Annotated in this window: 53 protein-coding genes, 2 tRNA genes, 1 rRNA gene and 1 pseudogene (1 of these 57 running past the window's edge); 27 read left to right on the top strand and 30 right to left on the bottom strand. The window is 55.0% G+C overall.

The features are described from left to right. From KSF73_00285 to KSF73_00250, 8 genes and pseudogenes are all read right to left on the bottom strand, one after another. Positions 1-1,435, bottom strand: the 5' portion of a protein-coding gene (locus tag KSF73_00285) for a methylcrotonoyl-CoA carboxylase (GenBank protein ID MBV1774144.1). It extends 173 nt beyond the left edge of the window; the window shows 1,435 of its 1,608 coding nt (coding positions 1-1,435); it begins with the start codon at positions 1,433-1,435; its stop codon lies beyond the left edge, outside the window. A 591-nt stretch (positions 1,436-2,026) separates the two neighbouring features. Beyond that, positions 2,027-2,341, bottom strand: a pseudogene (locus KSF73_00280) (antibiotic biosynthesis monooxygenase). Next, positions 2,338-2,847 carry a GNAT family N-acetyltransferase gene (locus KSF73_00275; GenBank protein MBV1774143.1) on the bottom strand — a complete coding sequence of 170 codons (510 nt, stop codon included), beginning with the start codon at positions 2,845-2,847 and terminating at the stop codon, positions 2,338-2,340. The pseudogene KSF73_00280 and the gene KSF73_00275 overlap by 4 nt, the downstream one beginning before the upstream one ends. 22 nt (positions 2,848-2,869) lie before the next feature. After that, on the bottom strand, positions 2,870-4,009 hold the full coding sequence (locus KSF73_00270) for an acyl-CoA dehydrogenase family protein (protein MBV1774142.1): 1,140 nt from the start codon (positions 4,007-4,009) through the stop codon (positions 2,870-2,872). Continuing rightward, positions 4,006-4,467, bottom strand: coding sequence for a MaoC family dehydratase (locus tag KSF73_00265; protein MBV1774141.1), 462 nt, complete (start codon positions 4,465-4,467; stop codon positions 4,006-4,008). Before KSF73_00265 ends, KSF73_00270 begins: the two co-directional genes overlap by 4 nt. Positions 4,468-4,469: 2 nt before the next feature. After that, a complete protein-coding gene (locus tag KSF73_00260; protein MBV1774140.1) occupies positions 4,470-5,651 on the bottom strand; it encodes an acetyl-CoA C-acyltransferase in 1,182 nt (393 codons plus the stop codon). Between the two features lie 14 nt (positions 5,652-5,665). After that, positions 5,666-6,832, bottom strand: coding sequence for an isovaleryl-CoA dehydrogenase (locus tag KSF73_00255; protein ID MBV1774139.1), 1,167 nt, complete (start codon positions 6,830-6,832; stop codon positions 5,666-5,668). A gap of 150 nt (positions 6,833-6,982) precedes the next feature. Beyond that, positions 6,983-7,360: a MerR family DNA-binding transcriptional regulator gene (locus KSF73_00250; protein ID MBV1774138.1), complete on the bottom strand. Its 378-nt coding sequence runs from the start codon at positions 7,358-7,360 to the stop codon at positions 6,983-6,985. A 168-nt stretch (positions 7,361-7,528) separates the two neighbouring features. Between KSF73_00250 and KSF73_00245 the strand changes: the two genes are divergently transcribed. The 5 genes from KSF73_00245 (at position 7,529) to KSF73_00225 (ending at position 12,713) form a co-directional block, all read left to right on the top strand. Then, a complete protein-coding gene (locus tag KSF73_00245; protein MBV1774137.1) occupies positions 7,529-8,542 on the top strand; it encodes an MBL fold metallo-hydrolase in 1,014 nt (337 codons plus the stop codon). Next, entirely contained in the window at positions 8,543-9,427 is an 885-nt protein-coding gene (locus KSF73_00240; GenBank protein ID MBV1774136.1) for a DMT family transporter, read from the top strand. It begins immediately after the preceding gene. Between the two features lie 16 nt (positions 9,428-9,443). Continuing rightward, a complete protein-coding gene (locus KSF73_00235; protein ID MBV1774135.1) occupies positions 9,444-9,746 on the top strand; it encodes a hypothetical protein in 303 nt (100 codons plus the stop codon). Between the two features lie 219 nt (positions 9,747-9,965). After that, positions 9,966-10,316, top strand: coding sequence for an iron-sulfur cluster insertion protein ErpA (gene erpA / locus KSF73_00230; GenBank protein MBV1774134.1), 351 nt, complete (start codon positions 9,966-9,968; stop codon positions 10,314-10,316). Positions 10,317-10,553: 237 nt separating this feature from the next. After that, complete coding sequence (locus KSF73_00225; protein MBV1774133.1) at positions 10,554-12,713, top strand: ComEC/Rec2 family competence protein; 2,160 nt, start codon at positions 10,554-10,556, stop codon at positions 12,711-12,713. Here the strand turns inward: KSF73_00225 and KSF73_00220 are convergent. After that, positions 12,695-13,831 carry a PilT/PilU family type 4a pilus ATPase gene (locus tag KSF73_00220; GenBank protein ID MBV1774132.1) on the bottom strand — a complete coding sequence of 379 codons (1,137 nt, stop codon included), beginning with the start codon at positions 13,829-13,831 and terminating at the stop codon, positions 12,695-12,697. The genes KSF73_00225 and KSF73_00220 overlap by 19 nt on opposite strands. 205 nt (positions 13,832-14,036) lie before the next feature. Next, positions 14,037-15,077, bottom strand: coding sequence for a type IV pilus twitching motility protein PilT (locus KSF73_00215; protein ID MBV1774131.1), 1,041 nt, complete (start codon positions 15,075-15,077; stop codon positions 14,037-14,039). A 64-nt stretch (positions 15,078-15,141) separates the two neighbouring features. Here KSF73_00215 and KSF73_00210 point away from each other — a divergent pair, with 64 nt between their 5' ends. The 5 genes from KSF73_00210 to KSF73_00190 all read left to right on the top strand — a co-directional run bounded on the left by KSF73_00210 (position 15,142) and on the right by KSF73_00190 (position 18,308). Further along, on the top strand, positions 15,142-15,840 hold the full coding sequence (locus tag KSF73_00210) for a YggS family pyridoxal phosphate-dependent enzyme (protein MBV1774130.1): 699 nt from the start codon (positions 15,142-15,144) through the stop codon (positions 15,838-15,840). 66 nt (positions 15,841-15,906) lie between these two features. Continuing rightward, positions 15,907-16,473 (top strand): hypothetical protein, encoded by a 567-nt coding sequence (locus KSF73_00205; GenBank protein MBV1774129.1) that lies wholly within the window; start codon positions 15,907-15,909, stop codon positions 16,471-16,473. A gap of 52 nt (positions 16,474-16,525) precedes the next feature. After that, a complete protein-coding gene (locus KSF73_00200; protein ID MBV1774128.1) occupies positions 16,526-17,341 on the top strand; it encodes a pyrroline-5-carboxylate reductase in 816 nt (271 codons plus the stop codon). A gap of 76 nt (positions 17,342-17,417) precedes the next feature. Further along, positions 17,418-18,005, top strand: coding sequence for a YggT family protein (locus KSF73_00195; protein MBV1774127.1), 588 nt, complete (start codon positions 17,418-17,420; stop codon positions 18,003-18,005). Positions 18,006-18,011: 6 nt separating this feature from the next. Next, complete coding sequence (locus KSF73_00190) at positions 18,012-18,308, top strand: YggU family protein (protein MBV1774126.1); 297 nt, start codon at positions 18,012-18,014, stop codon at positions 18,306-18,308. 78 nt (positions 18,309-18,386) lie between these two features. Here the strand turns inward: KSF73_00190 and KSF73_00185 are convergent, their stop codons facing one another. Further along, positions 18,387-18,803 carry an FxsA family protein gene (locus KSF73_00185; GenBank protein MBV1774125.1) on the bottom strand — a complete coding sequence of 139 codons (417 nt, stop codon included), beginning with the start codon at positions 18,801-18,803 and terminating at the stop codon, positions 18,387-18,389. On the opposite strand from KSF73_00185, the gene KSF73_00180 reads away from it, so the two are divergent. From KSF73_00180 to KSF73_00170, 3 genes are read left to right on the top strand one after another with little or no spacing between them, the layout of a single operon-like run. Continuing rightward, a complete protein-coding gene (locus KSF73_00180) occupies positions 18,802-19,146 on the top strand; it encodes a divalent-cation tolerance protein CutA (protein MBV1774124.1) in 345 nt (114 codons plus the stop codon). The two genes, KSF73_00185 and KSF73_00180, sit on opposite strands and share 2 nt — an antisense overlap. Then, positions 19,130-20,926 (top strand): protein-disulfide reductase DsbD, encoded by a 1,797-nt coding sequence (gene dsbD, locus KSF73_00175; GenBank protein MBV1774123.1) that lies wholly within the window; start codon positions 19,130-19,132, stop codon positions 20,924-20,926. The genes KSF73_00180 and dsbD overlap by 17 nt, the downstream gene beginning before the upstream one ends. A gap of 6 nt (positions 20,927-20,932) precedes the next feature. Then, positions 20,933-21,478: a TlpA family protein disulfide reductase gene (locus tag KSF73_00170; protein ID MBV1774122.1), complete on the top strand. Its 546-nt coding sequence runs from the start codon at positions 20,933-20,935 to the stop codon at positions 21,476-21,478. Between the two features lie 85 nt (positions 21,479-21,563). Here the strand turns inward: KSF73_00170 and KSF73_00165 are convergent, their stop codons facing one another. The 3 genes from KSF73_00165 to KSF73_00155 all read right to left on the bottom strand — a co-directional run bounded on the left by KSF73_00165 (position 21,564) and on the right by KSF73_00155 (position 24,018). Next, positions 21,564-21,833, bottom strand: a complete 270-nt coding sequence (locus tag KSF73_00165; protein ID MBV1774121.1) for a DUF4936 family protein — start codon at positions 21,831-21,833, stop codon at positions 21,564-21,566. Then, positions 21,833-22,813, bottom strand: coding sequence for a folate-binding protein (locus tag KSF73_00160; GenBank protein MBV1774120.1), 981 nt, complete (start codon positions 22,811-22,813; stop codon positions 21,833-21,835). Before KSF73_00160 ends, KSF73_00165 begins: the two co-directional genes overlap by 1 nt. 92 nt (positions 22,814-22,905) lie before the next feature. Then, positions 22,906-24,018, bottom strand: a complete 1,113-nt coding sequence (locus KSF73_00155) for a hypothetical protein (GenBank protein MBV1774119.1) — start codon at positions 24,016-24,018, stop codon at positions 22,906-22,908. Between the two features lie 234 nt (positions 24,019-24,252). On the opposite strand from KSF73_00155, the gene KSF73_00150 reads away from it, so the two are divergent. From KSF73_00150 to KSF73_00140, 3 genes are all read left to right on the top strand, one after another. Further along, a tRNA-Asn gene (locus KSF73_00150) sits at positions 24,253-24,328 on the top strand. 56 nt (positions 24,329-24,384) lie between these two features. Next, positions 24,385-24,460: transfer RNA gene (locus KSF73_00145), tRNA-Asn, on the top strand. Between the two features lie 125 nt (positions 24,461-24,585). Beyond that, entirely contained in the window at positions 24,586-25,254 is a 669-nt protein-coding gene (locus tag KSF73_00140; protein MBV1774118.1) for a hypothetical protein, read from the top strand. A 67-nt stretch (positions 25,255-25,321) separates the two neighbouring features. Here KSF73_00140 and murJ read toward each other — a convergent pair whose 3' ends face one another. Continuing rightward, a complete protein-coding gene (gene murJ / locus KSF73_00135) occupies positions 25,322-26,863 on the bottom strand; it encodes a murein biosynthesis integral membrane protein MurJ (protein ID MBV1774117.1) in 1,542 nt (513 codons plus the stop codon). Between the two features lie 121 nt (positions 26,864-26,984). Between murJ and rpsT the strand changes: the two genes are divergently transcribed. Further along, positions 26,985-27,248, top strand: coding sequence for a 30S ribosomal protein S20 (rpsT, locus tag KSF73_00130; GenBank protein ID MBV1774116.1), 264 nt, complete (start codon positions 26,985-26,987; stop codon positions 27,246-27,248). A 100-nt stretch (positions 27,249-27,348) separates the two neighbouring features. Here the strand turns inward: rpsT and KSF73_00125 are convergent, their stop codons facing one another. The 4 genes from KSF73_00125 to KSF73_00110 form a co-directional block, all read right to left on the bottom strand. After that, positions 27,349-28,539 (bottom strand): acetate/propionate family kinase, encoded by a 1,191-nt coding sequence (locus tag KSF73_00125; protein MBV1774115.1) that lies wholly within the window; start codon positions 28,537-28,539, stop codon positions 27,349-27,351. Continuing rightward, positions 28,536-29,444 carry a bifunctional enoyl-CoA hydratase/phosphate acetyltransferase gene (locus KSF73_00120; protein ID MBV1774114.1) on the bottom strand — a complete coding sequence of 303 codons (909 nt, stop codon included), beginning with the start codon at positions 29,442-29,444 and terminating at the stop codon, positions 28,536-28,538. The genes KSF73_00125 and KSF73_00120 overlap by 4 nt, the downstream gene beginning before the upstream one ends. An 18-nt stretch (positions 29,445-29,462) precedes the next feature. Then, positions 29,463-30,227 carry an enoyl-ACP reductase FabI gene (gene fabI, locus KSF73_00115; GenBank protein ID MBV1774113.1) on the bottom strand — a complete coding sequence of 255 codons (765 nt, stop codon included), beginning with the start codon at positions 30,225-30,227 and terminating at the stop codon, positions 29,463-29,465. Between the two features lie 118 nt (positions 30,228-30,345). Next, positions 30,346-30,678, bottom strand: coding sequence for a hypothetical protein (locus tag KSF73_00110; GenBank protein ID MBV1774112.1), 333 nt, complete (start codon positions 30,676-30,678; stop codon positions 30,346-30,348). Between the two features lie 203 nt (positions 30,679-30,881). Between KSF73_00110 and KSF73_00105 the strand changes: the two genes are divergently transcribed. Continuing rightward, on the top strand, positions 30,882-31,973 hold the full coding sequence (locus KSF73_00105) for a response regulator (protein MBV1774111.1): 1,092 nt from the start codon (positions 30,882-30,884) through the stop codon (positions 31,971-31,973). Here KSF73_00105 and KSF73_00100 read toward each other — a convergent pair. Further along, on the bottom strand, positions 31,966-34,761 hold the full coding sequence (locus KSF73_00100; protein ID MBV1774110.1) for a PAS domain S-box protein: 2,796 nt from the start codon (positions 34,759-34,761) through the stop codon (positions 31,966-31,968). The genes KSF73_00105 and KSF73_00100 overlap by 8 nt on opposite strands. 356 nt (positions 34,762-35,117) lie before the next feature. On the opposite strand from KSF73_00100, the gene KSF73_00095 reads away from it, so the two are divergent. Together KSF73_00095 and KSF73_00090 are read left to right on the top strand one after the other, a co-directional pair. Continuing rightward, positions 35,118-36,554, top strand: a complete 1,437-nt coding sequence (locus tag KSF73_00095; GenBank protein MBV1774109.1) for an oligopeptide:H+ symporter — start codon at positions 35,118-35,120, stop codon at positions 36,552-36,554. Positions 36,555-36,654: 100 nt separating this feature from the next. Beyond that, positions 36,655-37,167 (top strand): OmpH family outer membrane protein, encoded by a 513-nt coding sequence (locus tag KSF73_00090; protein MBV1774108.1) that lies wholly within the window; start codon positions 36,655-36,657, stop codon positions 37,165-37,167. 72 nt (positions 37,168-37,239) lie between these two features. Here the strand turns inward: KSF73_00090 and KSF73_00085 are convergent, their stop codons facing one another. Together KSF73_00085 and KSF73_00080 are read right to left on the bottom strand one after the other, a co-directional pair. Beyond that, positions 37,240-37,431, bottom strand: coding sequence for a hypothetical protein (locus KSF73_00085; GenBank protein ID MBV1774107.1), 192 nt, complete (start codon positions 37,429-37,431; stop codon positions 37,240-37,242). 195 nt (positions 37,432-37,626) lie between these two features. Continuing rightward, a complete protein-coding gene (locus KSF73_00080; GenBank protein ID MBV1774106.1) occupies positions 37,627-40,407 on the bottom strand; it encodes a TonB-dependent receptor in 2,781 nt (926 codons plus the stop codon). A gap of 366 nt (positions 40,408-40,773) precedes the next feature. Between KSF73_00080 and KSF73_00075 the strand changes: the two genes are divergently transcribed. Further along, entirely contained in the window at positions 40,774-40,995 is a 222-nt protein-coding gene (locus KSF73_00075; GenBank protein MBV1774105.1) for a hypothetical protein, read from the top strand. Positions 40,996-41,027: 32 nt separating this feature from the next. On the opposite strand, the gene KSF73_00070 is transcribed toward KSF73_00075, so the two are convergent. From KSF73_00070 to queG, 4 genes are all read right to left on the bottom strand, one after another. Then, positions 41,028-42,500 (bottom strand): YdgA family protein, encoded by a 1,473-nt coding sequence (locus tag KSF73_00070; GenBank protein ID MBV1774104.1) that lies wholly within the window; start codon positions 42,498-42,500, stop codon positions 41,028-41,030. A gap of 42 nt (positions 42,501-42,542) precedes the next feature. Further along, entirely contained in the window at positions 42,543-43,910 is a 1,368-nt protein-coding gene (gene purB, locus KSF73_00065; protein ID MBV1774103.1) for an adenylosuccinate lyase, read from the bottom strand. A gap of 134 nt (positions 43,911-44,044) precedes the next feature. Then, a complete protein-coding gene (gene murI / locus KSF73_00060; GenBank protein MBV1774102.1) occupies positions 44,045-44,854 on the bottom strand; it encodes a glutamate racemase in 810 nt (269 codons plus the stop codon). 52 nt (positions 44,855-44,906) lie between these two features. Continuing rightward, entirely contained in the window at positions 44,907-45,989 is a 1,083-nt protein-coding gene (gene queG, locus KSF73_00055; protein MBV1774101.1) for a tRNA epoxyqueuosine(34) reductase QueG, read from the bottom strand. On the opposite strand from queG, the gene tsaE reads away from it, so the two are divergent. From tsaE to KSF73_00035, 4 genes are all read left to right on the top strand, one after another. Beyond that, positions 45,984-46,469, top strand: a complete 486-nt coding sequence (gene tsaE / locus KSF73_00050; protein MBV1774100.1) for a tRNA (adenosine(37)-N6)-threonylcarbamoyltransferase complex ATPase subunit type 1 TsaE — start codon at positions 45,984-45,986, stop codon at positions 46,467-46,469. The genes queG and tsaE overlap by 6 nt on opposite strands. Further along, positions 46,433-47,731 carry an N-acetylmuramoyl-L-alanine amidase gene (locus KSF73_00045; GenBank protein ID MBV1774099.1) on the top strand — a complete coding sequence of 433 codons (1,299 nt, stop codon included), beginning with the start codon at positions 46,433-46,435 and terminating at the stop codon, positions 47,729-47,731. The genes tsaE and KSF73_00045 overlap by 37 nt, the downstream gene beginning before the upstream one ends. Before the next feature lie 145 nt (positions 47,732-47,876). After that, positions 47,877-48,620, top strand: a complete 744-nt coding sequence (locus KSF73_00040) for a DsbC family protein (GenBank protein MBV1774098.1) — start codon at positions 47,877-47,879, stop codon at positions 48,618-48,620. 30 nt (positions 48,621-48,650) lie between these two features. Next, on the top strand, positions 48,651-49,271 hold the full coding sequence (locus KSF73_00035) for an energy transducer TonB (GenBank protein ID MBV1774097.1): 621 nt from the start codon (positions 48,651-48,653) through the stop codon (positions 49,269-49,271). 47 nt (positions 49,272-49,318) lie between these two features. Here the strand turns inward: KSF73_00035 and KSF73_00030 are convergent, their stop codons facing one another. From KSF73_00030 to ppa, 4 genes are all read right to left on the bottom strand, one after another. Continuing rightward, positions 49,319-51,325 (bottom strand): M13 family metallopeptidase, encoded by a 2,007-nt coding sequence (locus KSF73_00030; protein MBV1774096.1) that lies wholly within the window; start codon positions 51,323-51,325, stop codon positions 49,319-49,321. 83 nt (positions 51,326-51,408) lie between these two features. After that, the gene (locus tag KSF73_00025; GenBank protein MBV1774095.1) at positions 51,409-53,415 is read right to left on the bottom strand and encodes a M13 family metallopeptidase; all 2,007 of its coding nucleotides are present in this window, start codon (positions 53,413-53,415) and stop codon (positions 51,409-51,411) included. 81 nt (positions 53,416-53,496) lie between these two features. Beyond that, positions 53,497-55,506 (bottom strand): M13 family metallopeptidase, encoded by a 2,010-nt coding sequence (locus KSF73_00020; GenBank protein ID MBV1774094.1) that lies wholly within the window; start codon positions 55,504-55,506, stop codon positions 53,497-53,499. A gap of 189 nt (positions 55,507-55,695) precedes the next feature. Beyond that, entirely contained in the window at positions 55,696-56,226 is a 531-nt protein-coding gene (gene ppa / locus KSF73_00015; protein ID MBV1774093.1) for an inorganic diphosphatase, read from the bottom strand. A 165-nt stretch (positions 56,227-56,391) separates the two neighbouring features. Between ppa and KSF73_00010 the strand changes: the two genes are divergently transcribed. Then, a complete protein-coding gene (locus KSF73_00010; protein ID MBV1774092.1) occupies positions 56,392-56,601 on the top strand; it encodes a heavy-metal-associated domain-containing protein in 210 nt (69 codons plus the stop codon). 276 nt (positions 56,602-56,877) lie between these two features. Next, positions 56,878-56,969: ribosomal RNA gene (locus tag KSF73_00005) — 16S ribosomal RNA — on the top strand; the annotation flags it as partial.

Raw genomic sequence — 56,969 nt, 5'->3', positions numbered from 1 at the left:
TCTTGATGGCTTCGCGTTCTGCTTCGGTCAGAATCTGGCCCTTCTTTGCCAGCGCCTCTTCGCGCACCTGCGCCAACACGCCCGCAGCTTGCTCGCCGCCCATCACCGCGATGCGCGAGTTGGGCCACATGAACATGAAGTTCGGGCTGTAGGCGCGGCCACACATGCCGTAGTTACCCGCGCCGTAGGAGCCACCGATCACCACGGTGAATTTAGGTACCTTGCTGGTGGCGACAGCGGTCACCATCTTGGCGCCATGCTTGGCGATACCTTCCGCTTCGTACTTGCGGCCGACCATGAAGCCGGTGATGTTCTGCAGGAACACCAGCGGGATATTGCGCTGGCTGCACAGCTCTATGAAGTGCGCGCCCTTTTGTGCGGATTCGGAGAACAGCACGCCGTTATTGGCAACGATCCCCACCGGATAGCCGTGGATATGTGCGAAGCCGGTCACCAGTGTATTGCCGTAGGTTTCCTTGAATTCGTCGAACTTTGAGCCATCGACGATACGCGCGATCACCTGACGGATGTCGAAGGGCTTCTTCAGGTCTGCCCCGACAATGCCGTACAGTTCATCTGCCGAATAGAGCGGCGCTTCCACCGGGCGGGTGGTGATGCTCATCGGCTTTTTCCAGTTCAGATTGGCCACGATGCGGCGCACAGTATCGAGTGCATGCGCATCGTTGTGGGCGTAGTAATCAGCCACACCGCTAATCTTGGCGTGCACATCGGCACCACCCAGATCTTCGGCGGACACCACTTCACCCGTCGCGGCCTTCACCAGAGGCGGACCTGCCAGGAAAATCGTACCTTGCTGCTTCACGATCACCGAGTAGTCGGACATCGCCGGCACATACGCGCCACCGGCCGTACACGAACCCAGCACAGCGGCGATTTGCGGCACGCCAGCAGCCGACAGATTGGCCTGATTGTAGAAAATGCGGCCAAAGTGATCGCGATCCGGGAAGACTTCATCTTGATTCGGCAGGTTCGCGCCACCCGAATCGACCAGTGCGATGCAGGGCAGGTGGTTTTGCAGGGCGATTTCCTGCGCGCGCAGATGCTTTTTGACGGTGGTGGGGTAGTAAGTGCCACCCTTAACCGTTGCATCATTGGCGATGATCATGCATTCCACGCCGCTGACACGGCCAATACCGGCGATGATGCCGGCGGAGGGCACTTGATCATCATATTGACCGATACCAGCAAGCTGGCCGACCTCGAGGAAAGGCGAGCCGACATCCAGCAACTGCGCCACGCGATCGCGTGGCAGCAATTTGCCGCGAGCGGTATGGCGATTGCGGGCCACTTCGCCGCCGCCCTGTTCGACCGCAGCTGCACGGGTGCGCAGATCGGCAACCAGTGACTGCATGGCTTCGGTATTGAGCTTGAATTGCTCGGTTTTGGGATTGACTGTGTTATGTATGACGTTCATCGCTAAGTCCTGGGCGAAACATCGGGCAGTTTGGGTGTCCGGTTCTGTGATCCTGGGTCAGGTCGGGTATTTTTGTGTTCGTATTACGGGTAATCAATCAGTGGATTACATGGCGGGCAGACATCCGGAGGAGGTATCTCCCATCAGCAGCTTTTCCATGTAAACACGTTCAGGGTGGGATTCGATAATCTGGAATCCCTCCCGTTCATACAGTGCGCGCGCCCGCATATTGCCGGGTGATACATTCAGGCTTAATCGCAGATAGCCAAATTGACGCGCAACTTTCTCAAGCCAGTGCAGCGCGCGGGTGCCACGGCCATTTCCCTGCCAGGCGCGCAGAATCTGTAATTCCGCCAGATGCAGGGTGTGTCCGTTCGGGCGCCATCCGACCAGCCCAATGCGCTGGCCACCCTCCTGCAGCACAAAGTACTGGCCATGACTCATGGCATGCACCATGAACTCCAGACTCCATATCGACGGGAGGCTGGTGGCCATATTGCTGCCGATCAGGGCATACACCCATTCATGATCATCCGGATTGACGGGTCTGAAACTGATTGCCGAGGCCTCTACCGGGCGGGTATGGCTGTCATACGCACGCTCGACTCGCGATACGCGTGTGAAGCAGCGCTCATACCACTCCTGTACGCCACGATTGCGTGCGGCAATGTGATCGCCTTGATTACGCCAGGCAAGAATGTCAGCTTCGCTACGCCAGTAGGAAACCGTAATGCCGAAGCCATCCGCACCCCGCACAGATTCAGCGCCTAGAAAGCCTGGCTGTTTGGCGGCCAGTGCAATCATCCGGTTTGCAGTTTCGGTATAGTCATCAGGGCCTTGACGACGTTTGGAACTGAAAATCACTGCGTAGTAGGGGGCTGGAGGGGTATTGGCAAACATGGTCAGAGCATGGCGCAGTCAAATGCCAGCAGGCGTTCGTTCACGGCTGGCATACCCTTGAGCGGGCGAGTCTGGTCGGTTTGCACAAACCCGATCCGTTCATAAAATTGGATTGCCCTGGGGTTTCCCTCGGCAATCCACGCATTGATCCGCTCGGCACCTTGATCCGCAAGCCAGCGTGTGGCGATATCCACCAGACGCTGTCCTGCTCCGCCGCGGCGGTAGTTTGGCGAGACCCACATTGCACAGACAAACGCATGATCTGCACGTCCGCCCTCGAGTAGCGCACCAATCATGCCGACCGGATTGCCTTCGCGGCACAGAATGAAGGTGGCAGAATCATTGCTCTCTGCATAGTGGCGCGTGTGCGTCTGCCAGAATTCGTCGCGGCGCTCGGCAATCTCCTCGTAGCGCTTGCCAAAGGCATAAGGGGCATCCTGCAGGGCTTGCAGGCGCAAGGAACGCAGCAGTGCCCATTGTTCCGGGTCGATTCTTACAATCCGTTCATGCATGGCTATATCTCATTGGGCGCGATCAGATGTCTGCACCGATCGCCCGTCCGATCACCAGACGCTGGATATCGCTGGTGCCTTCGTAGATCTGGCAGACACGCACATCCCGGTAAATACGTTCAACCGGGAAGTCATTGAGATAACCATAGCCCCCATGTGTCTGGATCGCATCCGAACACACGCGCTCAGCCATTTCGCTGGCGAACAGCTTGGCCATGGAGGCTTCCTTCAGGCAGGGCTGACCGGCATCTTTCAGACTGGCGGCATGCCAGATCAGCTGGCGTGCGGCTTCAATTTGCGTTGCCATATCGGCCAGGCGGAAGTTGACGGCCTGATGTTCGAAAATCGGTTTGCCAAAGGTGACACGCTCTTTGCTGTAACGCAAGGCAGCTTCAAAGGCGGAACGTGCCATGCCGAGTGCCTGCGCTGCAATACCGATTCGACCTGATTCCAGACTCGACAGGGCAATCTTGTATCCATCGCCTTCAGCGCCGAGGCGCAGGCTTTCATGTACGCGGCAGCTGTCCAGCGTGATAGCACAGGTGTCGGAGGAGTTCTGGCCGAGCTTCTTTTCCACGCGGGAAACCAGATAGCCCGGTGTATCCGTCGGTACGATAAAGGCGGATAAACCTTTTTTGCCCGCTTCCGGATTAGTGACGGCAATGACGATCGAAATCTGACCATTCTTGCCGTTGGTGATGAACTGCTTGGCACCGTTCAGCACATAGTGCTCGCCATCCTTGACTGCGCGGGTTTTGATGGCGCCCGCATCCGAGCCTACTTGCGGCTCGGTCAGGCAGAAACTGCCCAGCCATTCGCCACTGGCCAGTTTGGTCAGGAAGCGCTGTTTCTGATCTTCGGTGCCAAATGCCACTAGCGGGCCACATCCAACCGAGTTATGCACCGAAACAATCGTCGAGAAGGCGCCATCACCGGCAGCCAGTTCTTCAATTGCAATGGCGGAGGCCAGATAGTCGAGCCCAGCGCCGTTGTAGTCGGTCGGGACCGTCAGACCCAGTAGCCCCAGTTCGGCAGCTGCACGGATCTCATCATGCGGGAATGCGTGGGCTTCGTCGCGCTGTGCGGCGGTGGGCCACAATTGCTCTTGGGCGAAATCGCGCACGCTGTCGCGAATCATCTGATGTTCTTCGTCGAGAATCACGGTGTGTCTCCTTCGGGATGGCAGGCCACCCAAATGGCGTTTTCCAGACTCATCACCTGCAGGCCTTCCTGATTGGTTGTACGCCATGCCAGCGTGATGACCCCAAAGCCGGGCTTGGAACGCGAATGGCGGCGGCTGATGACGCTGAATTCTGCGGTGAGGACATCACCTGGTTTCACCGGCTGATGCCAGATCAGTTTGTCGATCTGCAGCCCCATCAGGCCGTTTGCAATATTGTTCAGTTCGCTATCGGCCAGCATGCGCATGGTGAGCGCGGCGGTATGCCAGCCACTCGCCACCCAGGTGCCAAATACGCTGGCAGCACCTGCCGCTTCATCCAGATGAAAAGGCTGAGGATCGAATCGCTCCGCGAAATCGATCACATCTGCCGTTTCTACCTTGATCGGGCCGCCATGAAAGACGCGGCCCGGCTTCAGATCTTCAAACCACAGTTTCAAAATTACAATACCTCGACTGCCAGCGCGGTCGCTTCACCACCGCCGATACACAGGCTGGCTACACCACGGGTCTTGCCGTAGCGCTTCAGTGCGTAGATCAGCGAAGCCACGATACGGGCGCCGGATGCGCCGATCGGGTGGCCCAGCGCGCAGGCGCCGCCGTGTACATTCACCTTGTCTGCAGGCAGATTCAGATCGTGCATGGCTGCCATGGTGACCACTGCAAAAGCTTCGTTAATTTCGTACAGATCAACGCTGTCAGCGGTCCAGCCTGTCTTGGCGAACAACTTTTCCATGGCGCCAACGGGGGCAGTGGTGAACCAGCCTGGCTCATGAGCGTGTGTGGCATGACCGACGATGCGAGCCAGCGGCTTCAGGCCACGCTTGGTCGCTTCGGATTCGCGCATCAGCACCAGTGCAGCCGCGCCGTCGGAAATCGACGATGCATTGGCAGCAGTGACCGTGCCGTCTTTCTTGAAGGCGGGCTTCAGTGTAGGAATCTTTTCCGGGCTGGCCTTCAGCGGCTGTTCGTCTTCGCTGATCACCACATCGCCCTTGCGACCCGGTACGGTCACCGGCACGATTTCATCCTTGAACAGGCCTTCGCGTACGGCCACCTGTGCACGGCTCAGCGAACGCTGGGCGAATTCATCCTGCGCTTCGCGGGTGAAGCCATACTTTTCGGCACACTGCTCGGCGAATACGCCCATCAGCGAACCCTTCTGGTATGCATCTTCCAGACCATCGAGGAACATGCTGTCCTTGATCTCGCCATGGCCGAGACGGAAACCGCCGCGCGCCTTGGCCAGCAGGTAAGGGGCGTTGGTCATGGATTCCATGCCGCCTGCCACCATCACGTCAGCCGAGCCAGCCTTCAACTGGTCGTGGGCCTGCATGATGGCTTTCATGCCGGAGCCGCACATCTTGTTGATGGTGGTGGCGTTGGCCGACAGCGGCAAGCCGCCACCCAGTGCAGCCTGACGTGCAGGTGCCTGACCTTGGCCTGCGGGCAGCACATTGCCCATGATGACTTCTTCAACGTCAGTTGCAGCGATCCCGGCGCGCTCGACAGCGGCACGAATCGCAGTAGCGCCCAGCTGGCTGGCTGTCAGGCTGGCAAAATCACCCTGCAGACCACCCATCGGGGTGCGGGCGGCGGAAACGATTACGATTGCGTCAGACATAGTGCGCTCCAGAATTACTTGGTTTCGTTAAACAGTTCACGGCCGATCAGCATGCGGCGGATTTCGCTGGTGCCTGCACCGATTTCGTACAGCTTGGCGTCGCGCCACAGGCGTTCCACCGGGTATTCCTTGATGTAGCCATTACCGCCCAGGGTCTGGATTGCTTCGCCAGCCATCCAGGTGGCCTTTTCTGCAGCGTACAGAATCGCGCCGGCAGCGTCCTTGCGGGTGGTTTCGCCACGATCCAGCGCCTTGCCCACGGCGTAGACGTAGGCGCGTGCTGCATTCCAGGTCACGTACATGTCGGCGATCTTGCCCTGCATCAGTTCGAATTCGCCGATGGCCTGGCCGAACTGCTTGCGGTCGTGCACATAAGGTACGACAGCGTCCATGGCGGCGGCCATAATGCCCAGCGAGCCGCCGGACAGCACGGCGCGTTCGTAGTCCAGACCGCTCATCAGCACTTGCACGCCACGGCCGACGGTACCCAGTACGTTTTCTTCCGGCACTTCTACATTGTCGAAGAACAGCGGGAAGGTGTTGGAACCGCGCATGCCCAGCTTGTCGAGCTTGCTGCCAGCGCTGAAACCCTTGGACAGCTTCGGTTCGATGATGAAGGCGGTCATGCCCTTGGAGCCTGCGTTCACATCGGTCTTGGCGTAAACGATCAGCACGTCGGCGTCACCACCGTTGGTGATCCACATCTTGGAACCATTCAGTACGTAGCGGTCGCCCACCTTGTCGGCGCGCAGCTTCATGCTCACCACGTCGGAACCGGCATTCGGTTCGCTCATGGCCAGTGCGCCCACGTGTTCGCCGGACACCAGCTTTGGCAGGAAGCGACGTTTTTGTTCTTCCGTTCCATTCTTGCGGATCTGATTCACGCACAGATTGGAGTGAGCGCCATAGGACAGACCCACTGATGCAGACGCGCGGGAGATTTCTTCCATGGCAATGATGTGGGCCAGATAGCCCATATTGGTGCCGCCGTATTCTTCTTCGACGGTCATGCCCAAGAGGCCCATGTCACCAAACTTGCGCCACATGTCGGCCGGGAACAGATTTTCTTCGTCGATCTTGGCGGCACGCGGGGCCAGTTCGGCGGCGACAAAATCCTGCACCGAGCTGCGCAGCATGTCGATATCTTCGCCGAGATCAAAATTCAGGGTAGGGATGTGCATGGTGTGCTCCTCTAATTGATGTGCAGGCACTGCGCAGGCAAACGGGCAACCAGCCATTGTCTGACCGAAAGCTGCCCGGCGCAATAACCGGTTTTGACATTCCAGTATTGTGTGTTACGTTGACGTAAACGTCAATTTGCTGTGCAAAAATCAGACGCTCTTGATCAGCGATTCGCATTGCCGCTCGAGATCATCCATTTCGGACAGAATGGCATCGATATCGCGACGTTGCTGTTCGAGTGCGGCACGCTTGGGGCGCAGGTATTCCATCAGTTTGATCAGCTGCGGGGTTTCATCCTTGGCTGCATCGTAGAGATCAAACAGCGTAAGGGTTTCCTGTAGCGTAAAGCCCAGTCGCTTACCGCGCAGGATCAGCTTCAGGCGCGTGCGATCGGCCTTGCCGTAGATGCGATTGCGACCATTGCGACCCGGGCTGAGCAGCCCTTCGGCTTCGTAAAAGCGAATGGCGCGCGTAGTGAGATCAAACTCGCGGGCCAGTTCGGTGATGGTGTAGGTTTGTTCGCTCATGGCGGCGTCTTGAGGTGAGTTGGCGCAAGTCTAGCAGAGGCTGTCATCAGCGTGACATCTGTCGTATGAAAGTGCCGGGCCATCTGTGGAGTATTTGCTTACAAAGCAATCGCTTGCTTTGTAAAATTGATGCCATAATAGTGAACGTGATTCGAGTGGATATGTGCCATGCGTTACCCTTTTCATGATCAACAGCCTGCCGCTGGCACGCGCATGCAAGTCGCGCCGGGCGTGCACTGGGTGCGCATGCCGCTCCCGATTGCACTCAATCACATCAATCTGTGGCTGATTGAAGATGGCGAGCACTTTGCGTCGGTTGACTCTGGAATGGCAACACCGCAGACACGCGAGGCCTGGGAGGCCATTTTTGCCTCGGGCGTGCGTCTGTCCAAAACCATCGCGACGCACTATCACCCTGATCATCTTGGATTGCTGAACTGGCTGAGTGAACGATTTGCTGTGCCGGTGTATATGAGTTTGGGCGAGTTTGTATCCGCTCATGCATTGTTTAATGATGTGGCAGGATTTGATACGCCAGCGTATGCCGAGCATTTTGTATCACACGGCCTGCCTGCGGAATCCGATACGCTGATGCGTTCGCGCGGCAGCGCCTATCTGCGCGGCATCGATGGCTTGCCCCTGCATTACCGGCGTCTATCCGAAGGCAGTCTGCTGGAGATTGGCGGCCATAGCTGGCGCTGCATTGCCGGATTTGGTCATTCACCCGAGCATATGGCCTTGTACAACGGCGACGCTGGCGTGCTGATTTCCGGCGATATGCTGCTACCCAAGATCAGTACCAATGTCGCCTGCGGGCCATCAGAGGCCGAGGGTGATCCGCTGGCCGCTTTTCTGGCGTCCATCGAGCGTTTCCTCGAATTGCCGAATGACACGCTGGTGCTGCCCAGCCACGGCAAGCCCTTTGTCGGCATCCATGGCCGGGTCAAAGCACTGCTGGCGCACCATGAAGAACGCCTTCACGCGCTGGCAGAGGCATGCGATCATCCGCGCCATGCATATTCTCTGATTCCCGTTCTGTTTGGCCGGGAACTCGATCATTACCAGACCTTCTTCGCCATGAGCGAAGGCATCGCTCACCTGAATCATCTGTGGCATCAGGGCGTGCTGCAGCGCGAAGCGATAGAAGGGGTCTGGCATTTCCAGCGTGGCGGGCGTGAATAAATGAACAAGTCTCGAATGGTTGTCCTCCTGATCGTCACCATGGCCATCTGGGGGGGAACCTTTGTCGTCGGTCGCGTCATGTCGCAGTCTATCGAGCCGATGGCGCTGGCCTTCTGGCGCTTTGTAGTTGCATCTGTTGTCTTGTTCGTACTCATGCTGCGCCGTGACGGCAAGATTGCCGTTCCTCAAGGCAAAGCATGGTTGTGGGCGGCATCGCTGGGGCTGACCGGTGTAGCGGCGTATAACCTGTTCTTCTTTGCCGGACTCAAGATCATCCCGTCCAGTCGTGCCGCGCTGCTGGTGGCACTGAATCCCATCATGGTGGCGGTGTTTGGGGCGATTTTCCTGCGTCAACGTTTGAGCGTGATTCGATGGCTGGGCGTGCTGCTGTCGCTGTTTGGCGCGGTGACGGTCATCTCCCATGCCGAATACAGCAAGATGCTGGCCGATGGCATCGGGCACGGCGAGTGGCTGATTCTGGGCTGCTGTTTCTCGTGGGTGGCCTATACGCTTTTCGGCAAAGGCGCGGTAGCGAGTCTGGGCAGTCTGCCCGCAACCGCCTGGGCTTCGGTGATTGGCTGTGTGGTGCTGGGTGTCGTGGCGACGTTCAGCGGCGTGGACTTGAATCCTATCGCCATCACCCCACCTCAGTGGGGCGGCATCGTGTATCTGGGGGCGCTGGCGACGGCTGCCGGCTTTGTCTGGTACAACAACGGTATTCGCGATCTGGGTGCGGCACGTACCATCGTATTCACCAATTTCGTGCCGGTGTTTGCGGTGCTGTCGAGTGTATTGTTTCTGGGTGAGCAATTGTCCTGGCCGACGATCTTTGGTGGCCTGCTGGTGATTGCGGGCGTCACACTGACGAATGTGCAGGGACGCTAAGGAGGTGCTTTAAAAAATGAAAAAAATGAATGTATTCGCAAAGGTGTTGTCAGCCTGTGTGCTGTTGCATCTGACGATTTTTGTAGCATGCCCTCTTTTCATAAAGGGCTGGGCTGGTTTTTCCTTGTTGATGATTAACTTCTATCCGGCCTACCTGATGGCTAAATTCATTCCGGGTCTGATAGATGGTCAGCATTTTCATTGGCCGACGATGGCAGGGCAATTGCTGTGCTGCGCATTCTGGGGGATTTTGTATGCGGGCAGTGCAAAACTGATTGCAACTGCAGTATGTAAACGCCACGAGCAGCCTGCTTGTTAATGTCGGTTGCTTCGCCCGGGATGTGCAAAGCATAACGGCGTTGTACTACTCGCCTGATCTGAGCACCGCCTTCGCGCTGTCGCACCGGACTCCTTGTGGATACCCCTACTGCCAGTGTGATTGACCCTGCATCCAGAGCGGCCGATAATTCACTATTGATTGATTTACCCTTATGCGCAGGTGAGCTGTCTGCGCCTTACAAAGCAAGGAATTCAGGCCATGAACGCCACCACCGATATCCCGACACCCTTTGTGTTTACCGACAATGCAGCTGCCAAGGTGGCCGAACTGATCGCAGAGGAAGGCAATCCTGACCTGAAGCTGCGCGTGTTCGTAACTGGCGGCGGTTGCTCCGGCTTCCAGTACGGTTTCACTTTCGACGAAATCGCCAACGATGACGATTCGGCCTACACCAAGAATGGCGTCACCCTGCTGATCGATCCGATGAGCTACCAGTATTTGGTCGGCGCAGAAATCGATTACGTTGACAGCATCGAAGGCTCGCAATTCACCATCAAGAATCCGAATGCGCAATCCACCTGTGGCTGCGGTTCGTCTTTCTCGGTTTAACCGGCATCCGCTCGGCATCAGGCCACCCAAATGGGTGGCCTTTGTTTTTGCAGCGCAATTCAGACAGACATTTGTACCATCCTTACAATCAGCGCCTGAACCGGCAAGTGCCTGGAATGGGCGTGCTAATGCCTCTGTCCAGCGGGAACTTGTTCGACGTCTCCTTTCAGTGCCGCTTTCAACCCGAGTCATTTCCTCGCATTCTTGGCCTTTCCTTCACGTTCGGAGTGCGTCGCCATGCGAATGGCTGTGGGTGCCTTTGTAGGTGGCGTATGCGTGCTGCAGTGCATGCCGTTGTTGCCGCCGCTGCTGGCCTGTACCGTGATGATATTGGTCGCAGCCGCTGTTCGTATGAGATGGCAAACGATTGGTAGTGTCATGCTGGCCGGTGCAATCGGTTTGAGCTGGGCCGCATGGCGTGCTGATGTCCGCTTGCGTAATCAGGTGCTCGATCCCGCCTTTGAAAATCAGCTTATTCAAGTGGCAGGGTGTGTGGATGGTCTGGTGCAAGCAGATGCTGGTCGCGTGAGCCTACGCTTTCGCATTGTGCCGTCGGTGGCAGGATTGCCCGAGCGTATCGGACTGCATGGCAAGTTGCGGGCGGGGCAGGCGATCGGAGCAGGGGAATGCTGGCGACTGCCGATACGCATGCAATCCCTGCGCACGCATCTCAATCCGGGTAGTTTTGACAGTGATGCTTGGTTAATCAGTGAGGGTGTGGGGGCTGAAGGCACGCTGGCCGAGGGAGATTGGCAGCGCATTCGGCAAGTAGGGTGGGGATTCGTCGCGAAGATCAGTCAGGCGCGCGCACATGTCTCGTCGCATATACGGGCAACTCTGGCCGAGCTCCCTTATGCTGGCGTGGTTGCGGCGCTGGTGGTGGGTGATACTTCGGGGATTTCATCCGAACAATGGGATCGTTTTCGCCGTACAGGGCTGACACATCTTGTTTCCATCTCAGGTTTGCATGTCACGCTGGTTGCCGGCCTTCTGGGCAAGCTGGCAGGCGCAATCTGGAAACGCACGCCAGGGGCTGCCCGGCGAGTCCAGTATGGCACTGTTGATGCAATTGCTGGCGTCTGCGCTGCCTTAGTCTACAGCGTGCTGGCGGGATGGTCTGTGGCAACGCAGCGGACATTCTTCATGTTGCTGGCAATAGCGGTCGCGACGTGTACCCGACGCATGCTTGCACCATCGGTCACGTGGTGCTTTGCCTTGGGACTAACCGTGTGCTTCGATCCGTGGGCGGTGCTTTCACCGGGATTCTGGCTATCGTTCCTGCTGGTTGGCTGGCTCATGTACGGCGGGGTAGGCGGCACCCAGTTTACGCTGGAGGGAAAGCTTCGGGCGTGGGTGTCCGGACAGTTGATTGCCACATTTGCATCCTTACCCTTGCTGGTGTTTCTATTCGGGCAGTTTCCGCTCACCTCTTTGCCTGCCAATGCAATTGCGATTCCAGTGGTAGGCAGTGTAGCGACACCGCTTGCACTGATTGGGATGCTGGATCCGAGCGGGGTCTTACTGCATCTGTCTCATCTTCTGATTCAGATCGCATTTGATCTGGCTGACGTCATGGCACCGCCTTCAACCGTCGTCATGCTGGCGCAGCCCACAGGTTGGACGCTTGCGCTGGCTCTGCTGGGTCTGTTTGCGCTGTTGTCTCCGCTTGATGGATCGATTCGTCTTCTGGGCGCAGTGTGCATGCTGCCCGTTATGTTTCCGCGTGTCCCTGACATACAGGGTGAGGAATGTATCGCGCATGTACTGGACGTCAGCCCCGGCTGGGCGGTGGTGTTGCAAACCTCGGATCGAACGACAGTCGTTGCAGGCGGTAATCCCATCCAGAGCGCACGAGCACTGACGCCCGCTCTGCGCGCAATCGGCGTCAAGCACATTGATGAACTGATGGTGGATTCGGCATCTCAGCCCCTAAAGCAGGTGATAGATGCAGAACACATGTGGTTGCTTCGACTTCCTGATTGGCTGGAAGAACATGAGCCATGTGCACCAAGATCATGGCGCAAAGATCAATCCCTGCAATCCGTCCTGTTTGGTGAGATGAAGGACGAGCAGTCAATATCAATGTGCGCGCTGGTATGGCGATCCGCTTCTGCGATGCTGTTGCTTGTGCCGCCGGGCAGCCAGTTCAGCATGCCGGTGGATAGCAATACGGTACAAATCGGTGAGGGCACGCCGTCGCTGCTGGGGCAACCTGATTGGCTAATCACCCTGAATGATTCGGTTCCACGGTCCGGGCGACAATTGAATCCCACAGTGTCAGGCGCAATTACCCTCAGGCTGAAACAGGGGACGTGGCAGGTGAGCACCCTGCGACAATCATCGAAACGATACTGGCGCAGGGTGGGGGAGACCAATACTTATACGATGTCTAGGTGATCAAGGCCGGAGAAAATATCCTTACCCTTGGATTCTTGCGAATCCAGCTTGATGCGCAGGCGCAGATCGTTCACCGAATCGGCGTTGCGCAGGGCATCCTCGTAGCTGATCTTGCCGGCTTCATAAAGATCAAACAGTGCCTGATCGAAGGTCTGCATACCAAGCTCGCGGCTCTTGGACATGATTTCCTTGATTTCGTGGACATCGCCCTTGAAGATCAGCTCGGAAATCAGCGGCGAATTCAGCATCACTTCCACCGCGGCTACGCGACCCTTGCCGGTGCGATGCGGAATCAGCCGCTGGGATACAAATGCCTTCAGGTTCAGCGAGAGATCCATCAGCAGCTGGGCGCGACGTTCTTCCGGGAAGAAGTTGATGATCCGGTCCAGTGCCTGGTTGGCCGAGTTGGCATGCAATGTGGCCATGCACAGGTGACCGGTTTCCGCGAAGGCAATCGCGTAGTCCATCGTTTCGCGGTCGCGGATTTCACCAATCAAAATCACATCCGGCGCCTGACGGAGGGTGTTCTTCAGTGCCGCAAACCAGCTATCGGTATCTACGCCGACTTCGCGCTGGGTCACAATGCAATTCTTGTGCTCGTGCACGAATTCAACCGGATCTTCAATGGTGATGATGTGACCCTGGCTGTTTTCATTCCGGTAGCCAATCATCGAGGCCAGCGAAGTGGATTTACCCGAACCTGTTCCGCCGACAAAAATCACCAGCCCGCGTTTGGCCAGTGCTACGTCCTTCAGCACAACCGGTAGACCAAGATCGTCGAAATTGGGGATTTCGGTGGTAATCGTCCGCAATACCAGACCAATCCGTCCTTGCTGCATGAAGGCGTTTACCCGGAATCGACCAATCCCGACCGGGCTGATCGCAAAATTGCATTCCTTGGTACGTTCAAACTCGTCGGACTGACGATCATTCATGATCGCCCGCGCCAACTCCTTGGTGTGTTGCGCTGTCAGCATCTGGCTGGATACAGGCGTCACCTTGCCATCGATCTTAATCGCGGGCGGGAAATCGGCAGTGAGAAATAGATCCGATGCACCTTTGTTACGCATCAGGCGCAACAAATCATGCATGAATTTCGTGGCTTGTTCTTTTTCCATGATGAAACCAGTGTGTTGGGTAAAACGCTTACCGCTATCGGACATGGCTGGTTCAATCCACCTGCGCGTTTTGGCGCGGTTCCCCCGCGGCGGCGAGGGAGGAGTTGATCAGCGATTCATCCGTTCCTTAATCGTATCCGGTATGTGTCAGGGTTTCCCCTGACGAAGCACTGCCAGTTGAAACGTAGATTGGCTTGGTCAGTTGTTAACGGAAATTGTCAGGGTTGGCCGCTTTGCCGCGTGCTTCTGGTACGGCGATCACATTGCGGCGAACCAGATCGGTCAGACATTGATCCAGTGTCTGCATGCCATATTGCTGGCCGGTCTGGATACTGGAGTACATCTGGGCAATCTTGTTTTCGCGGATCAGGTTCCGGATAGCCGGAATGCCGATCATGATTTCGTGCGCGGCCACGCGGCTATTGCCGTCCTTGGTTTTACACAGCGTTTGCGAAATGACGGCGCGCAGTGATTCAGACAGCATCGAGCGCACCATTTCCTTTTCTGCTGCCGGGAAAACGTCGACAATCCGGTCGATGGTTTTGGCAGCTGAACTGGTGTGCAGCGTACCAAACACCAGGTGACCCGTTTCAGCCGCAGACAGTGCCAGACGAATGGTTTCCAGATCACGCATTTCACCCACCAGAATCACATCCGGATCCTCACGGAGCGCGGCGCGTAGCGAGTTGGAAAAGCTCATGGTGTGCGGACCCACTTCGCGCTGGTTCACCAGGCACTTCTTGGATTCGTGCACAAATTCGATCGGGTCTTCCACGGTCAGGATGTGACCGTATTCCGATTCGTTAATGAAGTTGATCATCGCGGCCAGCGTGGTGGACTTACCGGAACCCGTCGGGCCGGTCACCAGGACGAGTCCGCGTGGATTCTGGGCAATATCCTGAAAGACCTTGGGGGCGCCCAACTCATCCAGCGTCAATACTTTGGACGGAATGGTACGGAACACCGCACCGGCACCGCGATTCTGTACGAATGCATTTACCCGGAAGCGCGCCAGATTAGGAATTTCGAACGAGAAATCGCATTCCAGCGTTTCTTCGTAGACCTTGCGCTGGTGGTCATTCATGATGTCGTACACCATGTCATGTACGTCTTTGTGCTGCATGGGCGGCAAATTAATGCGCCGCACATCGCCGTGGACACGGATCATGGGGGGGAGTCCTGCCGACAAGTGTAAGTCGGACGCCTTGTTGCGTACCGAGAAGGCCAGGAGTTCAGAGATTTCCATCGTATAATTCCTTGCTAATGCTGATCAGTCAGCATGAACTTCGAATATTCCGGGAGCATTATGTATGTCCGGCCTGGATAAATCCAGACAACACGTACTCCTTCAACTCAGCGAAGCGTTGAGTGTGGCGGGGAGGCGTAGTGACACCTGTCAACTGATTGCCGTCAGTAAGACCTTTCCTGCTAGCGATGTGCGTGAGCTCTACGCATGTGGACAGCGCGCATTCGGTGAGAATTACGTGCAGGAGCTAGAGCAGAAACATGCCGAGCTGGCAGACCTTGTCGAGCTTGAATGGCATTTCATCGGACCGCTGCAAAGTAATAAAACCCGATCTGTTGCACAAATCGCGCATTGGGTACATTCAGTGGATCGACTGAAAATTGCGGAACGGCTCAGTGTGCAACGGCCGGTCGGATTGCCGCCACTGAACGTACTGGTGCAGGTGAACGTATCGGGCGAATCCAGCAAATCTGGTTGTCTTCCTGACGAGGCTGCGGCATTGTGTCGCGCCGTGGTGGCTTTACCCGGGCTGGCCCTGCGTGGACTGATGTGCATCCCTGAAGCCACTACGGATGAATTACAGCTTGCGCAGCGCTTTGATGTGATGCAGCACCTGCTGACAGACCTTCGGGCAAAAGGCTTGTCGGTAGATACGCTCTCAATGGGCATGTCAGCTGATATGGCACTCGCAGTGCAGCATGGTGCGACCATGGTGCGGGTTGGAACCGCCATTTTTGGTCGCCGACACTATCCCGATGCCTGAGCTCCGCTCGTCGGTGAGGGGGCAGGCTCATTGTAAATAACCAAGAAAAAACAAGGGGAGTACACTTTGTCGAAGGAATACGCTTTGTCCATGGATGGACTGGCACTGCTGTCGCGCGCGCTTAAAGTCAATGAGGGCGAGAAAAAGGACACGGTCGAACTGGTTTCGCCGTGGCAGCGATTGCCCGAGTTTTCACCAGTGCGCCTGCATGTACGCATTGGCGCCGGATTTGTCGCGCTTGTCGTCCTTTTGATGACGTTCCAGGGCGTGATTGCTCATCAATTGTTGCCCGTCATCGCAGCTGTGTTCATTCTGCTAGGAGGAGTGCTATTTGCTTGGCAAAAGCGATTCTGGTTTTGGGCGGCCATACTGGAAGTCGATGCAGATACCATCCGTCTAGTCTTTCGCGGGCCGGGTGCCCCGGCTGCATCAGAAATGCGAACCAATGAGGTTGATGCGCTCGTCTATCGCATGAACGAGGGGCGGCTTGCTCGACTCGCCATCCAATCCGGAGCGTCCTGCCTGAAGCTTCCCTTTAGCGGCCGTCATGACGTGGACAAGCTTTACTGCAATCTTATCCGGCACTTTCTGCAAAAGCACAAGCCGGACATTGAATTCAAGCAGCATGGCTAAGCACCACACTCGGTTAGCATGCCTTAAACCACTTTCGTAAATGGTGATCCAGATGCACAGCAGAATCGTATTTATTGGCGGCGGAAATATGGCGCAAGCCATTCTTGGAGGCTTACTGCAGCAAGGTGCCCCGGCCAGCAGCTTGTTTGTGATTGAGCCGGATGCAGACAAGCGCGCGGTATTGAGCGAACGTTACGGCATCACAACGCTGGCGCTGGATGCAGCGCTGCCCGATGTCGATGTTGTGGTGCTTGCCGTGAAGCCGCAGCAGCTGCGAGAGGTGACGTCTGCGCGTGCGGCTGAAATGGCGGGTAAGCTGGTGGTCAGCATTGCCGCCGGTGTACGCACTGCGGATCTGAATCGCTGGCTGGCAGGCAAAGCACGGCTGATGCGGGTGATGCCGAACACGCCTGCGCTGGTGCGTGCAGGCGTTTCTGGCGTGTTTGCTGCAGAGGGTACCAGCGCAGCAGATGTTGACGTCACCGAAACTATCCTGGGTGCAATTGGTCGGGTGGTATGGGTCAAGGCGGAGTCAGATATTGACATAGTGACGGCGATTTCAGGCTCCGGTCCAGCCTATGTATTCCACTTTATCGAAGGGCTGGCGCGAGCAGGTCGCGAGCTTGGGCTGGCGCCTGCACTGGCAGATGAGCTGGCCAAAGCGACTTTTGAAGGCGCGATCCGTCTGGCGCTCGATAGCGACGACGATGTCGGCACCCTGCGCAAGAATGTTACTTCCAAGGGTGGCACAACCGAAGCCGCGTTGAATCATATGATGTCTGCCGGGCTCGAAGAAACAATTGTGCAGGCTGCCAAGGCAGCGCATGCGCGTGCGGGCGAACTGGCGGATATACTGGGACGCGATTAAGCCCTTGCGCCATGCAGTTTTGCCCTAATCTGGAAGCATTGCACGTTAATGCTTGCTCACCTCGGACGGGATCATCATGTTCAATCAAGCAGTCGCATTTTTGATCAATAATATTGCGGCATTTTTCATTTTCAATCTGGTGCTGCGCTTTCTGCTCCAGGTTGTACGTGCGCCGTTCCATCATCCGCTGGCGCAATTTGTACTAAAGCTCACCAACTTTATTGTGCTGCCGTTGCGGAAGGTTGTGCCTTCACTCGGCGGCTACGATACGGCCTCGTTGCTGGCAGCATGGCTGATTGCACTGGTGATGAATGCGCTATTGCTGGCGCTTGATAATTTGCCAGTCGCCTGGGGAAGTCCTTCTGTGATGCTTGTATTAGGCGGGCTTGCACTGGTTGAACTGCTACGTCTGAGTCTCTACCTGCTGTTTGGTGCGATGCTGGTTCAGGCGATTCTGTCCTGGGTCAATCCGCATAATCCGCTCTCACCCTTGCTGGACAGGCTGGTGAATCCGGTTTTGAATCCGCTGCGTAAACTGATTCCGCCCATGAACGGGCTCGATCTGACGCCACTCTTTGCCTTGCTGGCGATTGAGATGCTTCAGCGCTTTGTGATCACCAGCATTGTGATTTCCTTGCGGACGAGTCTGTTTGTGTTGGGTTAAGGGTATATGTCGCAGGTACTAAGCTGGTTTCGCCGCGATGGCGATGATTGGGTGCTGTCGCTGTATCTGCAGCCGGGCGCGAAAAAATCGGGGTCGGCTGGATTGCATGATGGCTGTCTGAAGCTGAGACTGGCGGCGCCGCCCGTGGAAGGCAAAGCCAATGCTGCGCTGATTGCATTTCTGGCAGACTGGTTTGGCATACCTAAAAATCGAGTCAGTATCCAGTCGGGCGAACTGTCGCGGCGGAAAGTTGTGCGTATAGCAGGTAGTGCGCGCTCACCGGAAGGCTTGCTGGCTGTCTAGCGCGCATGAATAAACTGTACATGGCTGTACAGGTACAGCTGGCGCAGAATATATCCTGTCAGCTGTGTTCCGTTCTGATTATTTGCTTTCTATCTTGTTGGTTTCACGGATGATTTCTGTGAACTCACCTTCAATGATGTCACTTGCTGCTTGAGCCTGTACAGTTTTTGACTGTACCGGCCATGGCAAGAGCAGCAGAAGCGCGATGCAATCACCAATGGGGCCCGGAATGACAAGCAATACCGCCGCGATCATGCTACGCAAGGCATAAAGCAATCTGGAAAATGGCATTTCGCCTGCACGTGCTGCACCCACGACAGCCCATGCGGCTGCTAGACGCCAGTTGCGTAACATGACGACGCCGATCCAGCCCGCCAGAAAAAACCAAGCAAACAGCCAGAATCCGATCAGGTGAAATAGCCAGATCGACGCGGCGATTTCCGCAAAGGGGTAGGCGAGCAGGCAAAGTGGTATAAGGAGAAGCAAAGTGCGCATGGAAACAGAATCGCAGTCAGTGATTGTGGTGGTGTGTGCAGTGCCAGACGAAGGACTTGCAGGGGAGATTGCTCGCGACCTGCTGGAAAAACGTCTGGCGGCGTGTGTGAACGTATCGGCGCGCTCGATGTCGCATTATCGCTGGCAAGGTAAAATTGTGAGTGATCAGGAAGTGATCCTGATGATCAAAACCCGCGCGGGACAATACGCTCAGGTGCAGGCCGCAATCGTGGCGCTTCATCCGTATGATACCCCGGAAATCATCGCACTTCCGCTTGTAGATGGCCTGCCGGCCTATCTTGATTGGGTAAGGACTGAAACCGGAAATGAAGAACATCCTTAAATGCGTCCTGCAATGGAGTTGCCTGATGCTGTGTCTTGCGGCCAGCGCTCATGCAGATGATTTGCTGGCAGTCGAGGAAGCTTTCAAGCCCTCACTGATACAAAAAGATGCGAACACGCTGGTAGTACATTACGAAGTGGCCGATGGATACTATGTCTATCGCGATCGCTTCAAGTTCCTGCGTTTGCCGGATAACACGCCAGTAGAGGCGAAAATTCCGCCCGGCAAGAAAAAGCATGACGAATATTTCGGTGAGGTGGAGTACTACCGTCATGCGGTAGATGTCGAACTGGTTTCGCCAGATGGATTTCCGGCTGGTACCAAGATTTCAGCCACCTCTCAGGGCTGTGCGGATGCGGGGGTGTGCTATCCGCCGATGACGGTGGAGCTGACCGCTGCAGTGGCTACAGCTTCTGCACCGGCATCTGCCAAAGCTGCCGACCTGATCAAGGATGCGGCGGCTGCTGCACCGGCGACAAGTGGCGATGATGCGGCGCAGGTCTTTAAGGATCGCGGCCTCTTTGCCGTCATCCTGTTCTTCTTTCTTGCGGGTCTGGGTCTGGCCTTCACCGCCTGCATGTATCCGCTGCTCCCCATTATCTCCGGTATTGTGGTCGGGCAAGGACAGGCTAACTCCAAGATGCGCAGCTTCACCCTGAGCTTTGTGTATGTGCAGGGTATGGCGGTGACCTACGCGATTGCAGGTATTGCTGCTGCACTGTCTGGTTCGCTCATTTCCAATGCCCTGCAAAATGCCTGGGTACTGGGTGCATTCGGTGGGTTCTTCGTGCTGATGTCGCTGTCGATGTTCGGTCTGTTCGAGCTGCAACTGCCCAATGCACTGCAAAGCAAACTTAACGATACCTCGAACCGTCTGCCTGGTGGTAAATGGGTGCCGGTGTTTGGTATGGGTGCCCTGTCAGCGCTCATCGTTGGTCCGTGTGTGGCACCGCCGCTGGCAGCTGCACTGGGTTATATCGGTGCCAGCCACGATGTGCTTACGGGCGGATTGGCACTCTATGCAATGGCGCTCGGTATTGGCGCACCGCTGATCGTGGTTGCCGTGCTGGGCGGTCATGCCATGCCCAAGGCGGGGCCGTGGATGACCCATGTGCGTCAGGTATTCGGTGTGATCATGCTGTTGCTGGCGCTGTGGATGACGCGTCCGGTATTGCCTGATTGGGTTTTCATGGGCACGCTGGGTGTGCTGGCGATTGGTGCGGGCGTACAGTTGTCTGCACTGGATTCAATTGCTCACCCGACGGGCTGGAAACGTATCTGGAAGTCGCTGGGTGTGGTGCTGCTGCTGGTGGGTGTAGCGCAACTGCTGGGTGTACTGGCCGGCTCTCGCGATCCGCTGCAGCCGCTACGTGGCGTGTTTGGCGGTGGTCAGGTGCAGGCCGCGGAAGCCCCTCTGCCTTTCAAAGGGATAGCAAGCGAGGCAGAGCTGGATGCAGCCATCGCTGCTGCACAGGGCAAGCACGTGATGCTCGACTTCTATGCCGACTGGTGTGTATCGTGCAAGGAAATGGAACATCAGACCTTTACCGATGCGGCTGTTCGTGCAAAGCTGGCCAGTGTGGTGCTATTGAAGGTGGATGTAACGGATAATTCTGCCAACGCCAAGGCCTTGCTCAAACGATTCGGTTTGTTCGGTCCGCCCGGTACCATTTTCTACAACCATGCGGGTGCGGAACTTCGTGCGCAGCGTCTGGTCGGATTCGAGGCACCGGCCGCGTTTGTGCAGCGTCTGGAGCGTGTATTGGCCAATCAGGGATAAATAGAGATGAACATCAAGGTGCTTGCCGGCGTTGCGGGATTGTTTGCCGTTGTGGCCAGTCTGGGTGGAATTGCCTGGCAGATCGGAAAGGATGCGCCGTCGCCTATTGCTGTCGAGGCTGCGACCATGACTCAGTCTGATGTCTGGTCGCTGGCGCTGAAAGATCTGGACGGTAAGTCGCACACTCTCGCGAGTCTGCGTGGTAAGCCTGTTGTGATGAATTTCTGGGCAGGCTGGTGCGGCCCATGTCGCGAAGAGCTGCCTGCTTTCTCTGCAAGTAATAAGGGCTGGGGCGGCAAGGTGAACTTTGTGGGCGTGGCGCTTGATAAGGCCGAGGATGTCAAAGCCTTCCTCAAGGATGTCCCCGTCAACTATCAGGTGCTGCTGGGCGAACAGTCGGCTATGGAAGCCATGCGTGGACTGGGTAATCGCCATGGCACGCTTCCGTTTACCGTGATTTTCGATGCGCAGGGTCGTGCCGTATTGACTACGCCCGGCAAGATGGATCGCCCCCAGCTGGACGAATACCTTAAGCCGCTGGTGCCGCGCTAAGCGCTATACACAGTGAATACAAAAAGGCCCAACACATGTTGGGCCTTTGTCTTTGGATTAGCCTGCCATCGACTTTTTATCGATGCTAGACATACTCAACAAACCACTCGATCATCCGCTCGGAAGGCAGCAAGGCTGGTAAGGCGCATGCATGCATCGCCGCAGTAAAGCCTTCCCGATCAGCAATGCCTGCATAGACCTCCATCCAGGTATCAGGCTTGTCTGCGCGGCGCTGGACGCTGATGTGCTGGCAGAATGGGCGCAATAATCCTTGTACCTGACGAATCGACTCGACAATTGCTTCTTTGCTAGCAATGGTCGGATCGATCTTGTAATAGACGTAGGCGTTCAGCATTAAGCCGGAATTGCGTAAGGTAAGGGAAGTTGCGTCAGTACCGGGCCTTCCGGGTTTTGCACGTGCAGACCATGTTCGATGCTGGCGGTTTGCACCACCACCAGCGCCTCCCACCGGCCATGCTCATTCTGAGCTGCCATCGCGACCGTGCCCGAAGGTTGACCATTCATTTCCGGGCTGAATACCTCTTCGCCCGGCTTGAGTTCGACCTCAGAGAGGACACGAATCGTACGACGTTTCAATTTGCCCAGATACTGGGTTCGAGCAACGATTTCCTGACCCGGATAGCACCCTTTTTTGAAGTTCACTGCGCCAATCAATTCCAGATTGGCCATTTGCGGCACAAAGGCTTCCTGCGTCTCTGCGAGCACCGTCACGATGCCTGCGCGAATGGCTGCCAGTTCCCAGGCAGCCTCTGTCGCAGGGTTCGCACCTCTGGCTGCAAGGTCAGTCCATAGTTCGGGTAACAACGCATTGGGTGCCAGCACCAAGAAGCGATCTTCATTGAGTCTGACAACACGAATGTCATCGTGCGACTTGCTATGCATGTCTTCTGTTGGGATGTCATTCAGGTGGTTCAGCAGCGCGTGTGCCTGGGTACCTGCCAGACCTACCGCACCAATTGCGCCACTTTCATCAGAGACCCTGGTTTTACTGCGCATGATATACATGCTCAGACGCTTCTGAATGGCAGGGGCAATGGTATTCGGCAAGCCCAGTAGATAATCATCACCGGAACGGATAATCAGGAAAGTGGCCAGCATCCGACCCTTGGGGGTTGAATAGCTGCTGTATTGCACCTGATCAGCCCCGATGGCACGCACATCGCTGGAGAGTTGTCCTTGCAGAAAGGTGAGGGTGTCCTCTCCTGTGAACCTGAGCCAGGCAACTGACGCGAGAGCAGAAAGTGTGGTGCCGCCGTCGGGGTATGCGTTCGACGGGGTTGGCTGGAGGGTAGGGAGCAAGTCTGTCAAGGACATGGGCGTAACCTGAAAACGGATGATTGCCAATAAGATGGGGGCACCTTTTAAAAAAGGAACCCCCAATTCAAGACTGTTTGATTCAGTCACGCTCAGTTGATGCGTTCAGCCTCGGTATGCGGGCCGAATCGTGCGGTACCAACCGAGCGGATTTCCGGGCTTTCCAGTTTTCCATTAATGGATAAGTTGGACTGAATACTCTGGATGCCAGCCTGCAAGCGGGAATCCAAACGGCCCTCTATCGCGTCATTGGTGATATGAACGCTGCCATTGGCTGAAAACTTCCCTGAGGTCAGTGACAAGCCCTTTAGCGTGATTCTGCCATCCAGCCAGAGTAACTCACCGGAGAGCAGTTCAAAGCGAGTAATCCCGCCACGTTGAATGGCACCAGTCTGCGAGCGAATCGGCGCAACCAGATCCATATTGCTCAAATGACCATCGCTCATGGAGAATTTCATGCGTATGGCCTGATTGGAAAATAAGGTGTCGTAGCTATCGCCTGAAAAGCTGATCAGTGCCGTGGCGGACATGCGTCCTGCGGTATGTGTCACAGGCGAAAATAGCTTGGTAAGGGGCTCGCTCTGCATACCCTTTGTTTCCAGCGAGCCATCAATCTTCCAGCCGTTATTCCAGAACAGTTGAGCCTGCCCGATAAATGCGCTGCTAAAGACGACACCATGAATATCATCGAACAGTACGCCATTTTCATCGGCAATCCCGTGCGCAGTGATGCTATCGAACAGGACATGGTACTTGCCGGGCAAAATCCAGTTGTCTGAATTGGCTGTAATCACAAATCGCTTGCCGGATGGTTTGATATTCAGCTCGGAGCGTCCGTTGGTGTCGCGGATCACGACCTGATCAAAGGTGCCATCCGGATTGAGCTTAAGCACGCCGGACATCGGCCCGAGTGCGCGCTTGCGAAACTGGATGGATACATTTTCCATGCGGATGCTGGAAAAGTGGACATCGCGCCCACCGGGGTTGGGCTTCAGGTGCTGGGGTAATGCCAGTGCAAACTCGCTCGATAGAATGGCATCGTTGATCGATACATCCGACAGCTCATGGCGGAAACGCGTCACATTGGTGATCGAGACCGGGATGGTCACGGAGCCAATACTGGCAGCGTCATTGCCCAGTCTCAGATCTGAAAGCGTGAAGGTTGGCTTGGGCATGTAGGAAAAACTGATGTTGCCAATTCGCACCGGGGTATCCAGGCGTTGGCTTAGTTTTGCCTCTAGAAGCTTCTGCCAGTGCTGGTACGGCAATAGCAGTGGCGTTGCTCCTAGTAAGGCCGCAAGTATGAAAGTCCATAAAATCAGTCGTTTAAGTGTATGCATGGTCACGACATTGGCATGAAATGAGTAGATGGTGCGTATTCTATTGCGAAAAGGGTTGACACGGGGAAAAACCCTCTCTAAAATGCGCAGCTCTTCGGTTCCCTGATAGCTCAGTCGGTAGAGCGACGGACTGTTAATCCGCAGGTCCCTGGTTCGAGTCCAGGTCGGGGAGCCAACCTTCAAGCCTATTTTAATGATTGCTGCGGCTTGTTAAATATTGCAGAAATCTATTCCCTGATAGCTCAGTCGGTAGAGCGACGGACTGTTAATCCGCAGGTCCCTGGTTCGAGTCCAGGTCGGGGAGCCAAATTCTGAAAGCCCAGACGCAAGTCTGGGCTTTTTCATTTTTCCGCGCTAGATTTCTCGCTCGATTTCTGGAATGACGGGCATCCATCTGATACAACTTAATCAGATCGTTTGTGAGCTGTCACCATGTCCGAGCACGCTGAACATCCTCCCGCCCCGGCTCCCGAGGCAGAAAAATCACCTGCACCGGCCAAGATGCCCGCATTCAAGCGGCTTATCTTGTCCTTGTCGGGTATTACCATGCCCATCATGGTGGGATTTGTACTGATCTGCACCATACTGATCGTGGCCGGGTTTGCGGGGGGGCTGCTGTTGGGTATCCGCAAGGGCAAAGCGTCCGAGGAGATGCTGCGGGTTCAGATCAAGAATGTGATCACCCAGAACAATAAACTCCACGAAGAGCATGAGAAGCTGGAGAAAAAGCTGGAAGATGCCAAGTCGGTGAATGAGGCGCAACAGGCCGATCTACGCGTGGCGCAGGATACCGCTAAGCAATTACAGCTTGAAAAAGATGCACTCGAAAAATTTCTGAATGAAATCAAAGAGAAGCTGGTGAGTGGGGCGCCCGGCAAGCCGCAAGAAAAGCCGACTGGTTACAAGCTCAAGTTCTCCGACAAGGAATGTGATCCGGGTAATCGCACCATTAAAAATAAAGATGATGTGGGTTGCATGGATCTGAAAGGTGCAATTGACTCAATGAATGAGTCATATAACGCCAAGAAAGCAGAGGCCAAGAAGGCCGCGCCTGCGCCCGCCAAGCAGGAAGCACCAAAAGCGGATTCGCATCATCATTAGCGGGTAATCCGTCATGTAAGCAAACAAGATCAGGCCGAAATCGCCTGATCTTGCTTTATCTGCGCCCTTAAATTGCGCGACGCGAGAAATCGCGTGGCCGGAATCCAAATGCCGCCAGCAAGGCAAAGTAAACGGCCGCTCCGCTGACGACGAGGACGGCCAGTTGCCAGATACGCTGTCCCTTCTGCAGTTGCGTCCAGTCGCCCATCAGGGACTGCAGCGCGATCAGCAAGAGCGCCATGCCGCCGACTGCCATCAATAGTTTGATCAGGAAGGCGATCCAGCCCGGTTTGGGGATGTAAATCCCGCGCCTGAGTAGAATGACCAATAGGGTGCCTGCATTAACGCAGGCGCCCAAACTGATTGCCAGCGCAAGTCCTGCATGTGCCAGATCGGTGAACATCAGCAGCGCCGCATTAAACAACTGCGTGGCAAGCAGAGACACAATGGCCACTTTGACTGGTGTGCGAATGTCCTTGCGCGAGTAAAACGCGGGCACGATAACCTTCAGCATAATGAGCCCGATCAGGCCAACGGCATAAGCGACGAGCGAACGATGCGTCATGATGACATCGTGTGCGCTGAATTTGCCGGACTGAAACAGGGTGGAAAGCAGCGGAATACTGATTACGCCAATTGCCACAGTCGCAGGGAGTGCCAACAGGAAACATAGCCTCATGCCCCAGTCCAGCATGGCAGAGTACTGCTGTTGATCCCCTTTAGCATTCAGTTTGGCCAGGCTGGGCAGCAAAATAGTACCTAGCGCGACGCCAAGCACGCCCGTTGGCAGCTCCATCAGGCGATCTGCATAGGTCATCCAGGAAATGCTCCCTGCAGGCAGGTAGGAGGCGATCTGACTATTGATTACTAAGCTGATCTGCGAAACCGACACACCAAACAGCGCGGGCACCATTAACTTGAGTACGCGGCGGACACCTTCATCGGCTAAATTGAGGCGCGGGCGCGGCAGCATGCCAATCTTGCGCAGAAACGGAAGCTGAAAGGCTAATTGCGCGACACCGCCCAGGGTAACGCCGATGGCTAGTGCAAAAATGGGCTGTTCAAAGTATCCGCTCAAGAACCAGCCGCACCCAATCATCGAGACATTGAGTAGTGTGGGTGTAAACGATGGCACCGAGTACTGATTCCAGGTGTTCAGGACACTGCTGGCGAGCGATGCCAGCGAAATCAGCATGATGTAAGGGAAGATGATGCGGGTGAGTTGTGTGGCCAGTGTGTAGGTGTCCGGGCTGTGTTTAAAACCTGACGCCATCGCTAATACGACGAACGGTGCGCCCATGACACACAGAACCGTAAAGACCAGCAGCACAAGGGCAAGCAAACCACTTACATCGGCCAGAAAAGTCCGCGCCTCGCGATCACCTTTCTGGGCTTTGTATTCGGCCAGAATAGGCACAAATGCTTGTGAAAACGCGCCTTCAGCAAAGATTCTCCGGAACATGTTGGGTAGACGGAAGGCAATGTTGAAGGCATCCATGGCTAGCCCGCTACCAAATTGGTGTGCGTTCATCATCTCCCGTACAAGCCCGAGAATACGGGAGATCATGGTCATACTGCTTGAGCGCAAAAGGGCGTTAAACAGGTTCATTTTGGCCGTTGAATGATTGACAAACGGTAATAGTGTACGCGAACCTTGCAAGTTCGAAGGAATTTTGGCAAAATCTACCGTTTCCGCGAAATCCTTTTACCGGTTTAAGGAGTTGATTTAAATGGCAAATAGCGCACAAGCTCGCAAGCGTGCTCGTCAAGCCGCTGCCGCGCGCCTGCACAATGCCGCCCAGCGTTCGGCATTCCGCACTGCAGTCAAGAAGGTTCTGAAGGCAATCGAAGGTGGTGACAAGGCTGCTGCCAACACCGTCTTCCGCGCTGCTGTTCCTGTTCTGGACCGTATCGCCGACAAGGGCGTGTTCCACAAGAACAAGGCTGCTCGCCACAAGAGCCGTCTGAATGCTGCGATCAAGGCAATGGCCTGATCCATGCAGGATGCACTGACAAACGATTAGCTGGCCAGCATCGCGTGTCAAACAGAAACCCGCCTCTCACGGCGGGTTTTTGCTTATGTGCTGCCGGTATTTAGCAAGTCTGTAAGTGCTGAAAGCCCGCCAGAGCCAGTACGCGCTCTTCATTGGTAGAGAGTGTCAGGGTATGTACCTGACTTGTGTTTGCGCTGATGGTGCCCGGTCGACCTGACTGATTGAGCGCTGAATCAAGCTGAATGCCCATCCATGCCAGTAGTTCACCAACCCGTGCTCGAACCGGTGCCGCATGGCTACCGATTCCGCCGGTAAACACCAGTGCATCCACTCCCCCTAGCGGCACTGCCAAACCGGCGATTTCTCGCGCGACGCTGATGCAGAACATCTCGACCGCTTGTCGGGCTGCGTCTGACTGACTGCCCAGCAATGTGCGCATATCCGACGATTCCCCGGAAATACCAAGTAAACCCGACTGCTTGTAGAGCAGATTGCTTATTTCGTGAGGGGGCATGCCCTGATCGAGCAGATGAAGCAGCACGCCAGCATCCAGCCGGCCGCAACGAGTGCCCATAATCAGGCCATCCAGCGCGGTGAAGCCCATGGTAGAGGCGATGCTTTTTCCATTGTGTAGCGCGCAGAGACTGGCACCATTCCCCAGATGGGCGACAATCACGCGAGCCCTCGATTGTTCGGGGAGATGCTCGGGCAAAATCGAGGCAATGTAGTCGTACGATAATCCGTGAAAGCCGTAACGGCGAATGCCCTGCGCCCACATGGATTCCGGCAGGGCAAAACGCTGGTATATCTCGGGGTTGCTACGATGGAATGCCGTGTCAAAGCAGGCAATTTGTGGCACATCGGGTAGCAGGGCGCGCATGGCACGCACGCCATTGAGCCCGTGTGGCTGATGAAGCGGTGCAAGCGGAATCAGATCAGTCAGCGTAGCCAATACGGCATCATTCAGTACAACGGGTGCTGCAAAGTCAGCGCCGCCATGCACGATACGATGGCTGACTGCGCCGATGCGTCCCGCCTCAAAGGTGTTACTTAGCCAGTTGAGTAGATAGCCCAGCGCAGCGGCGTGATCATGCCCCGATACTTCCGCATCAGCCAGTATGCGGCCATCCGCTGCACGTGCGTGAAACAGCGTGTGTACATCGGCATGAGCCAGATGCCCAATGTTCTCGATTTCGCCGCTCAGCAATACATCGTCCGCATGGGTGCCGAACAAGGCGAACTTCAGGCTGGACGATCCTGCATTCAGGGTTAATACCGGTAATGGTTTCATCCACGTGCCACCATGATCTTGGCAATCGCACACGATGCCATGCGTGATTGCGCCTTGTCTGCGCGGCTGGTAAGCACAACCGGTACGCGTAGTCCGAGCACGATGCCTGCAGAATGTGCTCCTGCCAGGTATTGCAGCTGTTTGGCCAGCATATTGCCAGCTTCCAGATCAGGTACCAGCAAGATATCGGCATCGCCCGGAATGGGGCTCGTGATGCCTTTTGACTCGGCGGCTTCGCGGGAAATGGCATTGTCAAAGGCGAGCGGGCCATCCAGTATCGCACCCGTAATCTGGCCCCGATCGGCCATTTTGCAGAGTGCGGCCGCATCTACGGTCGCGCGCATGCTGGGATTGACGGTTTCAACTGCTGCCAGAATGGCGACTTTGGGTTGGTCGATGCCTAACTTCCTCACCAGGTCGATCGCGTTTTGCAGGATATCGCGCTTATCGGCCAGATCGGGGACAACATTCACTGCTGCATCGGTGATGAAAAGCGGCTTGTGGTACGCAGGGATTTCCATCGCAAAGACGTGGCTGACGCGACGTTCGGTGCGTAAACCGTTGGCACTGGCCAGCGCAGAACGTAATAGTTCATCGGTATGCAGACTTCCTTTCATGAGCGCCTGAACCTTGTTATCGCGCGCCAATTCGGCCGCAGTATCGGCTGCTGCATGGCTGTGGGGTACATCGATCATCTCGACGCCGGACAAATCAATTTCTGCTTCAGCCGCCAGTGCGAGTATCTGTGCTTTGGGGGCGACAATCACCGGCTCGATCAAGGATTGATCGCGTGCTTTGAACACTCCCTTGAGTGACTCAATATCGCAGGGATGCACGGCGGCCATGCGGATCGGAGGAAGGGGCTCGGCGATCGCCAGCAAGAGTTTCAGTGCATCCTTGTCCATTGAATGGATTCCTTATGATCAGCCAACTATGTGATAACCCGCATCGACGTAATAGACGTTGCCGGTGAGGGCTGCGGTGGCGGGAGACGTCAGAAAATTTGCCAGATTGCCAACATCCGCCAGCGAGGCAAGTCGATGCAGGGGCGCATTGTCGATTGCATGCTGCATCAATTGATCAAACTCATCGATCCCGCTGGCTGCGCGTGTGGGCATGGGGCCCGGAGAGATGGCGTTGACCCGGATGGCCTGGGCTGCCAGTTCGTAGGCAAGATAACGCACGGTACTTTCCAGCGCTGCCTTAACGGGGCCCATCATGCCGTAATGCGGAATAACCTTGTGGGCACCGTGATAGCTCATGGTGAGGATGCTGCCGCCATCCGACATAAGCGGTGCGGCGAGATTGGCCACGCGAATCAATGAATGACAGGACACACTCATGGCGCGCAGGAAGCCTGCTTCCGAGCAGTTCAGTACAGGACCATGCAAATCGGTCAGGGGTGCCCAGGCAATCGAGTGAATGACAAAATCGATCGTATTCCAGCGTTGCTTCAGGTCGGCAAAGACCTGCTCGAGCGATCCGGGCACTTCTACATTGCATTCCAGCAGTAGTGGCGCCTCAATCGATTCCGCCAGTGGTGCGACAAAGGGCCGCGCTTTTTCGTTCAGATAGGTTAGTGCGACTTCCGCACCTGCGGCGTGCAGTGCATGTGCACATCCCCAGGCGATGCTGTGTTCGTTGGCCACGCCAAGGACAATGCCGCGCAATGGACGACTGGATGACATCTGTAGCTCCGGAACAGGATATTTGCTTCATCCTATCTCTGGATCATGGCAGATTTTTTGCAGTGCAACAATGTTGGATGTGTGTGCTATTTGATGAGGATCAGATGCCGTCTGTCGCTCAGAAAATCCCCATGAGCTTTCGATAATCCGCGACGGCCAGTTCGCGCTGCATGGCGATATCCCGCGCATCATCGGAAATGTCTACGGCAACCTTGACGTAGCGCCCGATGGCCTTCCAGATGGCAATGGACACACTCTCTTCCAGGGCAAGTGAGGCATATTCATCCGCATATTGGGTTTCTAGGCTGATTTCGGTCAGCCAGGCGCCACCGATGTCGCGATTGCGAATCCAGCTGATGCCGTTAAACGTACCGCGAATGGCAGACTGAACCTTGGCAGGCTCGCTGCAGCCGAGCGGATATGCAGACAGATGGATGCGAAGCGTTGTCATGATTGAAATGCCACACCAAAGCCAGAGGAATCATGCAAGAGCATGCCACTTTTGCAAGTGACATATGCTGAGTGTAGCAAGGCTGCTGCGTATCGTGTTGGCTTGTCGACCAATGACTGTTGCATACAAGAGAATGCTGTTAGAGTGGCACGCACGTGCGGAGGCGAGGGGATCTTCGCGTGAATTGAATGGATGTATTGGGTATGTCGGATGTGGTAACTCGGGACGTGGCAGAGGTGGAATGCCTGCCGCGCGTGCTGGTGGTTGATGATTCCCGAATCGTGCGGGCGACCATTCGCAAGCATCTGGCCAATATGTTCGAGATCGTCGAGGAAGAAGACGGCATCGCAGGTTGGGAACGGTTGGTGTCCGACGATCAGGTCTTTGTGCTGATCAGTGATCTGACCATGCCACGACTCGATGGCTTTGGCCTGCTTGACCGTATTCGTAAGTCACAGGATCATCGCCTGAAGGGTATTCCTGTCATCATCATTTCAGGTGAGGAAGACGCGGATACGAAGGCGCGGGCAGTGGATCGTGGCGCAAACGATTTCATCACCAAATCAACAGATCGCACCGAAATGGTGTCGCGGGTAAGTGCTGCTGTCAAACTGGCAAAAGCGTCCCGGGAATTGCAGCGGCTTGCTCTGGCGCGTGAGCAAGCGCCCGTGCTCGAGGTCCAGTCCGGACTGGCGAGCCGGCATCTGCTCGAGCTCGAAGCTTCAAAATCTCTGGCCAGCGCCAAGCGTCATCGCGGTGAAGTCACACTGGTTTTACTTGCACTGGATGGCATTGATGCGCTCAAGGCCCGTCTGGGCGAGGCGCCGGTTGCTCAATTAGTTTCCATGATTGGTCAGACACTCTCGGGCAAATTGCGCAAGGATGAAACCTTTGCGCTGGTCGATGAGGCGGTCTTCGGCCTGCTGCTGTCTTGTTCTATCAACCAATGCGGCTCACTGTCTGATCGCCTGTTGCAAACAGTCACGCAGGCACGCGTAACCTTCCGTGGCGAGCGAATTCAGTTGTCTGCCAGCGTCGGGGTTTCCAATAGCCGTACAGATGGCGGCTATGATGCGAGCGCCTTACTGGTGGCTGCGGAGTCTCGGTTGTCGGCGGCGCGTGAAGCTGGCGGGAATCAGGTTAAATTACCTGATATCAGCATGGCCGCAATGGATATTCAAACGGCGCTGTCATTGCTCTATGAGGGCAAGCAGGAGCTGGTTACCCCCCATTTGCCGCATTTGCTGAGCGAATTGGCTCCCCTGCTGCAACTGGCAGGACTATCCGCTAGCTAATCGCCGCAGACATCGTTGGGACGGATTCGTCGGCTATATATTGCGTTAGTTCTGACAATAACGTGGAGAAGTGTGCGACAACGTCTGGCAGAATGCGGGCGGCTTCTTCGAATTGCTGCTGGCGGATGAAGTCTTCAGTGGTGATCGCAAGCTGGAAGAGTGACTCGGCCACCAGATTTCCCGCCAGCCCCTTAATCTTGTGTACCAAAAAACCCAGTGTTTCCCAGTCTTGGGACGCGCGTGCTGCATTCAGCTTCTCGGGCGTATCCTGATGCGAATCGAGTGCGGTTCGCGCCAGCTTTTTGACAAATGCGACGTTGTTGCGGAACCGTGACTCAACCACGCTCCAGTCGATGAGCCCTGAGCATGTCGCGTGCTCACGGTTTGCCTCGCTACACGGTTGTGCTTCAATTGTCTGCGCAATATCTTCCTTGCCCTGCAACAGGGCGATCATCGTACGGATCAGCAGCACTTCATCAACGGGTTTAGTCACATGAGCTGCCATGCCACTAGCCAGACAACGCTCTCTTTCCTCTGCCAGCGCGTGTGCAGTAAGTCCGATAATTGGCAGCGAGGGGTGCGACGCAAGGATTTCCCGTGTAGCGGTGTGGCCATCCATCACCGGCATTTGTACATCCATCAGTACCACATCAAAATGCGTATGTGCTTGGCGAACTGCATTGACCGCCTCCAGTCCATTTTCCACGAGCGTGAGCTGGGCGCCCTGACGTGACAGAATATCGGCGAGGATCATTCTGTTGACTTCGACATCATCCGCTGCAAGCACTGATACGCCAGACAAGCTGTTATGGATGGCGTCCTCCTCTCCCGTCTCTCCTAGGCGGGAAATCGGGTTGGCGGCAGGGAGTGGAAGCGTCAGGGTGAAGCAGCTACCTTCACCCAGCGTACTCCTGACCTTGATTTCTCCATGCATTAAATCGGCCAGTCGCCGGCAAATGGCCAGACCCAGACCGCTCCCGCCGTAGTTGCGCGTGGTAGAGCTATCACCTTGCTCGAATGGTTGAAACAGGCGGATAAGCAGATCATCGCGAATGCCGATTCCGGTATCACACACGGCAAAACTGATTTGATCGCTCACGCGCGATACATTGAGGCAAACCTTCCCTTGTTCGGTGAATTTCACCGCATTACTCAATAAATTGCTGACAATTTGCGTCAGACGCATGCTGTCGCCACATACCCATTCGGGGACATCGTCTGCTTGGGTGATCACAAGCGACAATCCCTTTGCATCCGCGCGTTCGGCGACGATGCCTCTTAGATGATCCAGAAAGGCAGGCATTGCAAAGGGGTGTTCATCAATATGCAGTTTGCCGGCCTCAATCCGGGAAAAATCCAGTATGTCGTTGACGATGCCAAGTAAGTGTTCTGCAGATTTCAGAATGTTGATGCTGGTATCCAGGCTATTTCGCCCCTGATTTTCCCGCACGCTGATGCGTGCCAGTCCCAGTACGCCATTCAAAGGGGTACGGATTTCATGACTCATATTGGCTAGAAAATCGCTTTTGGCGCGCGCCAGGCGTTCAGCCTCCTGTCGAGCACGCTGATGCTCGCGTTCGATTTCCTTGTGGCTGGTAATGTCATGTACGACACCAATATGCGAGATGCCGTTATCGTCAAAGAGATCATCTGCAGCAAATTCGATGACAAATAGATGCCCATCAGCGTGCCGTGCTTCCATTTCTCGATGATGCAAGTGGGCGTGTTCAGTCGGCTGGTGGACCGAAGTATCGCCCAGTGAGATGGGCAGCAGCTTTCTGATATCCATACCGACCATGCTGTCTTCATCAAACCCGAACATGCGGGCAAGCGCGCTATTGCCGGAGAGAATCCGTCCGGATTCATCGTAATGCACAACACCATCACGCATATTGCGAATGATGGTACCGGCGCGCTGCTCGCTCATATGCAGCTCGGCAGTGCGCTCCAAAACCATCCGTTCGATATCGCGGTGGTGTTCGGCGAGTAATTGTTCGGCGCGTTGCCGTTCAGTCAGATCGACCAGCGTGAAACGGCTGCACATGAAATTGCCATCATCATCGTACAGTGCAGAGGCACTGCTTAAGGTTGGCAAGATGCTGCCATCTTGACGGGTAAAGGCAAGCTCCAGATTATTTATGACGCCCAGCGCTTCCAGTGCGGCAAAGCCCGTTGCAAATCTGAATTCGCTATCTTTGGTGAGGAGATCATGGACAGTCATCTTGCCGACTAGCTGATCCCGCCGGTATCCCAGCCACCGGCTACCTGTTGCATTGATGCGGATGAATGCACCGGATCGGTCGAGCGAAAAGTAGGCGGCGGACGCATTGTTGTACAGTTCTTCACTATCCATCCACGCATCAAGCAGCGCCTGACGATCCATTTTCTGCTGTGAAATATCTTCAATCATCACCATCAGGTGTCGCACATTGGAGGGCTGAATTTTGGCTTGCAGGCTGACCTCCACCGTTTTGCCCGATGGCAGATTGATCAGGGTCTCTATGGCTAGCTCGGTATGCGGTGTCTGTATTTCACGTGCGGCTTCCTGGAAGTCGGAGCCAAAAAGCTCGAAAAGATTGCTATCGGGGGCGAGTTCCAGCATCGCACTAGCGACTTGGTTACAGCTTCGTAGATGCCCGCTTGCGCGATCTATCGTCAGCAGCGCCAGTGGCAGATGATCAAGATCCGCTTCAATTCGCCGCCGGAGTCGATAGTGGATGTGCATGGCGAACAGCGTTGACGCAAGCAAAATGATGAGCACGCAAATGAGCACAAGTGCAATGTTCATATCGTTTTGACTCGGGGCAGATGAGCGTTGTACAGCATCAACGGACTCGCAGAATGGATAAGTCGATCAGCGTGGCTTCCTGAATATAGACTATGCCAGCATGGCGCTCGGTCAGGCTGCTGTATGGTGATTTGATAAGGAAATTGGCGCGACCAAAGTCAATCACATTTGCATTAATCCCGCGAAAATCAGCGATTTGTCGGCACTTATTCGGTGAGGATTGACGCACTCATGCCGCACACAGACAATGCTCGCCATCCAGAAAACACTCGGTCAACACTGTGGGCTGTCGATGCGACGTGCCCACCTTCGCCGGTATATGCAGGGAGTTTGTTTTGTCCACCGTTACAACGAAGATGTCCCACGCGCCAGAAGGCACGGGGGCGCTGTTTTTTATTCAGATTTTTGCCACGCTGGGTTATGCGGTGCTGCAATCAACGCTGATTCTGTATGCAACCAAACGCCTGGGTTTTACGACTGAAGCAGGTTCTGCTTTAACAGGATTGTTTGGTGCATTCAATTATGGTTTGCACATGTTTGGCGGCTATATGGGTGGCCGCTTGATGAGCAACCGCAATCTGTTTCTGATCGGAATGGTGCTGCAGTTTTTTGGCTGCGCGACCATTTCCATGGGTACGGTACCCGCATTGTATGCGGGTTTGGGCATGTTCCTCACGGGGAGCGGCCTGAACGTCACCTGTATCAATATGATGCTGACCCAGCGTTTCGAGCCACATGATATCCGTCGAGAAGGTGCATTCCTGTGGAACTATGCGGGTATGAATATCGGCTTTTTTGTCGGTTTCACTGTCGCGGGGTATCTCCATAATCAGCAGGATTACCGCTCACTTTTCATGTTTGCCACTGTTGGCAATGCCATGGCTGCAGTATTGAGTCTGTTTTTCTGGAAACATCTCAAGGACATTAGTACCCCTCTCCTGCAAGTCAGTCAGGCCGATTTCAGAAAGCGCCTGATGGTGGGCGTCGCAATTGTCATTGGGCTGGTGCCGCTTGTGTGGTACACCCTGCAGCATGCGGATGATACAAGCTGGATTCTCAAGCTGGTGTGCGGGTTTGTTTGGGTCGCGCTATGCTGGATGACGTACAAGCATCCAGATCAACGCGAGCGCGGCAATATGTGGGCTTATCTGATTCTGTGGATTGGTTCGCTGGTGTTCTGGACCTTGTACCAGATGTCGTTTAACGGACTGAATCTGTTTGCCGAGCGCAATGTGGATCGGATGATGCTGGGTATCCAGATTGCTCCGCAGTGGGTGCAGAACATTAATACGGTCGTGATTGTGGTGGGCGGCCCGCTCATGTCTCTGCTGTTTACCCGTCTGCGTGCTCGCGGATGGAAAATCGACGTGCCTAAGCAGTTTTCGATTTCTCTGCTGTTGATGGGGATTGGCTTTCTGGTACTGCCCGTCGGGATTGCGCAGGCCGGGGTGGATGGCAAAACGGCATTTGTATGGTTGCTGATCAATTACGTGTGTCAGGCACTGGGGGAACTCCTGATTTCCCCGGTCGGTTATGCCATGGTCGGACAACTGGCTCCTCGTCAGCACCAAGGGGTGATGATGGGGGCATGGATGTTGGTCACTGGGCTTGCATCCCTGCTGGCGGGCGATTTCTCCGGGAAATTACCTGATGCAATTCAATCATCTAACCCGGTATATGCATCGCAGTTTATGCAGCTGGGAACCGGATGTGTTGTGGTGGGCTTGGTTCTGATTGCATTGATTCCGACATTGCGTCGACTGATTTCTACTGCCCCTGCTGATCAGGCGTAAGACGATGGAGTCTAGTGGGCATGATGCAAATCATTCTGACAGGTGTATCATGCGCCTCATGATGCCCACTACATTTTCCAAGTAAGGCGTGGAGACCCGCATGGCTGTATTGCGATATAAGTTGCCAGTGGTGTCTTGGTTGATCGGTTTGTCTGCATGTGTCTGTGCAGACGGCTATGAACCGCCTGCGCGTATTGCAGTGATTGATACCAATCGAGTGATGTCCGAGTCTGGTTTTGCTGCCAGTGCGGAACAGCGTATTCGTGCCGACTTTGTGCAACGCGAGCAGCAGATCAAGGGGATGGAAGCACTCCTGCGTCAGAAGGTGGAGCGTTTGAGTCAGGATGCAGGTGCACTCACCGTCTCCGAACGAATCGAACGGGAAAAGGAAATCAGCAATCTTGATTTTGAGTTTCAGCGCAAATCCCGTCAATTCAGGGAAGAGCTGGCACAGCGCAAAAGCGAAGAACTTCAGGTGATGAATGCGCGAATCTTGCACGCCATCAGGCAAGTTGCAGAGTCAGATCGTATTGATGCGGTATTACCCGAAACTGTCTACTTCAATACCAATCTGGATGTGACTGAAAAGGTCATTCAGTTGCTCGCGCGCTAATATGCTTTCACGTTGCAAAAAACCGGTGCTCAAAGCGGCACCGGTTTTTTTATGGCTAACTTGATTGTGCGTCTACCATAAATCGCCGACCTGATTTTTTGCCAGTATCAAGTCCTCCACTCGCCTGCGCGTCTCTCCGCGTCGGCTCATCCGTTCTGCATGCACCTCCTTGCTGGTCGGCGGCGCTTTCATCAATGCACTGAGGTGAACCGCAGAATCGGGCTCGCCATGCTTGCGCTCTTCACGTGTGCCAACAGCAGACATATTGACTCCTTACTTTGTGTGAGTTCAACGGTTTAGCGTAGCGATGATCTTACGAGCAAAGTATGACCGGTAGGTGACAGTTGGGTTAGCGCGGATTGTCAGGTGTGGCAGGCCCGTCATGCCGAGAAATGAAAAACGCCGGTGACCATCAGGCCACCGGCGTTTGCTATGCACTCAAGCACTTAGCTGGACGACTTACCAGAACTTGTAGCTCGCAGTGGTGCTGATGAAGCGGCCACGCGGGTTGTAGTTGTAGAAGTCATAGCCGTAGATGAAGCTGTTGGCAAATTGCGATGGGTAGATCGCAACTGGCGGCTTCTTGTTCATCACATTGTTCACCACCAGACCCAGACGCAGATTCTTCACGCCGGTGTAGCCAACGTTCAGATCAAACAGGGAGTAGCTCGGAACATTGTGCGGGTTGCCGTCCAGATCCGGTGCATCGCCGTAGTGCAGGATGAAGTTTTGAGCAACACCAGCACTCCACGGGCCTTGGCTCCAGTTGAATGTCAGACGGTGCTTCCACTTCAGGTTCACACCACCATTATCACCGCCCAGAACCGGGTTACCCTGGTCGTCAGCTACGCGACCCACCTTGTTCGAGATGGTGCCATCTGCGAAGGTTTGGTCGAACTGATCCAGATAGGTACCGTTCAGGTTAGCGGACAGGCGACCGAAACTGAAGCGATCAGCCCATGTCAAGTCAATGTCGGCGCCACGCACGTCAGCTGTACCCAGGTTCTGGGTCAGATTCACCACGTAGGTCACATTGTTCTTGGCATCCAGTGTCACCAGACCTTGGTAGATACCCTTGCCAGCGCGGAAGCCAGATACCACTTCCTGAACCGACGGTGTAGCAATGATATCCTTAACCTTGATCTTCCACAGATCAACCGAGCCGCTGATGGTACGGGTTGGCTGGAATACGAAGCCAACGCTGGTTTGGTCGGATTTTTCCGGCTTCAGACCAGGGTTACCGCCAGTCTTGGTGGTCACCTGAATGTTTTTGGAGTTAGTTGCCGGATCGGTGAAGCCTGCCGAAGTACCTTCGGTTTGCGGGTACCACAGATCGGTCAGGGTCGGAGCACGGAAGCCGGTACCGTTAGAGGCACGAACCACCAGCATCTCGCTCGGTTGCCAGCGTGCGCTCACCTTGTAGTTGTTGGTGTTGCCAACATCATCATAGCGGTCGCTACGCAGTGCAGCGTTCAGCTCGATTGTCGAACCGATCGGCAGGCTGAGTTCGGAGAACAGTGCCTTCACTTCACGGCTCTTATCCATCGGAACAATTGAACCACCCAGACCGGAAATCGCGCCTGAGCTGTACTCGTCAGACGGAGTCAGGATGAAGTTGTCCTTGCGGTACTGGGCACCAGCAGCGTAAGACAGTGGGTTGCCTGCGATTTGCAGCAGTTCGCCCGTTGCCTTGAAGTCAACCGAGTTGGTCTTCGAGGTACCGCTCATGGCGTTACCGGTGTACTGAGCTTCGGCCTTCAGCTTGTCTTGCAGTGCGGCGTTACCCAGACCATCCGGCGCCCATGGGTTCCACGAGTTGGTGTCATTGATGACCTTAACCCATACTGCCTGACGGAAGTAGCCCTTGGTGATCAGGTAGTCCAGCTTCGCTTCATTGCGGGAAGCGGCCAATTCAACGTCCTGACCGGCAATCGTGCCACGCACGCCGATTGTTTGGCGGGTTTGGGTACGTTCGCTGGTTGCTTCGCGGTTACCCAGGCCTGCGCTACGCGCAGTGATACCCAGCGGTTGACCCACCAGGCTGCTAAAGCCATTGGCCTTCAGCCAGGCGGCGGCTGTGGCGTAATTCGGATTGGTCGGACGCAGAAGCAAAGCCTTGTCGACGCCGAGTGCAGCAAAGTTCGAGTCGGTATCGAAGAAGCTGGAACGCATCGGGGAGTTCTGGTACGACTCGAACACCTTGGACTTCGAGTAGATGAAGTCGCCGAAAGCTTGCCATTCTTCGTTAATCTTGAAGACGCCATTGCCAACCAGATTGGTCAGTTCGCGTTGCGGGATCAGGGCAACATAGCCTGCGCTATCAAACTGGCAGTAAGCACTTGCGCCCAGCTTGGTCTTGCCGGCATTGAACATGCCAATCGAGTCACAACCCTTGGTAGCTGCAGGGTTACCGTAACCTGCGCTAGCAGTACCCTTGACGTAGTCTGCTGTCGGCTTGTGGTTTACTTCGTCCCATGCACCTTGGATGTTACCCTGACCAGTTGCGCTACCGGAGTAGTACGGTTCGTTCAGAGCAGTCTTGGCGTATGCGCGATCCTTGGCCCACAGACGCGATTCCTTTTCCATGGAACCAGTCAGCGTCACATTGAAGCGATCTGCATCCAGATCACCAAAGCCAACGACGAAGTCGGCACGGCTGTTGGAACCGCCACCTTCATCGCTCGGCGTGCCATAGGAGCCATCGACCATGAAACCGCGGTAGCTCTTAGACAGGATGAAGTTAATCACACCAGCAATCGCGTCTGCACCGTACACGCCGGATGCGCCATCCTTCAGTACTTCAACGCGCTCGATAGCGGAGATCGGGATCGCGTTCATGTCGATGGAGGAACCATCATTACCAGCTGCAGGTGCCAGACGGCGACCATTCACCAGTACCAGCGTACGGTTGCTGCCCAGACCGCGCAGGGACGGCGAGGACAGACCAAATGTGCCGGTACCAGCGACGGATGCGGTAGCAGTCGAGCCGGAGGTGGAGAATGCCGAGATGTTCTGGATCAGATCTTGAACATTGGTCACACCGCTCTTGGCGATATCGTCTTTGGAAATCGACTGAACAGGCAGTGCGCCTTCCTTGGCGGTGCGCTTGATCGAGGAACCGGTCACTTCGATCTTGTCGACCTTCTTCACTGCGGCTTCATCTGCTGCGTGTGCGAGGGGAGCGAGTGTACCAGCGAAGCCAATCAGGCTGACGGCATACGCGAGTTGCTTGAGTTTCATTTTGAACCTCTTGTAGTTGGCTGAGTGGCTGACTACCGAACAGAGTACTGATCAGCAGCCTCCAGGTGGGTAGCCGTTGGTTTGCAGCTACCTACTGAAATGTGCCCGCTGATTATCTGTGGAGTGCTGTTCTATCTGCAACAAAACGTGGTCAAATGGGATACAACTGTTGTGCGAGGGGAACAAGTCGTGAAAATCTGCTTGCTTGGAAGAGACATTAATGAGAAAGCTCGATGTAACTGATCCGTTCATCGAACATATCGACTTCTCGTACAAGTATGCAAAGTAAGATGTTGAATTTTCATTAGGAAATGCCGATATTCAAAGTGTGATAGCGATCAACCGCATACCGGTCTGGAGGCTGAAATGGGCAAGATATTCGACATGGAAACGGGTCGCGAAGAAGCTGTCGCGATGATGTGCCCCGGTGATCAGCAGATGCCATCACCTCATTCGGTAGATGCCATCCATTCGCACTTGGCATTGCGCCTTGAGTTGGCCTTGGCGGTGCAGCCTGTAGCGTCACCTGACGGTGATTATTTGCAACGCGCAGCTGTGACCCCACATGCAAACAAGGCTCGCGAGTAAGCGAGCCTTGTTCTGTTTAGCGACTAACTCGTTTAACGAGCAGGTGCAGGATCCTGTGGTCCGAGCCAGGGCAAGGGGAAGTCCTTGCCATTAATTTCCAGCTTTTCGCCATTCCAGTCTGCACGTGTCTTCAGGATATCGCCGTCTACTTCAATCAACTGTTGTGCAGTCAATTGTTTGATGTACTGGTCTACTAAGCCCTTGGCCAGATTATCGAGATCTTCCTGATCTTCCTTGGTGGCCTCTTCTGGTGCTGCAATCATGCCGCGGAATTTCCACAGGCTGATGATTTCGATGACACGACGTGGCATCTTCATCTCTGCGTTTGCGCGCAGGTGGGAAAGCAGCTTGCGCGGGGCATCGAAGTCGCCATCCTGATAACCCTGCGTAGAAAGCTTGGCCTTCAGGTTCATATCTCCCTCGGGTAGCTTGACCGACAGTTCATCAATGGCGAGCGTCAGGTTGTTCTTGAAGAGTGGCTGCCCCTCTTTGCGCGCCAGCTCGATGATCTTGGCAGGTTGCTGTTCGATAGGTACTTCGCGCTGGATACGGGAGATCTCGCTTGAGAGCTTGGCCAGCGTCGGGCCGTGGATATGTTTGGCGGAGACAGCGAGTCTGGCTGGGCCGTAAATCTTGCCGTTGAGCGCAAACTGCTTCAGAGAGAAATCGCCACTCGAGTTGACGAAATCACCTTCCGGCTCACTCTTGACCATGTAGGCAAACTGTTCAAGCGACGCTTCGACAGGCTCCTTGCCTTCCTCTACTCGCTTGAAGTTGACACGTTCCAGGGTCAGGTCGCCTTTGCCCAGCATGACGCCCGATGCGCCGCGAGCATTGTGAGCAACAAACTTGAGCCCCTTCAGATCAAGACTGACTTGCCCATTGGCCTCAAAGTGGAGGCCGGGTGCCTGGGCATCTACGTCCACCTTGTTGAAGTCGCCATCGTATGCGATACGCGCTTCCAGTCCCTGCCAGTCGGCCTTAACCTTGGCCAGCGTCTCTTCATAGGCGAATTTGGGGATGGTAATCAGGAACTCGCCGCTGTCGCCGAAATGCACGCGATTTTCAAGCTGCAGTGGCTTCTGATCGCCAAATACTTTGCCGAGGAACTTGCGGGTGTCCTCGCTGAATTGGACGTCGGTGGTGACATCGGCTTTCAGGAGCGCAAAGCTACCGCTGGAGATAAGCGGGAAAGGGCCGTGCTTGACGGTCTGGGTGTAGGTGAGTTCCAGCTTCGGGATCTCGTGACCGGCCAGCTTGGCCATTTCCAGCGCCGGACGCAGCATGCTGTCGTTCAGCGTAATCGTGGTGGATTCGCGTGAGCTGAAAAAACCACGGGTGTATTCGTGTTTTTTCACCGTGAAGTAGGGCAGGTCGGCAATCATTTTATGCTGCTTCGCCAGCGTCTTTTCGGCTTCAAGGCCGGACCACCAGGTGGCGCCCAGCCAGCCTGCAATCAATGCACCGGTCACACTGCCCGCTACAACGAGCTTTTTCTTGCTCACGCTTATTCTCCCGCGAATCGTTTTATGCGTGTTGTATCAGACTCAGACTTTGCGCGCGAGTTCTGTTGCACATCCGATATAGGTGGATGGCGTCAGAGCCAGCAGACGCGCCTTGTCTGCATCCGGAATGGCCAGACCGCTGATGAATGCGTGCAGGGTATCGCGATTGATACCACCCTTGCCACGCGTCAGATCTTTAAGCTGTTCGTATGCATTCGCCACCTTGTAGCGACGCATCACGGTCTGGATCGGCTCGGCCAGCACTTCCCAGTTTTCGTCCAGATCATTCAGCATGGATTGCGGATTGGCTTCCAGCTTGTTCAGGCCGCGCAGGGCAGATACATAACCCAGCAGCGCATAGCCGAATGCCACGCCCATATTGCGCAGAACGGTGGAGTCGGTCAGGTCGCGCTGCCAGCGTGAAATCGGCAGCTTCTGGCTCAGGTGAGTCAGGAGCGCCGTGGACATGCCCAGATTGCCTTCAGCATTTTCGAAGTCGATCGGGTTCACTTTGTGCGGCATGGTGGAGCTACCGACTTCACCGGCCTTCACCTTCTGCTTGAAGAAGCCAAGGGAGATGTAACCCCAGATGTCGCGGTTCATGTCGATCAGGATCGTGTTGACGCGCGCCAGATCATCGAACAATTCGCTCATGTAATCGTGCGGTTCGATCTGGATGGTGTACGGGTTGAAGGTAATGCCGAGCGACTCGACAAACTTTTGTGCAAAGGCAGGCCAGTTGACATCCGGGTAAGCCACCAGATGCGCATTGTAGTTACCCACCGCACCATTGATCTTGCCCAGCAACTCAACGGCAGCAATGCGCTCGATCTGGCGATCCAGACGGTAGGCCACATTGGCAATTTCCTTGCCCATGGTGGTGGGGGTGGCTGGCTGGCCGTGGGTGCGTGACATCATGGCGTTGTCAGCCAGATCGTGCGCGATGTCCTTCAGCTTGGCTGCGACTTCCTGCAGTTTGGGCAGCATCACCTGGTCACGACCATGCTTCAGCATCAGTGCGTGCGACAGATTATTGATGTCTTCAGAGGTGCAGGCGAAGTGGAAGAACTCTTGCACCGGGGCGATTTCAGCGTTGTTGGCGAAGCGTTCCTTCAGCCAGTATTCCACTGCCTTCACGTCATGATTGGTGCGCGCTTCGATCGCCTTCACTTCGGCGGCGTGTTCCTCGGCGAAACCAATAGCAACAGCGTCCAGTTCTGCAATCGTGGCTGCGGAGAATGCAGGCACATCGACAATGCCCGGCTCATTGGCCAGTGCCTTCAGCCATTCGATTTCAACCTTGATGCGTTGTTTGATCAGGGCATATTCGCTGAAGCTGTCGCGCAGGGCGTCGACGCTTTTCTGATAGCGGCCATCAAGGGGGGACAGGGCGGTAAGGGCTGACAACATGGGCGGCATCTCGTTTGTGCTGAGCGGCAGATTTTGATGAATCCGGCACTCTGGATACAAAAAGGTACTAAAAAACAGGCTATTTTAGCATGCATAGACTGAAACTGCCCGCCGCCAATCGGCGGGCGCATGTCTTACAGCTGGGCCATCTCGATATGGCGCAGCGTGCGGCCGAGAAATCGCTCGGCCACGGTCTGAAAGCGCAGCGGGATATCAGTCACATAATAACGATAATCCGCTTCGTCGCGATTGGGGGTGCACAGGCCTTGCTCGGCCAAGGTGCGGGCGACCTGATCGGCGACGCTCACAGCGGAGTCAACCAGTTTGATGCTGTCTCCTGCCAGCTCGCCAATCAGTGGCTTGAGTAATGGATAGTGGGTACAGCCCAGCACCAGCGTGTCGATGCCTTCGGCGCGCACGGGCTTGAGGTATTCCTGGACGGTCAGACGTGTCACCGGGTGATCCAGCCAGCCTTCCTCTACCAGTGGTACCAGGAGCGGGCACGCTTGTGAATAGACGCGAGCATCTGCCTGTAGGCCGTGAATGGCGCGAGCGTAGGCATTGGCGTTCACGGTAGTCGGAGTGGCAATTACGCCGATGCTGTTGTTGCGCGACATGGAGATTGCATCGCGTGCGCCGGAATCGATTACGTCGAAAACCGGTACGGGCACCCGCTTGCGCACGTGATTGCCCGCCACTGCTGAAATCGTATTGCAGGCAATCACCAGTGCTTTTACCTCTTTTTCCAGCAGGAAGTCGACAATCTGGCTGGTAAATTGCTCAATGGTCGCAACCGATTTCACGCCATAGGGGACGCGGGCAGTATCGCCAAAATAAATGATGTTCTCGAAGGGCATGCGCTCCATCAGCGCGCGGGTAACCGTCAGGCCCCCGATCCCCGAATCGAACACGCCGATCGGGCGTGAGGCGAGTGATTGCGACATAGACAAAAACAGTCGGCTGGAAAAGCGCTGATTTTACTCTGCGCCGCGCATTTCAGGTGAGCAGATTCACACCATGCCGCGCCAGCGCCCAGCGAACATGTTCGCGCACGACTTCATCGGCATCATTCAGCCGTGCGGTAAGTACGGCGATGATCTCGGGCGAGGTCTCGGCATTGCCCAATCCCACCGCCAGATTGCGTAGCCACTGAGCATGTCCGATCCGGTAAATGGCGCTGCCGGCCATATTGGCTTTGAAGGTAGCCTCATCCCATGCAAACAGATCGACCAAGGTAGCCTTGTCGAGCCCGTTGCGGATCGCAAAGTCCTCCATGGGCGATGTCTGGGCAAAGCGGTTCCACGGGCAGTGCAGCTGGCAGTCGTCGCAGCCATAGACGCGATTGCCGATCATGGGGCGATATACCTCGGGGATGCTGCCTTTGAGCTCGATGGTCAGGTAGGAGATACATTTGCGGGCATCCACCTGATAGGGGGCAACGATGGCGCCAGTGGGGCAGACGTCGATGCATTTGGTGCAGCGACCGCAGTGATCCTGTGCAAGCGGCGGGTCAATGGGCAGGGGTAAATCTACAAACAGTTCACCCAGAAAGAAAAATGAGCCATGTTCGCGCGTCAGCAAAAGGGTGTGCTTGCCTCGCCAGCCCAGTCCGGCCTGCGTCGCGGTCTCAACTTCCAATACCGGTGCTGAGTCCGTAAAGGCGCGGAAGGCAAAGGCGCCTGTCTCATTGCTGATTTTTTCTGCAAGCTTCTGTAGGCGATTGCGCAGGACTTTGTGATAATCGCGGCCCAGCGCGTAGCGCGAAATAAAGGCTTGATGACTGTCTGCCATGATGGTGCCGCTGTCGGCTGCATCCGGCGGTAGATAGTTCATGCGCACGCTGATGACGCGGATCGTGCCGGGAACCAATTCTTTGGCGCGTGCACGCTTCATGCCATGCGCGGCCATATAGTCCATTTCACCATGAAAACCGGCATCCAGCCACGCCTGCAGGCGTGCTTCGGCTTCGGGGGGCAGTGTGGCATCGCTAATGCGCATGTCATCAAAGCCCAATTCGCAGGACCAGCGTACAATACGGGCTTTGAGATCGGCCCAGTCAAGGGAGTGTTCATCATGCATGCGCAATATCATACGCTGTCTGCCCATCTGGCGGATGAAACGGCGACGTTGGCGCTCGGTGAGCAGATCGCGGCTGTGCTGCAAGGCGGCACCAGTATCTGGTTATTGGGCGATCTGGGTGCGGGAAAAACAACGCTGACGCGCGGGATCTTGCGCGGGTGTGGTTTTTCTGGACGCGTCAAGAGTCCGACCTATACTTTGGTTGAACCTTACGTAATTTCGAACTTATACTTGCATCACTTTGATTTGTATAGATTTGCCGATCCAGAGGAATGGGAAGACGCCGGATTTAGGGAATTATTCCATCCGGACAGCATTTGTCTGATCGAATGGCCGCAAAAGGCAGAGGGTTTGCTGCCTGTGCCGGACTGGCAAATCTCGCTCGCGCCAGAGGGTGACGGGCGCCATGTGCTGATTGAAGCGCAAACAGAAACAGGAAGCAGATGTCTCGAGCAATTGATCGCTTCTCGCCAGATATAAAGCGGCGGCGCCTGCTGCAAGGCGCTGTGGCAACCCTGTTGCTGCCCGTTGTGGCGGCAACACAGGGTAAGAATGAAGAGTCCGCATCGGTGCTGGCCGTTCGCGTCTGGCCTGCGCGCGCCTATACCCGCATCACCATCGAATCAAACGCACCCCTGCAGTTCAACCAGTTTATGGTGCCCGATCCTGCTCGGCTGGTGGTCGACATGGATGGCATCAGCTGGGGCAGTGAACTAGCCAATATCGGTGCGCGCATCGGCGCAGATGATCCCTACGTCAAGCAATTGCGTGCTGGCCGCTTCAAGCCCGGCACCGTGCGGGTGGTGCTTGATCTTAAGGCAGAAGTGAAGCCGCAGGTATTTACCTTGCAACCGTATGGTGAATACAAGCATCGTCTGGTAATTGATTTGTTTCCGGCCAAGGTCGATGACCCCTTGATGGCGTTTGCTGATATGGATGTGCCCGAGGGGGCGGCTAGTAAGCCTGTTCAGGAAGTGAAAAGTCGCAAGGAAGACAAAGCGCCGGAAAAACTGGATGTTGACCGCCTCATTACAGTGGTCATTGATCCCGGCCATGGCGGCGAAGATCCGGGGGCGATCGGCAAATCTGGCACCTACGAGAAAACGATCGTGCTGGCGATTGCCCAGAAGCTCAAGGCCAAGATCGATGCGCAAAAGGGGATGCGTGCGGTGCTGACGCGCGATGACGACTATTTCGTGCCGCTGGGTGAGCGAGTACTCAAGGCACGAAAGGCTGCGGCGGACTTGTTTGTGTCTATTCATGCCGATGCCGTGACCCGACGTGATGCGCGCGGTTCGTCTGTATATGCGCTGAGCGAAGGTGGTGCGACATCGACCGCTGCAAAGTGGTTGGCCAAATCGCAAAATGATGCCGATTTAATCGGCGGTATGCGCTTGGATGGCCGTGATCGCTATCTTGCGCACACACTCTTCGATTTGACGCAAACAGCCACGATCAATGACAGTCTGAAACTCGGCAAAGCGATGCTGAATGAAATTGGTGGCATCAATACCCTGCATCGCGGACAAGTCGAGCAAGCTGCATTTGCCGTGCTGAAAGCCCCGGATATTCCATCGATCTTGGTTGAAACTGCATTCATCTCCAATCCGGAAGAGGAAGCCAAGCTCAAGGATGATGCGTATCAGCACAAAATGGCGAATGCATTGCTGACCGGCATCAAGCGCTACTTCGATAAAAATCCGCCTTCGGGCAAAACACGGTTAGCGCTCAAATCTACTTGATGCACCCTATTTGGCGAGGTGCGTGACGAACGGTACAATTTGCCAGCCGGGCGAGCTTGCTCCTGTCGCACCTCAGCGCTTACTGTTGCATCGTCCGGACTCAGTCTGACTCCCTACTCTTGATAAGTACCAGAAAGATTATTCAATGAATGTTTCTTTTCCGCTCTCCCGTACTGTGCTGGCACTTGCCACCGTGCTGACCTTTGCTGCTTGTGCGAACGCGGCGAATGAAACCGAATCGGTTAAGTCGGCCGTGCAAAAGAAATTGCCTCAGCGCAAGATCGAGTCGGTGCGCCCGTCACCAGTCAAGGGCGTGTTTGAGGTAGTGATTGCGCCTCGTCAGGTCGTCTATACCGATGCCAAGGCAGATTTTATGTTTGTTGGCGATATGGTTGACCTCAAGCGTCAGGTGAGTCTCACCGAAGAGCGCATGAATGAGCTGATGAAGACAGACTTCAATAAATTGCCCTTTGAGTCTGCCATCAAGGTAGTCAAGGGCAATGGCTCGCGTCGCGTAGCTGTATTCTCCGACCCGGATTGCCCGTTCTGCAAGAAGCTGGAGCAGGAAACCCTGTCCAAGTTGGATAATGTCACGATCTATAATTTTGTTTTCCCGATTGCCTCGCTGCATCCGGATGCCGCCCGCAAGTCCGCGCTGATCTGGTGTGCTGAAGATAAGCTGGTTGCATGGAATAACTGGATGTTCAACGGCACACTGCCTGATAACAAGGGGGATTGCGCTCATCCGATCAGCGCCCTGCAAAAGGTAGGTGAAGATATTGGTGTGAATGCGACCCCGACGATTGTCTTTGAAAACGGTCAGATCATTCCGGGTGCCATTGATTCTGCTACATTTGAAACGCAATTATCAATGGGCAAGAAGTCTTAAATCGCTGCTTAGCTAGATCAAGACTCAACCATGAAATACCCCATCGTGATCACGTCGGCGATTTCGCTGATGCTGCACGGCGGGGTGTTTTTTTTTCTCGCACCCTCGCCCCGATCGTATCAGCCTCAAGTGGGTATCCAGACCTTGATGGTGAATCTTCAGCATCGTGACGAACCTAGGTTGCGGCAAACAATCATCTTGAAGGGGGGCGAATTTTCCAATCCGCTGCCTGACAAATTTGAATTACCGAAATCACCCGCAGAAGCATCACCTACCGAACCAATCAAACCCCTACTGGATGTCGATCCAACCTATTATCCAGCAGCCGAACTGGATCAGCTCGCACAGCCATTGAATGCCGTACAGCTGGTTCCGCCTGAGGAGGGGCTGCAGCCTGCGCGCCACCAGCTTGTCGGAGTGATGCGGATTCAGATCAAGATTAACGAGAGCGGCGTCGTGGATGCTGTAGAGGTACTCTCTGCCAATCCGCCGGAGATGGATCAACAGCAGGTGATCAACGCCTTCAAGCAAACTCGCTTTACGCCGGCAATGCGATCTAGCCGATATGTGCGAAGCATGAAGGAGGTCGAGGTGTGCTATGGGCCATGCTCAGTTCCACTGGAGTCGCTGAGTGAACTGAATCATCCTTAGGCAGTAAAACGCCCCGACGAAGCGGGGCGTGAAGTCTTGGGAAAGGCTTACCAGATTCGAATCCGCTCGGACGGAGCCTTGTACATCTTATCGCCCGGTTTGACAGCAAAAGCGGACTGGAAGGCGTCACTGTTGACGCTCGCACCAATCACTCGGAACGCCTCGGGGGAATGGGGATTGGTCGTGAGCAGGTTCAGCAGGAGTTCGTCCTGCATCTTGCCGCGCCACACCTGAGAAAATCCCAGGAAAAAGCGTTGCTCACCCGTAAAACCATCCAGCACGGGCGCGGGCTGACCATTTAGTGAGAGCTGGTAGCCTTTATAGGCGATTTGCAAACCCGACAAATCAGCGATGTTCTCGCCCAGTGTCAGCTTGCCATTGATATGCTTACCCGGGAGCGGTTCATAGGCATCGTATTGCTTCACCAGGCGGGTTGTCAGGGCATCAAACGCCTTTTTATCTGCGGCAGTCCACCAGTTTTTCAGATTTCCATAAGCGTCAAACTGCGCGCCCTGATCATCAAAGCCGTGGCTGATTTCATGACCGATCACCGCGCCGATGCCGCCATAATTCACTGCATCTTCTGCCTCGGGATTAAAGAAAGGAGGTTGCAGAATCGCGGCCGGGAATACAATCTCATTCAGAGAAGGATTGTAGTAAGCATTGACCGTCTGCGGCGTCATACCCCATTCGGTACGATCGACTGTTTTGCCCAAATGGCCGATATTGAATCGCCAGGCAAACTGAGCACCTCGAATGGCGTTGCCGAACAAATCGTCAGCCTTTGCTTCCAATGCACTGTAATCGCGCCACTTCGATGGATAGCCGATCTTGACCATGTAGTGATCAAGTTTTTCGTGTGCTTTGGCCTTGGTGTCCGAACTCATCCAGGTCAATCCGTCAATGGAGCTGGAATAGGCTTTCATTAAGTTGGCGACCAGGGTCTCCATGCGCGCCTTGTGCTCTGGGGGGAAATACTTGGCTACATATCGGCTGCCCAGCGCTTCACCTGCGCTGCCTTCTACAAAGGAAATGGCTCGCTTCCATCGTGCTTTCTCTTCCTTTTGTCCTGCCAGTGTTTTGCCCTTGAATTCGAAGCTGGCATTGGCAAAAGCCTTATTCAGGTAAGGCGCAGCTCCATCCAGCACGCGTGCACGCAGGTAGTCCTGCCAGACCGGTATAGGCGTGCTATTCACAAGCGCGGACAGCGCTTTGAAATACGTGGGTTGGCCGATATTGATTTCCTTTGCGTTCTGCAATTCAGCATGCTGCAAAATCAATGACCAGTTCAGTGCAGGCGCCAGCGCTTGCAACTGTGTGATAGACATCTTGTTGTAAGTCTTTTGGGGGTTGCGTAAGGATACGCGGTCCCACTGTGCGTGTGCGAGTTTGGTCTCGAACGCGAGCACGCGCGCACTGCGTGCTGTGGCTTGCGCTTGCGTGTCGCCAGACAGTGTAAATAAGGTAGTGAGATGGCTCAGATACGCCGTCCGGATCTTGGCGTAGCTAGCATCCTTTTTCAGATAATAGTCACGATCAGGTAAACCCAGGCCGCTTTGGTCTGCACCTGTCAGGTATTGCGTTGCCTGCTTGGGATCCTGACCCACCCCCAATGCAAAGGGAAGCGAGACAGGCATCGGCATGAGGCTACCCAGAAAGATCGAAAGATCAGTCTTGGTGCCGATTGCGTCAACCTGCTTGAGCCATGGTTGTACGGGGGCGCTGCCCGCCGCTTCGATGGCGGCTTCATTCATAAAGCTCTGGTACAGTGCATGAATCAGGCGCGATTCGGCATCGCTTTGTTCCCCCGCGTGTTCAGCAATGTCCTTCAGGCGATCCTCTGATCGTTGTTCCAGAACATCAAATGCCCCCCAGGATGACCGATCTGCCGGGATTGTGGCCTGCTTGAGCCAAGCACCGTTGACAGACAGAAAAAGATTGTCTTGTGGGCGCACGCTTACATCAAAATTTGCTTGGTCGATGCCGGATATTGGGCTGGCAAAGGCTACCCAGGGCAGGTACAGCGCGGCGAGTGCAATCGTACGAAGTTTCATTATTTCCTCTTATTTGAAAATGCCCGCCGGGCAAAACCAGGCGGGCATGTAAATCACGAGTTCATCATCTGGAAAAAGATGCCTTACCAGATGCGGATACGTTCTTCCGGTGCCTTGTACATCTTGTCACCCGGTTTCACGCCGAATGCGGCATGGAAGGCATCGCTGTTAATGCTGGCACCATCTGCACGGAACTGACCCGGTGAGTGCGGGTCGGTTGTCAGGCGTTGCAGCAGAGCCGCTTCACGCATCTTGCCGCGCCATACTTGTGCGAAGCCGATAAAGAAGCGCTGCTGACCGGTCATGCCGTCGATCACAGGTGCTTCCTTGCCATTCAGCGACAACTGATAACCCTTATTGGCGATTTGCAAACCGGAAAGGTCGGCGATGTTTTCGCCCAGTGTCAGCTGGCCATTCACAAACTTGCCCGGCAGGGCTTCGTAACCGTTGTACTGGTTCACCAGCTTTGTGGTCAGGGCCTGGAAGGCCTTCTGATCTTCATCCTTCCACCAGTTCTTCAGATTGCCATAGGCGTCAAACTGCGCACCCTGATCATCGAAGCCATGGCTGATTTCGTGTCCAATGACTGCACCGATACCGCCGTAGTTCACCGCATCATCAGCATTCGGATCAAAGAATGGTGGTTGCAGAATTGCAGCCGGGAACACGATTTCGTTCAGCGATGGGTTGTAGTAGGCGTTCACGGTTTGTGGTGTCATGCCCCATTCGGCACGATCAACCGGCTTGCCCAAATGACCCACATTAAATCGCCAGCCGAACTGCGCACCGCGGATCGCGTTGCCAAACAGGTCGTCAGCCTTGGCATCCAGACCTGCGTAATCACGCCACTTGGCCGGATAGCCAATCTTCACCATGTAGTGATCCAGCTTTTCATGTGCCTTGGCTTTGGTTTCCGGGCTCATCCAGGTCAGGCCGTCGATGGAGCTGGAGTAGGCCTTCATCAGGTTCGCAACCAGCTCTTCCATGCGCGCCTTGTATTCCGGCGGGAAGTACTTTGCGACATAGCGGCTACCCAGCGCTTCGCCAGCGTTAGATTCCACGAAGGCAACTGCACGTTTCCAGCGCGCCTTTTCTTCCTTCTGGCCGGACAGTGTCTTGCCATGGAACTCAAAGGACGCAGCGACGAACTCCGGTGTCAGCAGTGGAGCAGTGCTATCCAGGAAACGGGCAGTCAGATAGTCATGCCAGACGCTGATAGGGGTCGACTTGGCCAGCTTGGAGACAGCCTTGAAGTAGGATGGTTCGCCAATATTGATTTCTGTGGCCGCTGACAGCTCAGCCTTGTTCAGCAGACGCTTCCAGTCAAATGCGGGTGCCAGTTTGCCCAATTCAGCAATCGACATCTTGTTGTAGGTCTTCTGCGGGTCGCGCATCTCAACGCGAGACCATTGTGCTTTGGCCAGCTTCATTTCGAATGCCATCACAGTCTTCGCGCGTGCAGCAGCCTTGGCGTCTTTATCACCGGCCAACTTGAACAGCGTAGTCAGATAGGCGACATAGGCATCGCGAGCCTTAGCGTAGCTTGCATCTTTCTTGAGATAGTAATCGCGATCAGGCAAACCCAGACCGCTTTGATCCGCACCTGTCAGGTAGCGAGTAGCATCTTTCGGGTCTTGGCTCACGCCCATGCCAAACGGGGTGCTAACAGGCAAAGTTTGCAATGTGCCGAGCAAGTCGGACAGGCCATTCAAATCCTTGACTGCCTTGATCTGATCCAGATACGGCGCAACAGGCTTCAGGCCGGCAGCCTTGATCGCGTCTTCGTTCATATAGCTCTGGAACAGCGCATGAATCAACTTGGATTCAGCATCGCTGCCATTACCAGCGGCTTCAGCGATGTCCTTGATTCGGTCTTCTGACAGCTTGGCCAGTGCATCGAATGCACCCCAGCGTGAACGATCCGCAGGAATCTCAGTCTTCTTCAGCCATGCGCCATTCACGGAATTGAACAGATCGTCTTGTACGCGCACGGTAGCGTCGAAGTTTGCCTGATCAATGCCGGAAGTCGGCTCGGCCATGGCGGCCCATGGCAAGGCCAGTGTCAGGAGGGCAAGGGTACGAAGTTTCATATTCATTTCCTGTTAGGGGAGAGGTGTTCCGAGTGCCGCCATGGTGTCGGACATGGCGGCAAATTTCAATCGCAGCTTAAATTACCAGATACGAATGCGCTCGGCGGATGGTTTAAACATCTTGTCAGTCGGTTGCACGTCAAATGCGGTCTGAAATGCATCGCTATTCACCGGCGTACCGTTCGCGCGATAAGCACCGGGTGAGTGCGGGTCTGTTGTGAGTTGAGTCAATGCAGCTTCATCGCGCATTTTGGTGCGCCAGACTTGAGCAAAGCCGATAAAGAAGCGTTGATCACCTGTGTAGCCATCTAGCTTTTCTGCGGGCTTGCCGCCTTGCGATAGCTGATAGGCCTTATAAGCAATCTGCAAACCGGAGAGATCGGCAATGTTTTCGCCCAACGTCAGTTTGCCATTAATGTGACGACCCGGAATCGGCTCGTAGCTTTCATATTGCGCAACCAGTCGGCCTGCCAATCCTTCAAAGCGCGAACGGTCTTCCGCAGTCCACCACATGCGCAGATTACCGTTGCCATCATATTGGCTGCCCTTGTCGTCAAAGCCATGGCTGATTTCGTGACCAATCACCGCACCAATGCCGCCGTAATTGACTGCATCATCGGCAGCTGCATTGAAGAACGGAGGCTGCAGAATAGCTGCAGGGAAGACAATCTCATTGAATGAAGCATTGTAGTAAGCATTCACGGTCTGCGGCGTCATACCCCATTCGCTACGATCGACAGGCTTGCCGAGTTTGCTAATGCGATAGGCGTGCTCAAACTCTGCCACGCGGCGTGCGTTGCCAATGAGGTCATTGGATTTCGCACGAATGCTGGAATAATCACGCCACTTTTGTGGATAGCCAATCTTGACCGTGTATTTGGACAGCTTATCTTGAGCCTGCGTCCGAGTTTCTGGGCTCATCCAGCTGATATTGTCGATGCTGGATTGGTAAGCCTTGAACAGATTGGCAACCAGCTCTTCCATTTTGGACTTTGCGCTGACTGGGAAATACTTGGCGACATATTGTTGGCCAACGCTTTCGCCAACTGCGCTATCCACAAACGAGACTGCGCGCTTCCAGCGGGCACGTTGTTCCTTTTGCCCATTCAATATCACACCATTAAATTTGAAGTCGGCATCCGCAAACGCCTTGGGCAGCATGGGCGCGACATCGGCAAGCAGACGCGCCTTCAGGTAGTCCTGCCACTCGGAAGCCGGCACTGTGTTAATCAGCTCGCCCAGTGCTTTTGCGTAATCTGGCTGAGCCAGATTTAATTCCTGAACATCCTTCAGCCCAGTTTGCTGGAGGATAGTCTTCCATGCGATTGCTGGCGCTTCCTCACTCAATGCGGCCAATGAGCGTTTGTTATATGTCTTGACCGGATCGCGATTGACCACCTTGGTCCACTGAATCTCGGCGATTCGTTTCTCTAGCGCAAAAACGCGGCCTGCTTTTGCCTTTGCCGCATCAGCTTTGTCCCCTGCAAGCGTGAACAAGGTAGTGAGATAGTCGATGTAGGCTGCGCGAATCTTCACGAAGCGATCATCATTCTCCAGATAATAGTCACGATCCGGCATGCCCAGGCCACTCTGGCGCACACTGACTTGATAGCGAGTAGCATCCTTTGCATCAATACCCACGTATACCCGCAAGGGTAAACGCACACCCAGAACTTGCCAGCGACCAATCAGCGAATTCAGCGAAGCAGCATCTTTTACAGCAGCAATTTCTTTGAACGACCCTTCAAGCGGTTTCAGTCCGGCCTTCTCGATGGATTTCTCATCCATGTAAGACTGGTACAGGGCGGCAATTCGCTTTTGATCCGCATTGGCAGGGCGCGCAACATTAGCCTCAATCAGTTCATGTACGCGGTTTTCTGACAACTCGCGCAACTGATCAAACGCACCCCAGCGTGAACGATCTGCAGGGATCTCGGTTCGCTTGATCCAGTTACCATTCACGGCCTGGAATAGATCATCCTGAATGCGAACGGACTGATCAAAGTTTTCCAGCTCGATACCGGAATGAGGGGCAGCAAATGCCGCGCAGGGAATTGCCATCAAGATGGCAGCGATTCGGCTCAGTCGCATGATGAGAGTTGCCTCGCAGATTGGTTGAGCTCGGATTTTTATCGATAAGCACGGCAAAAGTGAAGCGAGCTGCGATGAACTGCAAAATGATGCGACAGGTTGCGCAATCTATGTCTGAGCACTGTCAGAAATACGCACATTGATATGCAAAAAGGCCGCAATTTGCGGCCTTTCGGGAGTGGCGTAGATTTACTCTGCCTTGTAGCGTTCGATGCCGGCAACGATTTCGGCTTCGGCTGCGGCCTTGTCCGCCCAGCCCTGAACTTTCACCCACTTACCCTTTTCCAGATCCTTGTAATGCTCGAAGAAGTGGGAGATTTGCTGCAGCAGCAGTTCTGGCAGGTCGCTCGTCGACTGAATGCCCTTGTACATCGGGCACAGCTTCTCAACCGGCACGGCAATCAGCTTGGCATCGATGCCGGATTCATCTTCCATCTTCAGCATGCCCAGTGCGCGGCAGCGAACTACAACACCGATCTGCAGCGGGAATGGGGTAACAACCAGTACGTCAACCGGATCACCATCTTCTGATAAGGTGGCCGGAACGTAACCGTAGTTACATGGATAGAACATGGCGGTACCCATAAAGCGATCCACGAACATCGCGCCAGTTTCTTTGTCCAGCTCATACTTGATTGGAGCTGCATTGGCGGGGATTTCGATAATGACGTTGAAGTCGTTCGGGATGTCTTTACCGGCTGGGACGCGATCCAAAATCATGACTCATTCCTTGAATGGGTAGTTATATAGGCACTGCCACCGCGAGAGGGTGACCTAACCGCTAGATTATAACGGTGGAGCGTGACATTTGACTTGCAAAATCTTAAATCGACACCAGATCATCATCAGTGACCCAATGAACCTCAATCTATATAGGAATCCATCATGGACGTATATATGAATGTAGTCGGCATGACATGTGGCGGATGTGCGGCGTCCGTCGAGCGTACGCTTCATGCACTTGAGGGAGTGATCAGTGCGAAAGTTGATTTGCCAGCCGCAAAAGTGGCAATCAGTTACGACGAACGGCAGATTTCACCCAAAGTGCTTGCTGATGCGATTGAGGAAGCGGGTTTTTCAGTACCAAAGAGCTGAGAATTGTTTCATTTTAAAACAACGACTTATGTAATTAGTCCGCAAAATCTTCACTCAAGGTGTTGACGCACTTTTAAAAGCCACGTATAGTTCGGCCTCTCGCTGAACGCGACGCAGCAAACGAAACGAATGCAGCGAAGCGAAAAAATCAGCACCGCTCTTTAACAAGATACAACCGATAAGCGTAGGCGCTTGGTGATGAACCAAATTGCTTACGCTGAAATGAACTTTATTTGAGTTCGTTTTGCGTAGCCAGAAACAAGTAGCATAGAGATTGAACTCAAGAGTTTGATCCTGGCTCAGATTGAACGCTGGCGGCATGCTTTACACATGCAAGTCGAACGGGGTAAGAAGCTTGCTTCTTATCT

The sequence above is a fragment of the Burkholderiaceae bacterium DAT-1 genome (genome assembly GCA_019084025.1).
GTDB lineage: Bacteria > Pseudomonadota > Gammaproteobacteria > Burkholderiales > Chitinimonadaceae > DAT-1.
This window is presented reverse-complemented; position numbering and strand designations above follow the sequence as displayed.

Bases quoted from the DNA above. Each gene is read 5' to 3' on its own strand.
- KSF73_00225 (MBV1774133.1), top strand. From the start codon at position 10,554: ATGCGAATGGCTGTGGGTGCCTTTGTAGGTGGCGTATGCGTGCTGCAG.
- murJ (MBV1774117.1), bottom strand. From the start codon at position 26,863: ATGAACCTGTTTAACGCCCTTTTGCGCTCAAGCAGTATGACCATGATC.
- KSF73_00110 (MBV1774112.1), bottom strand. From the start codon at position 30,678: ATGACAACGCTTCGCATCCATCTGTCTGCATATCCGCTCGGCTGCAGC.
- rpsT (MBV1774116.1), top strand. From the start codon at position 26,985: ATGGCAAATAGCGCACAAGCTCGCAAGCGTGCTCGTCAAGCCGCTGCC.
- KSF73_00255 (MBV1774139.1), bottom strand. From the start codon at position 6,832: ATGCACATCCCTACCCTGAATTTTGATCTCGGCGAAGATATCGACATG.
- queG (MBV1774101.1), bottom strand. From the start codon at position 45,989: ATGCATGATGAACACTCCCTTGACTGGGCCGATCTCAAAGCCCGTATT.
- KSF73_00250 (MBV1774138.1), bottom strand. From the start codon at position 7,360: ATGAGCGAACAAACCTACACCATCACCGAACTGGCCCGCGAGTTTGAT.
- KSF73_00140 (MBV1774118.1), top strand. From the start codon at position 24,586: ATGTCCGAGCACGCTGAACATCCTCCCGCCCCGGCTCCCGAGGCAGAA.
- KSF73_00095 (MBV1774109.1), top strand. From the start codon at position 35,118: ATGTCCCACGCGCCAGAAGGCACGGGGGCGCTGTTTTTTATTCAGATT.
- KSF73_00075 (MBV1774105.1), top strand. From the start codon at position 40,774: ATGGGCAAGATATTCGACATGGAAACGGGTCGCGAAGAAGCTGTCGCG.
- ppa (MBV1774093.1), bottom strand. From the start codon at position 56,226: ATGATTTTGGATCGCGTCCCAGCCGGTAAAGACATCCCGAACGACTTC.
- KSF73_00210 (MBV1774130.1), top strand. From the start codon at position 15,142: ATGTCCGGCCTGGATAAATCCAGACAACACGTACTCCTTCAACTCAGC.
- KSF73_00185 (MBV1774125.1), bottom strand. From the start codon at position 18,803: ATGCGCACTTTGCTTCTCCTTATACCACTTTGCCTGCTCGCCTACCCC.
- KSF73_00040 (MBV1774098.1), top strand. From the start codon at position 47,877: ATGAATGTTTCTTTTCCGCTCTCCCGTACTGTGCTGGCACTTGCCACC.
- KSF73_00195 (MBV1774127.1), top strand. From the start codon at position 17,418: ATGTTCAATCAAGCAGTCGCATTTTTGATCAATAATATTGCGGCATTT.
- tsaE (MBV1774100.1), top strand. From the start codon at position 45,984: ATGCATGCGCAATATCATACGCTGTCTGCCCATCTGGCGGATGAAACG.
- dsbD (MBV1774123.1), top strand. From the start codon at position 19,130: ATGAAGAACATCCTTAAATGCGTCCTGCAATGGAGTTGCCTGATGCTG.
- KSF73_00220 (MBV1774132.1), bottom strand. From the start codon at position 13,831: ATGGAAAAAGAACAAGCCACGAAATTCATGCATGATTTGTTGCGCCTG.
- KSF73_00200 (MBV1774128.1), top strand. From the start codon at position 16,526: ATGCACAGCAGAATCGTATTTATTGGCGGCGGAAATATGGCGCAAGCC.
- erpA (MBV1774134.1), top strand. From the start codon at position 9,966: ATGAACGCCACCACCGATATCCCGACACCCTTTGTGTTTACCGACAAT.
- KSF73_00190 (MBV1774126.1), top strand. From the start codon at position 18,012: ATGTCGCAGGTACTAAGCTGGTTTCGCCGCGATGGCGATGATTGGGTG.
- KSF73_00180 (MBV1774124.1), top strand. From the start codon at position 18,802: ATGGAAACAGAATCGCAGTCAGTGATTGTGGTGGTGTGTGCAGTGCCA.
- KSF73_00085 (MBV1774107.1), bottom strand. From the start codon at position 37,431: ATGTCTGCTGTTGGCACACGTGAAGAGCGCAAGCATGGCGAGCCCGAT.
- KSF73_00170 (MBV1774122.1), top strand. From the start codon at position 20,933: ATGAACATCAAGGTGCTTGCCGGCGTTGCGGGATTGTTTGCCGTTGTG.
- KSF73_00030 (MBV1774096.1), bottom strand. From the start codon at position 51,325: ATGAAACTTCGTACGATTGCACTCGCCGCGCTGTACCTGCCCTGGGTA.
- KSF73_00025 (MBV1774095.1), bottom strand. From the start codon at position 53,415: ATGAAACTTCGTACCCTTGCCCTCCTGACACTGGCCTTGCCATGGGCC.
- KSF73_00105 (MBV1774111.1), top strand. From the start codon at position 30,882: ATGTCGGATGTGGTAACTCGGGACGTGGCAGAGGTGGAATGCCTGCCG.
- KSF73_00125 (MBV1774115.1), bottom strand. From the start codon at position 28,539: ATGAAACCATTACCGGTATTAACCCTGAATGCAGGATCGTCCAGCCTG.
- purB (MBV1774103.1), bottom strand. From the start codon at position 43,910: ATGTTGTCAGCCCTTACCGCCCTGTCCCCCCTTGATGGCCGCTATCAG.
- KSF73_00080 (MBV1774106.1), bottom strand. From the start codon at position 40,407: ATGAAACTCAAGCAACTCGCGTATGCCGTCAGCCTGATTGGCTTCGCT.
- KSF73_00100 (MBV1774110.1), bottom strand. From the start codon at position 34,761: ATGAACATTGCACTTGTGCTCATTTGCGTGCTCATCATTTTGCTTGCG.
- KSF73_00120 (MBV1774114.1), bottom strand. From the start codon at position 29,444: ATGGACAAGGATGCACTGAAACTCTTGCTGGCGATCGCCGAGCCCCTT.
- KSF73_00240 (MBV1774136.1), top strand. From the start codon at position 8,543: ATGAACAAGTCTCGAATGGTTGTCCTCCTGATCGTCACCATGGCCATC.
- KSF73_00165 (MBV1774121.1), bottom strand. From the start codon at position 21,833: ATGCTGAACGCCTACGTCTATTACAAGATCGATCCGACCATTGCTAGC.
- KSF73_00010 (MBV1774092.1), top strand. From the start codon at position 56,392: ATGGACGTATATATGAATGTAGTCGGCATGACATGTGGCGGATGTGCG.
- KSF73_00020 (MBV1774094.1), bottom strand. From the start codon at position 55,506: ATGCGACTGAGCCGAATCGCTGCCATCTTGATGGCAATTCCCTGCGCG.
- KSF73_00215 (MBV1774131.1), bottom strand. From the start codon at position 15,077: ATGGAAATCTCTGAACTCCTGGCCTTCTCGGTACGCAACAAGGCGTCC.
- KSF73_00090 (MBV1774108.1), top strand. From the start codon at position 36,655: ATGGCTGTATTGCGATATAAGTTGCCAGTGGTGTCTTGGTTGATCGGT.
- KSF73_00235 (MBV1774135.1), top strand. From the start codon at position 9,444: ATGAAAAAAATGAATGTATTCGCAAAGGTGTTGTCAGCCTGTGTGCTG.
- murI (MBV1774102.1), bottom strand. From the start codon at position 44,854: ATGTCGCAATCACTCGCCTCACGCCCGATCGGCGTGTTCGATTCGGGG.
- fabI (MBV1774113.1), bottom strand. From the start codon at position 30,227: ATGTCATCCAGTCGTCCATTGCGCGGCATTGTCCTTGGCGTGGCCAAC.
- KSF73_00260 (MBV1774140.1), bottom strand. From the start codon at position 5,651: ATGTCTGACGCAATCGTAATCGTTTCCGCCGCCCGCACCCCGATGGGT.
- KSF73_00045 (MBV1774099.1), top strand. From the start codon at position 46,433: ATGTCTCGAGCAATTGATCGCTTCTCGCCAGATATAAAGCGGCGGCGC.
- KSF73_00160 (MBV1774120.1), bottom strand. From the start codon at position 22,813: ATGTCCTTGACAGACTTGCTCCCTACCCTCCAGCCAACCCCGTCGAAC.
- KSF73_00035 (MBV1774097.1), top strand. From the start codon at position 48,651: ATGAAATACCCCATCGTGATCACGTCGGCGATTTCGCTGATGCTGCAC.
- KSF73_00245 (MBV1774137.1), top strand. From the start codon at position 7,529: ATGCGTTACCCTTTTCATGATCAACAGCCTGCCGCTGGCACGCGCATG.
- KSF73_00275 (MBV1774143.1), bottom strand. From the start codon at position 2,847: ATGCATGAACGGATTGTAAGAATCGACCCGGAACAATGGGCACTGCTG.